This is a genomic window from Streptomyces venezuelae (assembly GCF_008642335.1).
Taxonomy (GTDB): Bacteria; Actinomycetota; Actinomycetes; order Streptomycetales; family Streptomycetaceae; genus Streptomyces; species Streptomyces venezuelae_F.
The window spans coordinates 505,844-562,995 of sequence record NZ_CP029191.1; the positions used below are offsets into that span (position 1 = coordinate 505,844).

Sequence of the window (57,152 nt, forward strand, 5' to 3'; positions counted from 1 at the left end):
ACACGTTCTGGGACTTCGTCACCCTGCACTCCGAGGCCACGCACCACACCCTGTGGAACATGTCCGACCGGGGCATTCCCCGCTCGTACCGGATGATGGAGGGCTTCGGGGTCCACACCTTCCGGCTGGAGAACGCGGCCGGGGAGACCACCCTGGTGAAGTTCCACTGGAAGCCGCGGCTCGGTGTGCACTCCCTCGTCTGGGAGGAGGCGCAGATCGCCGGCGGCGTGGACCCCGACTTCCACCGCCGCGACCTCGCCGACGCCATCGAGGCCGGTGCCTACCCCGAGTGGGAACTGGGCATCCAGACCTTCCCCGACACCCCCGAGCAGACCTTCGAGGGCATCGACCTCCTCGACCCCACGAAGATCGTGCCCGAGGAGCTGGCGCCGGTGCAGCCCATCGGGCTGCTCACGCTCAACCGGAACCCGTCGAACTACTTCGCCGAGACCGAGCAGGTCGCCTTCCACGTCGGCCATCTCGTCCCCGGCATCGACGTCACCGACGACCCGCTGCTCCAGGGGCGCCTGTTCTCCTACCTCGACACCCAGATCAGCCGGCTCGGCGGGCCCAACTTCGCGCAGTTGCCGATCAACCGTCCGCACGCCCCGGTCAACGACATGCTGCGGGACGGCATGCACCAGACGGCCGTGCACCGCGGCGTGGCGCCGTACCGCCCCAACTCGCTCGACGGGGGCTGCCCGTTCACGGCGGGCGCCGACACCGGTGCGGACATCGATGTGCCCGTCGCGCTGCCCGCGTCGCGCAAGGTGCGCGAGGCGCCCGCCTCCTTCGACGACCACTTCAGCCAGGCGCGCATGTTCTGGCTGAGCATGAGCGCGCCGGAGCGCGAGCACATCGCGAACGCCTACTCCTTCGAACTCGGCAAGTGTTACGAGCAGGCCGTCAAGGAACGCGGTCTGCAGGCCCTGGCCAACATCGACTCCGAGCTGTGCGCCCAGGTCGCCACCGCCCTCGGGCTGCCCGCCCCCGCCCCGACCGAGCCGCTCCAGGACGCGCTGCCCAGCCCGGCCCTCTCCCAGATCGGCCGGAGCTGGCCGCTCGACGGCCGGCTCATCGGCATCGTGACGGACGGGGCGACCGACCTCGACGGCGTTCGGGCGGTCCGGCAGTCCGTGCTCGACGGGGGCATGGTGCCGCTGGTCATCGCACCGGCGGGCGGAAAGCTGGACGCGGAAGGTGAACCCCTGACGGTGCAGCGCACGTTCGCGACAGCACGCTCCATCGAGTTCGACGCCCTGCTCGTGGTGGGCAGCCCGGCGGCCGGCGCGGACGCGCTGCCCGCGCGGGACGCCAAGGCGAAGACCGCCACCGGCCCCGACCCGCGGGTGCGGCTCCTGCTGGACGAGGCGTTCCGCCACGGCAAGGCCATCGGCGGCTGGGCCGGGGCCGAGCAGGTTCTCGACGCCGCGGGCGTGCCGTCCGACGCGCCCGGCGTCGTCCTCGGTTCCGGTGGCGCCGCGGTGCTCGACGAGATGCGGACGCTGCTCTCGCAGCACCGTGTCTGGGAACGCTTCACCACCGAACTGGGCTGACCGCACCACACCACAACGCGCAGCGCTGCGCGTCCCGGGCGGGACGCGCAGCGTCGCGCGACGAACAGCGTTACTTCAGGCCGCGATCCAAGGCGTTGAACAGCGTGTTGTTCGAGGTGTCTCCCGACATCTCCCAAATCATTCCGCCGAGCAGACCCTTGGACTTGATGTACTGGGTCTTCTTCTCGATGGACCAGGCGTCGTCGAAGGACCACCACTGGCCGTTCGCCCCGGTGTAGCCGTACGTGGAGATGGACTGTTCGTCGTGGTAGACGGTCAGGTTCGGGAAGGCGGCGACCAGGTTGTCGTAGCCGCGCGTGCCCGCCTCCTCCTGGAACTGGCCGGGCGCGGCGCCGTTGGCGCTCTGCCACTCGCCGTGCGCGCCGCCGTCGGCGACCTGCTGCCAGCCGCGCCCGTAGAACGGGAAGCCGATGGTCAGCTTGCGCGGCTTGATGCCCTGGTCGGTGTACGCCTTCACGGCGTCGTCGATGCTGAAGTCGGTGGGGTACGGGCTCTGTGCGTCCTTATACAGGTTGGCCTGGTGGCCCGTGCGGTTGGGTTCCCAGGAGTTGTCGCTGCCCGCGCCGTGGAAGTCGTAGCCCTGGACGTTGCCGAAGTCCAGGTACTTGAAGACCTCCTTGAGCTCCCAGCCCTCGTTGATCTTCTTGGGGTCGGCCGGGGTGAAGGCGGTGAGCAGCCGGTGGCTGCCGCCGAGCGCGTCGAGCTGCTTGCGGAACTCGGCGATCAGGGCGGTGTTGTTGGCCTTGTCGTCCGTGCTCCAGTGGTTGCCGGGGTGGCCGTCCGGCGATCCGGGCCACTCCCAGTCCAGGTCGAAGCCGTCGAAGATGCCGGCGGCGACGCCGTCACCGCCCGCTCCGTTGTACGCGGGCAGGTTGCCCTTGATGTACATGTCGATGCAGGACTTGACGAACTTCTTCCGTGATTCGTCCGTCTTGGCGACGTCGGAGAAGTACTTGGAGTAGGTCCAGCCGCCGAGCGAGACGACGACCTTGAGGTTCGGGTGCTTGGCCTTGAGCTTCTTCAGCTGGTTGAAGTTGCCGCGCAGCTTGCCCCAGCCGTCGTCGGCGACGCCGTCCACGGACTGTCCGGCGGGGAAGGCGCGGCCGTAGTCGGCCTCGGCGTCCCCGGCTCCGTCGCCCTGGTTGGGGTCCTGGGGGTTCTGCGTGGTGCCCTTGGTGACGCCGTTGAGGCAGGTGAGGTTCTTGGGGTCGATGTTGGCGAAGGCGTAGTTGATGACGTCGAGCTTGCCCGCGGCGCCGGACGTCTCCAGGTCACGGACGAAGTACTGGCGGCCGTAGATGCCCCACTGCACGAAGTAGCCGACCTTGGCGTAGCCGCCCTGGCCGACGGATTCCTTGGTGGTGACGGTCAGGGTGTTGCTCGCGGAAGAGGCGTTGTCGGCGGCGTCCCGCGCCTTGACGGTGAAGGAGTACTCCGTGTCGGGCGTCAGGCCGGTCACCGTGCTGGTGAGGGTGTCGGCGGGGAGGCTCTCCACGAGGGTCGTGCCGCGGTAGACGTCGTACGCGGCGACGCGCTGGTTGTCGGTGGCCGCGTCCCAGGCGAGCTTCACGGTGCTCGACGTGACGTCACTGGAGCGGAGGTTGCGGGGCGCGGTGGGGGGCACGGTGTCGGTCGCCGGGTCCACGGTCGTGGCGCCGACCGGGGCGCTCGCCTCGCCGGTGTTGCCGCGCGAGTCCTTGGCGCGGACGCTGAACTGGTAGGCGGTCGCGGGTTCGAGGCCGCGCACCGTGGCCTGGGTGGTGGCGCTGGCCGCGACGACGTCGGTGCCGCGCAGCACCTCGTACGAGGCGACGGGGAAGTCACCTTGCGCGGCCGCCGTCCACTTCAGGCTGACGGTACGGGCGGTGGCGTCGGCGACGCTCAGGTTCGTGGGCGCCTTCGGGGGCACGGCCGCGGTGCCGTCGCACTTGTCGCCGTTGATGAGGCAGCCGGTGGGCGGCTTGAGCTGGCCGCTGCCGCGGAAGGTGTAGCTGTACGGCTCGGTGTCGCGGCCCGCGGGGACACGGGCGTTGTAATAGGCGGGCGTCACGACGACGTGCTTGCCCTTGATCTCGGCGGTGCCGTGGGTGTGGTCGCTGATGGTGACGCCGTCGGGCAGGTCGAACTCGAGGGACCAGGTGCTGACCGCCGTGTCGCCGCTGTTCTTCACGACGAACTTGCCGGTCCAGGAGGTGCCGCTGCCCTCGCTGACGAAGGTGGCGGTGAGCTTGGCGGCCGCGACGGCGGGGGCCGCGAGTGCGGCGAGTCCGGCCAGCGCCAGTGCGAAGACGGCCAGTACGGCGATGAGGGATCTGCGTAAAGGTCTGCGTAGGGGTCTGCGTAGGGACACGGCTCTCCTTGGGGAGGTGAGGACGCGCTTCCTGTGCGGTACAGACCTTTCAGGGAACCACTGCTCGTGAGCATGTCAACGCGGACGAGGGGGTACGCGGGCGTACCAATGCGTGGCGCGGGGCTCCCGCTCATGTCCCCGCGTCCGGAAAGGGCACCAGAAAGGACTGGACCAATGCGGCGACATTTTGCTCGCCCTTGACTTGGCCGAGCCGACGTCAGTGATCGTTTTGCTACGGCAACATTGCCGCCTCGTACAGCAGCATTGCGATCTCTCCGGCGATATTGCGGCCTCATGGCGAAACCGGCGAAAACCTGGTGCGGCCGCCCAGTACGGACCAAGCTCACATTCGACCCGTACGCTCCGCAGAAAGCACCACCGCCACATGTACCCCACCTGTTCGTCCGGCGCCGTGACGGCGCGTCCCACGCATGTGGTGAGGGGGCGGTCCGCACCGTGCGCTACGTGATGCGCAAGGCGGGTGGCTGGCTCCTGATGATCGCGGTCGCGACCAACGCGACGTACCTCCTGGCCAGTTGGTTCCTCGACCCGCGTGCGAACTACAAGGAGCTGCGGCCCGCCCGCAGCGAGGCGCAGATCTCCCACGCCCTCGCCCCGTACAACTTGGACCCCGGCGTGCCGTTGGTGCAGCGGTGGTGGAACTGGCTCACCTCCGTGACCCTCCACTTCGACTGGGGCCGGTCGCCCACCGGCGTCTCCGTCAACGGTGAGGTGGGCCACCGCGCGCTGGTCAGCGCCGAGTTGGTCGTCACGGCGACCGTGCTGTCCGTCGTGATCGGTGTCGCGCTCGCCGTCTACACCGCCGCGCGTCAGTACGGTCCTGCCGACCGCGTCTCGCAGGCGATATCCATCGCCCTGTTCAACGTCCCGACGCCCGTCGCGGCGCTCGCCGTGGTCTTCGTCGCCATCTGGCTCAACCAGCACGCCGGATTCCACTTCCTGTACGTCGCCGGGGAGAACTCGCCCGACGTGGAGGGACTGCTCCCGACGCTCGGTGACCGCCTCCTCCACCTGATCCTGCCGACGCTCACGCTGACGCTCATGGGGTACGTGAATTATCACCTGACACAGCGGTCCCTGCTGCTCGACACGGTCAACGCGGACTTCGTGCGCACGGCCCAGGCCACCGGCCTGACACGGAGCCAGGCCGTGCGCAGACACGCGCTGCGCGCCGCGCTGATCCCGACGGCGGCCTCCGTGGCGTTCAGCGTGCCCGCCGTCTTCACCGGCGCCGTCATCACCGAGTCGATCTTCGGCTGGAACGGCATGGGCCGCTACTTCAGCCAGACCATCAGCCAGAACGACGTGCACGGCGCGGTCGCGACGGCCGCGTTCGCCGCGGTACTGACCGCGGTCGGCGCGATCCTCGCGGACATCGCCACGGTCTTCCTCGACCCGAGAGTGCGGGTGAACTGACATGGCGACCGTGACCGATACCGTTGCCGTCCCGCCGCGTGCGGAGCTCGGGCGCGGCCGGCTCTACCTGCGCCGCTTCCTGCGCAACCGCCTCGCCGTCGCCGGGGTCGTGATCTTCGCGCTGCTCGTGCTGTTCAGCCTCTTCGGCGGCCTGTTCACGTCCTACACCCACACCGACGCCGACTTCACCGCCCTCACCCGACCGCCGAGCGACGTGCACTGGTTCGGCACCAACCAGGGCGGCAACGACATCTACGCCAGCGCGGTGCACGGCCTGCGGCGGTCGCTGGTGATCGCCGTGAGCGTGTCCGTCCTGACGATCGTCGTCGCCGCGGTCGTCGGCGCGGGGGCCGCGTACTTCGGCGGCCGGGTGGAGAGGCTGACGCTCGCCGTCATCCACTTCCTGCTGATCGTCCCCTCGTTCCTCATCCTCGCCCTGGTCTCCAACCACCTCGCCGGTGACTGGCGCGCCCTCATCCTCGTGCTGACCCTGTTCGGGTGGATGTCCACGGCCCGGGTCATCTGGTCCGTCTCCACGTCGCTGCGCGAGCGGGACTACGTGACGGCGGCGGAGTTCATGGGTGTACATCCCCTGCGCATCATCCTGCGCCACATCATCCCCAACCTCGGCTCCCTGCTCATCGTCAACCTGACGCTCGGCGTCGTGGCGACCGTGCTCAGCGAGACCGCGCTCTCGTTCCTCGGGTTCGGCGTCCAGACGCCGGACGTCTCCCTCGGCACGATGCTCGCCGACGGAGCGACCACCATCACCAGCGCACCCTGGCTCTTCGCCTTCCCGGCAGGCCTCGTCGTCCTGCTCACCGTGTCGATGACCTTCATCGGCGACGGACTGCGCGACGCCCTCGACCCCACCTCTGTGACCGGCGCGGCGGGAGGCCGACGATGACACTCACCACGACACGGCACGACGGCCCCTCCCCCGTCGGCGCCGCCGCCCCCGTGCTGTCCGTACGGGATCTGCGGATCTCCTTCCCCTCCGAGGCCGGGCCCGTCGAAGCGGTGCGCGGCGTCAGCTTCGACCTGCTGCCGGGACGCACTCTCGGCATCGTCGGAGAGTCCGGCTCGGGCAAGTCGGCCACCGCGATGGGCATCATGGGGCTGCTGCCGCCCACCGCCGACGTGCGCGGTCAGGTGCGGCTGGGCGACCAGGAGCTGACCGGCCTCGACGACCGGGCGCTTTCGCGGATACGCGGCAACGCCATCGGCATGGTCTTCCAGGACCCCCTGTCCGCGCTCACCCCCATCTTCTCCGTCGGCCGCCTGCTCTCGGACGCGCTGCGGGTCCACCAGAACCTGCCGAAGAAGGCGGCCTGGGAGCAGGCCGTCGAACTGCTCGACCTCGTCGGCATCCCCGACGCGCGGCGCCGGGCCGCGTCCTTCCCGCACCAGTTCTCCGGCGGCATGCGCCAGCGCGTGGTCATCGCCATGGCGATCGCCAACCGGCCGCGGGTGCTGGTGGCCGACGAGCCCACGACCGCGCTCGACGTCACCGTGCAGGCGCAGATCCTCGACGTACTGCGTCTCGCGCAGCGGGAGACCGGCGCCGGGCTCGTCCTGATCACCCACGACCTGGGCGTCGTGGCGGGCCACGCGGACGACGTCGCCGTCATGTACGCGGGGCGCTTCGTGGAGAAGGCGGACGTGCACGGGCTGTTCCGGCGGCCCACGATGCCGTACACCACACGGCTCCTGGCGGCGGTGCCGACCGTGGACGGCGGGGTCCGACGCCCGCTCGTCCCGATCGGCGGCGAGCCGCCCACCCTGTCGGGCCTGCCCGACGGCTGCCCCTTCGCGAGCCGGTGCGCCGTCGCGCTGGACGCGTGCCGCGCCGAGGAACCCGAGCTGCGCCATGTCACCGGGCACGGGGACGTGGCGTGCCTGCGGGCGGCCGAGATCGCGGACGGCACGCTGGACCCGGCCGGGGGCGCCGTGCCTGCCGCCGGGGAGGCGGACTCCGGGCGCGTCGCGGACGGCGATGTGGTGCTGCGCGTCGAGGACCTGGTGAAGACCTTCCCCGTCACCAAGGGCGCGTTCCTCAAGCGCAGGGTCGGCACGCTGCACGCGGTCAACGGGGTCGGCTTCGAGCTGCGGGCCGGGGAGACGCTCGGTCTCGTGGGCGAGTCGGGCAGCGGCAAGACGACGACGCTGATGGAGGTCCTGCGGCTGAGACGGCCGGAGGGCGGGCGGATCGAGGTCGGGGGGATCGAGGTCGGAGCGGCGGGCACGGGTGTCACTGCCGCGTCCGGCGGGCGCGGACGCACCCTGCGGCACGACGTGCAGATCGTCATGCAGGACCCGATGGGCGCCCTGGACCCGCGCCTCACCGTCCACCACCTGCTCGCCGAACCCCTGCGGGCCGTGGGAAGCGACCGCGACGCCATCCGTTCCCGCGTCCACGAACTGCTGTCACTCGTCGGTCTCGACCCCGCGGTGAGCGACCGTTTCCCGGCCGCGCTCTCGGGCGGCCAGCGCCAGCGCGTAGGCATCGCCCGCGCCCTGGCCACGGACCCGAAACTGCTCGCCCTCGACGAGCCGCTCTCCGCCCTGGACGTGTCGGTACAGGCCGGGGTGATCAACCTGCTCGGCCGGCTCAAGCGTGAGCTGGGCCTCGCCTACCTCATGGTCGCCCACGATCTCGCCGTAGTCCGCTACATCTGCGACCGCATCGCGGTGATGTACCTGGGGCACATCGTCGAGTCCGGTGACACGGAGACGCTCTTCTCCGACCCGAAACACCCGTACACACAGGCGCTCCTGTCGGCGATCCCGATACCCGACCCGGAGCGCGAGCGCACCCGTGAACGGATCGTCCTGGACGGCGAACAGCCCAGCGCCACGGACCTGCCGCGCGGCTGCGTGTTCGTCGACCGCTGCCCGCTGTACCGGACCGCCGGCGACGACGTCAGGGAGCGCTGCCGTACGGAACGCCCCGCGACCAGGCCGGTGCCGGGGCAGCGCACGCACGCATACGCCTGCCACGCCGCGTAACCCCCACCGCCACCCCATCCCGCATCTCATCCCCACCCCACTTCAACGCAAGGACGCTTTCCCATGCGCGCAAGACTGGCCCTGCCCGTCGCCCTCATAGCAGCCATCTCCGTCACCGCCACCGCATGCCAGTCCGCATCCGGTGACGGCGCAGGGACGGACGCCGAGAAGACCCCGGCCGCCGCTTCGGGAGCCGCCGACTACAACCCGACGCCGTACGACGAGCTCAAGGACGGCGGCACCTACACGACGGCGGGGACGTTCGACGACCAGGGCAATCCGTTCCACGTCAACGGCACTCTGCAGGCGACCCGGGTGTGGGCCTGGTACAACGCGAACGCGATCACCTTCTCGCCGACCGGCGAAGTGCGGTACAACCCGGACTACTTCAGCGACGTGAAGGTGTCCGTCAAGGGCGGCGACCAGAAGGTCGTCCTGACGATCAACGAGAAGGCCGTCTTCAACGACGGAACACCGATCGACTGGACCGCGATCAAGGCCACCTGGAAGGCCAACAACGGCTCCGACGAGGACTACGCGGCCTCGGTCACCGACGGCTACAGCCAGATCACCGACGTCGCGCGCGGCAAGGACGACAAGCAGGCCGTCATCACCTTCAAGGGCGTCAACGCCTCCTGGCCGAACCTGTTCACCACGTTCCTGCACCCGAAGGCGGCGAAGGCCGACAACTTCAACAAGGCGTACGTGAAGAAGGCGCACCCCGAGTGGGGCGCGGGCCCGTACACGGTCGGCAAGTGGGACACCCACTCGGGCAACATCACCTTCGTCCGCAACCCGAAGTGGTGGGGCAGGAAGGGCAGGCTCGACAAGCGCGTCTACGTGAACCTGGAGCAGACAGCACAGGTCAACGCGTTCAAGAACGGCCAGCTCGACTACGTCTCCGCGGTCGACGCCGAGAGCCTGAAGCAGCTGAAAGGGCTCAAGGGCACGGAGATCCGCAGCGGTGGCAGCCCGTTCGTGTACTCGCTCTACTTCAACGCGAAGTCCGCCGCCCTCGGGGACAAGGCGGTGCGGAAGGCGATCCAGGAGAGCGTCGACCGCAGCCAGATCGCGAAGATCCAGTTCCAGGGCCTCGACTACGGGGAGCCGCTGCCCGGCTCCGCCTTGCTCTACAGCTTCCAGAAGGGGTACGCGGACAACGTCTCGGCCGTCCTGAAGTACGGGCCCGACCGGGCGAAGAAGGAACTCGACGCGGCGGGCTGGAAGCCCGGGAGCGACGGGATCCGTGAGAAGGACGGCAAGAAGCTCGAGGTCGGCTACACGATGGTGGGCGACGAACCGCTGGACAAGGCCAACGCCGGCGCGCTCGCCGCCATGCTGAAGCCCGTCGGCGTACATCTCTCCGTCAAGAAGGCCGACCCCGCGGACTGGGCCGACATCATCAACGAGCGGAAGTTCGACCTGATCATCTCGGGCAACCGCTCCACGGACCCCTTCGGGGCCCGCTACCTCTGCGAGACGTACTGCTCGGACCGTGACTCCAACCTCACGGGTGCCGGGTCCCCGGAGCTGGACAAGGAGATCCGCGCGACGAGCGACATCGCCGACCCGGACCAGCAGACGGTGGCGGCGAACAAGCTCGAACGCAAGGCCCTCCAGGACTACGCCCGGCTCCCGCTCTTCAGCGGCCCGTCGACGTACAGCGTCAAGAAGGGCCTGGCGAACGTGGGCGCGACCATCTTCTACAACCCGCTGCCGGAGACGGTGGGCTGGGAGAAGTAGGTCACGCCGGATCCGGCAGGTTCACCAGGGCGAGTTTCGCCGGGTCGGTCACGATCCTGATGTCCGTGATCCTGCCATCCGTCACCGTGAACGCGAGCAGCGCGAGCGGGGTGCCGTCCTCGCGCCACGAGGCGAACCCGGGGAGGCCGTTGACGCGTACCGCGCGTCCTCGCGGTGCCGCGGAGGCGGACAGCCGCGCGCCCGTCGCGACCTTCGTGGCGCCGAGGGCGACGACCGTGCCGGTCGGGGTGTCGGCGGTCAGTTTCACGTCGGGGTCGAGGACGCGCAGCAGGCCCTCGAAGTCGCCGTGGCGGGTCGCCGCCAGGAAGGCCTGGACCACTTCCCGCTGTTCGCGTCCGGTGGCGCTCGGCCGCTCGGCGCCGCGCACCTTCCTGCGTGCGCGGCTGGCCAGCATCTTGGCGGCGGCCGTGGACTTGCCCAGGATGCGGCCGATCTCGCCGAACGGCACCGCGAACAGGTCGTGCAGCACGAACGCCAGTCGCTCGTTCGGCCCGAGCGAGTCCAGGACGACGAGCAGGGCGAGGCCGACCGAGTCGGCGAGCACCGCGTCCTCCTCCGGGACCGGTCCGTCGTCGGCCGTCACGACGAGCTCGGGCAGCAGGGCGTCGTCGTACGGCGACTCCGGGCGGGTCTGACGCGTGCGCAGGACGTCGAGGCTGATCCGTCCGACCACCGTGGTCAGCCAGGCCGCGAGGTTGTGAATGCCCGTCACGTCCTGCCGCGAAAGCCGCAACCAGGCCTCCTGGACCACGTCTTCGGCGTCGGTGTGCGAGCCGAGCATGCGGTGGGCGATCGCGCGCAACCGGTCTCGCTGGGCCTCGAACGCCTCCGCCATCGGGACCGCCGCGCTGGTGTCGGACATGTTGTTACCTTCCTCGGGACTGCTCCGTCATGGGGGATGACGGGCCCGGAGGGGCACAGGTAACCGATGAAGGAGCAGCACCGATGGAAGCACGGATGAAGGCCGCCGCGAACCCCGACGTCACCACGGCGATCCAGCACCTCTACAAGGCGATTCACTCCGGGGGCGTCGACCAGGGCCTGCTGGGACTCGTCCATCTGCGCGTCAGCCAGATCAACGGCTGCAGTCCATGCGTCCACGCCTCGGTCGCGGCGGCGCGGAAGGCGGGCGAGAGCGACGACCGGCTGCACAACGTCGTCGCGTGGCGCGAGACGCCGTTCTACTCGGAGGACGAGCGGGCCGCGCTCGCCCTGGCGGAGGCCGCCACCCGGATCCAGGACGGCGCGCCGGGCGTGACCGACGAGATCTGGGACGCCGCGGCCGAGCACTTCGACGAGAAGCAGCTGGGCTCCATCGTGCTGGAGGCGTCGCTGACCAACCTGTTCAACCGGATCAACCGCGCGGTGCGGGAGCAGGCCGGCAAGACCTGGTAAGTCGAACAGCGGGCAGCGCCGACGGCGGTGAGGGTTTTCGGTCCTCACCACCGTCGGCGCTTCGTCGTTTCCGTACGCCTGTACCGCCCGCTACGCCCGGTACGCCCGCAAGAACGTCCGAACCCCCTCGACCACCAGCGGCCTGACCCGTGTGTCCTCCATGGCGTTCGCGGAACCCAGCCGGTCGAGCGCGACGCCGAAGGTCAGCGCGATGAACTGGTCCGCCGCGAGGCGGGGGTCGGGGACGTGCAGCAGTCCGGCAGCGGCGAGCGCGGCGAACCGCTCGGCGAGCGCCTCGTCGGGGGTGTCGGCCATGGAGTTGTAGCCGCGGTGCGGCAGGTTTCCGGACTCCGCGCGGACCAGGCGCTGCAGTGTCGCGTACTCCGCCGAGCCGAGCATGTCGGTCGAGATCCGCATCGAGAACGTGACCAGCGCGTCTTCGAGGTCGGCGGGTCCGGTGAGGCGGTCGACGTCGGTGAGGGTCTCGTCGAGGGTGCGGCGGATCGTCGTGATCATCGCCTCGCCGATCGCGTCGACGACGGCCTGGAGCAGCGTCCGCTTGTCGCCGAAGTAGTCGTAGACCGTCCGCTTGGACACCTCGGCCCGGGCGGCGACCGCGTCGACGCTGGAGCGGTCGAAGCCGTCCGCGAGGAACAGTTCCCGGGCCGCCGAGAGGATCGCGGCCCGCTTCTGGGCGGACCCCTCGCGCAGCGTCTTCGTGGTCGGCGTCTTCGTCGTCGGCATGGCGCCATCTTAGCCGTCTTTCTGGCTACACTGCACGGTGTAGTGTAGACATGGTTCCATGACCACAACAGCAACGCCCGCTCCCCCGCTCCGCATCGGGAAAGCCGCCGTCGCAGCCCTCGGCATGCTCGCCGTCGCCACCGGCGCGCTGGAGTCGGTGGTGACACCGACGCTCCCTCTCCTGCAACGCGAACTCGACATGAGCCCCGCCGAAGGGGCGTTACTCAGCATCGTGCTGCTCATCACCGGCGCGCTCGTCACGCCGGTCGCGGGCAGGTTCGGCGATCGCTACGGCGGAAAACGGGTCCTCATACGGCTCATGGCGGTGGTCTCCACCGGCGGTCTCGTCTCGTCGCTCGCGCCGAATCTGCCGGTGCTGCTGCTCGGTCAGGTGCTGCAGGGGGCGATGGTGGGCGCGCTGCCGCTGTCGTTCATCCTGGTGCGCGAACACCTCCCCGCCGGGGAGTCGAAGGTGGCCATCGGAGTGGTCAGCGGCCTGTTCGTGGCGGGCGGGATGGCGGGCACGCTGTCGGCCGGGCCCGTGGCGGAAGGGCTGTCCCGGCACTGGATGTTCGCGCTGCCGACGATCGCGGTCGCCGTCGCCACGGTGCTGGTGAACCTGCTGATGCCGCGGGACGCACCGCGCCCGCCGGGCGACGCGCGGATCGACTGGCCCGGACTGCTCCTGCTCAGCGGGACGCTGGTCACGCTCATGCTCGTGCTGGCGCTCGCACCCGACGTCGGCGCGCAGCCCCTCGCCCTGGGCGCCCTCGTCCTGGTGCTCGCCGGCCTCGTGACCGCGTGGGTCCGCGTCGAGCGCCGCGCCGCCTCGCCGATGGTCGATCCGCGGATGCTGGCGCGGCCCGCGGTCTGGAAGTCGTGCGTGCTGACGTTCGTGATCTGCGCGGGCACCTCGGTGCCGGTCTATCTCCTCCCGCAGCTGTTCGCGGTCTCCTCCGACACGTACGGCTTCGGGGCGAGCGCCACCGAGATCGGCTTCTATCTGCTGCCCGGCGCCGTGGCCGCGTCGCTGGCCGGGCCGATCAGCGGCATGGGGGCGCGACGCCACGGCTCGCGTGCCGTGATGACGGTCGGGATCGTCCTCATGGTCGCCGCCCTGCTCGGCCTCGCGGCCGTGCACGGCGAGATCTGGCACCTCGTCCTCGGCAAGGTGCTCGTCGCGTTCGCCAACGGCCTGTGCGTCACGGCGATGGTGACAAGGACCGCCACGTCCGTCGACCAGGGCGACACCGGCATCGCCACGAGCCTGGTCCTGGTGACCCGCGTGCTCGGCTTCGCCGTGGGCGTGCAGGTCAGCGGCGCGATCCTCACCGCGGGCACCCCCGCGGGTGCGGACGACCCGGCCGAGTCCGCGTTCGTCATCGGTTTCGCCCTGGCCGCCGTCGTCACCGCGCTGTCCCTGCTCGTCACCCGCACCATGAACAAAGGAGTCAAGGAATGAGCCCCACCCGGACCCCCTCCCGAGCCCGCCGCCCCCGTGTCCTGATCTCGGGAGCCAGCATCGCCGGGCCCGCCCTCGCCTACTGGCTGAACCGCCACGGATACGCGGTCACGGTGGTCGAGAAAGCGGGCGCCCTGCGCGGCGGCGGCTACCCCGTCGACATCCGCGGCACCGCGCTGGAGGTCGTCCGCGGTATGGGTCTGCTGCCGCAACTGCGGGACGTCCACATCGACGTGCGTCGGCTGACCTTCGTCGACGGCGACGGCGCCGAGGTGGCCTCGGTCGACCCGCACCACCTCACCGGCGGCGTCGGCGGGCAGGATCTGGAGGTGCGGCGCGGCGATCTCACCGAGGCCCTCCACGGCGCGGTCCGTGACGACGTGGAGTTCCTGTTCGACGACCGCGTCGACACATTGGACCAGTCGGACCACGGAGTCGACGTCACGTTCCGCGCGGGCGGCAGCCGTACGTTCGACATGGTGTTCGGCGCGGACGGCGTGCACTCGCGCACCCGCGAGTTCCTGTTCGGGCCCGAGGAGCAGTTCCACCGCTACCTCGGCCACTGCTTCGCCGGCTTCACCCTGCGCAACACCTTCGGGCTCTCCGACGAGGTCATGATGTGGAACACCCCGGGCAGAGCCGCCGCGCTCTACGCCGCAGGATACGACGGGCACGTGCACGCCCTCCTCGACTTCGCGCACCCGGAGCCGCCGTTCCACGCGTTCCGGGACCCGCGGGCCCAACGCGCGCTGGTGGGCGAGGTGTTCGCAGACGCAGGGTGGGAGGTGCCGGGCATGCTCGCGGCGCTGCGCGGCGCTGACGACCTGTTCTTCGACGTGGTCGGTCAGATCCGCATGCCCCGCTGGTCCAGCGGCCGGGTCGCCCTGGTGGGCGACGCCGCGTACGCGCCCTCGTTCCTGACCGGGCAGGGAACGAGCCTCGCGCTCGTCGGCGCCCACGCGCTCGCCCATTCCCTGGCGGGCGGGGACCACGCCGCCGGCTTCGCCGCGTACGAGCACGACACCCGCCCCTTCGTGACGGCCACTCAGGACCGGGTCGGCGAGGGCGGTGCCACACTCTTCCCGACCACCGCCGCCGCCCTGGAACGGCGCAACGCGATGCTGCGGAGACTCGGGACCACGCCCGCTCATTCGGTATTTTCAGAACGCCCCGCGTAATAACGCTGAAAGGCATAGCCAGTTGGGCATACCCGTACTTCCCGTGGAATACCGATGCGGATTTCCATAGAATCATTATCCGACCCTGACGGAAATACTGACTCCTGGGCAGGTGTACCTTGCTGGTTCGCTCGGTTGAAGATGTCGTCGGCAGCGAATGTGACGTGGACTGGGGCAACGGAACGAGCCGGAGGCTGCTCGTTCAGGCCGATGAATTGGGTTTCAGCCTGACCGAGACATACGTACAGCCCGGGAGTGAGTCGTATCTGCGGTACGACAACCACCAAGAGGTCTGCTACTGCGTGTCCGGCTCCGGTTCCGTGGAGACGGCGGACGGCTTGTTCGACATCAAGCCGGGAATGCTGTACGCCCCGGGCATGGGCGAACCGCACATACTCCGCTCGGAACACGGCATGACGCTGATGTGCGTCTTCTCGCCTGCCCTGCACGGACCGGAGAAGCACCTGCTCACGCCCGGTGTGCACTCCAGCTACTAGAACGGAGGCAGGTGAGAATGCCCGACACCATTGATCTGGTGATCCCGAACGTCGTCGAGTTCAACCTGAAACGCGAACTGCTGGAATTCGACCCGGGTGTGGAACACGACCTCGTCGAGCACGGCACGGGATTCACCGATCAGTGTGTCTTCTGGAGCACCGGCGACCGTGTGCTCGTGCTGCCCGCCGGCTACTCCCAGGAGTGGCTGACGCACGTCCACGCCGGTCTCGGCGGCTCCGTGCCGCCCGTCGTGTCCCCGCTGCCCCGCACCGGCCGTCTGGTCCACGATCTGCTGGGCGACGACCGGGCGCTGGCCGCCCTCACCGCCGCGACCGGCGGGGCGCGGGAGGTGCGGATCCTGTCCTTCGGCGCGTCGCCCGACCTGTACTCTCTCGCCTCGGTGCTCCGCAGCCAGGGGCGGGAGGTGCGGCTCGACGTCGCGGGACCGGAGCACTACTGGGCGTACGAGTACCTGGAATCCAAGCTGTGCTGCGTCGACCTGGCCTCGCACATCCCCGGGTTCCGCGTGCCGCGCGGCATCTCCGTCACCAGCTGGGAACAGCTCAAGGGGGCGGTCGCTTCGATCGTGGGCAGCGGCGGGCGTGCCGTCGTCAAGAGCATGTACGGGGTGGGGGGTTACGGCTCCGCGGTCGCGCAGGGCGAGGCCGACGGCACCGTGCGGCGCTTCTGGCAGACGCTGCGCCGCGAGCCGTTCTTCGGCACGTTCCCGCTCACCGTGCAGGACTACGTCGCGCACGGCACCGACTGCCCCGCCGTGGACGTCCTCGTCGACGAGAGCGCCGTGCCGCGCATGGAGTACAGCATGCTCGGCGTCGACGGACTGCGGTACCGCAGCCTCGCACTCGGGCCCGGGGTCCTCGACCCGGACCTGGAGGAACGGCTCGCCGCGCTCGGCACCGCCGTCCACACGTTCGCGCAGTCCCTCGGCTACCGCGGCTGGATGACCATCGACTGCCTCCGCGGCCTCGACGACACGCTCTACGTCACCGAGATCAACGCCCGGCGCTCCGGCGCCATGCACGCCGTCGCCCTCGCCGAGCGGTGGGCCGACGAGGCGCCGGTGGCGTACGTCGACGACGCCCTGCCGCTGCGCCTTTCGGGCACGGTGTCGTACGCGGAGCACATCCGTCCCGTCTTCGACGAACTCTGGGAGCGCGGCGTCCGGGCCTACCCGTCGACCGTCCGGGCCCTCACGGGACACCGCCCCTCGCTGGGCATCGTGGTGTGCGCCAAGAGCGCGGCGGACGGCGAGCACATCGCCACGGAGGCGCACCGGGCCGTCAACGCCGCGGTCGCCGCGGGGTGATCCCCCGCGCGTCGCGTGCACGAAGAAGGGCGTCGGGCCGAGGCAACCGCCTCGGCCCGACGCCCTTCCCGGCTCACGCGCGCGTGCCGCAGCCCTTCTCCGCGAGGAACTCCGCCTGTGTCATCGGCGTGGCGTTCTCGAAGAGACGGTTGAGGAGCTCGCCCTCCCACTCGACCGCTTCCACCTCGTCGACCCCGTACTCCGCCAGGATCCTGCCGATCGCCTGCAGCGCGAGGAGCGAGTAGCCGCCCATCTCGAAGAAGTCGCTGTGGTGCACGTCGACGGAGTCTGCGCTCACCTCCAGGACCTCTGCCCAGATCCTGCGCACCACTTCCGCCGCCGCTTCCGCGTCGCCCGACGTGGACGGGAGTTGAGCGGCCAGGTTGTCCGTCACTGTTCCTCCAGGTGTCTTGATGTGCGGTTGGCGTGTCACGGAATCAGCACCACCTTGCTGGCCTCGCCGGCGTCGAAGAGCCGGAACCCCTCGGCCGCCTCCGACAACGGCATCCGGTGCGAGATGAGGTAGGTCGGGTCGACGCGGCCGCCGCGCACCAGGTTCATCAGCGGCTCGAAGTCCCCGACGGGGTCGCCGACCGCAAAGCGCAGCGTGACCTCCTTGGCGAACGCGAGCCGGGTCGGCATGGGCATGGCCTCGGAGGCGTGGGCTCCCACGGCGCAGACCGTCCCGCGCGGGCGTACGACGTGCAGCGCTGTCAGCAGCGACGCGTCGGTTCCGACGGCCTCCAGGACGGCGTCCGCGCCGCGGCCCTCGGTCAGCTCGGCGACCTGCGCTCCGACGTCGGGTGTGGTCGGCACCGGGCACGCGCCGCGTTCGGCGGCCAGTTTCCGGCGGCTCTCCAGCGGGTCGACGGCGAGCACCCGGGCGGCGCCGAGCAGCCATGCGGCCTCCAGGGCGAGCAGCCCCACGGGCCCGCAGCCGACCACCGCCACCGTGTCGCCGGGACGCACCCCGGCGCCCACGGCGCACGCGTACCCGGTGGCGAGGACGTCGCCGACGAACAGCGCCCGCTCGTCGCCGACGTCGTCGGGGATGGGGAACAGCACCGTGTCGGCGAACGGCACCCGCACGAACTCGGCGTGCCCGCCCGCGTAGGCGCGTGTGCCGACCACGGTCGCGTAGCCGAACAGACCCACCCGGTCGCACTGGTAGTGCCAGCCGTGGCGGCAGGCCCTGCAGTGCCCGCACGCGATGATGTCCGAGGCGACGACCCGGTCCCCGGCGCGCAGACCGCGCACCTCGGGGCCGGTCTCCTCGATCACGCCGGTGAACTCGTGGCCGGTGACCGTTCCGGCCGGGAAGCCGTCGATCTCACCGCGGTACGGGTGGAGGTCGGTGCCGCAGATCGCGCTGCGCACGACCCGGACGACGGCGTCCCGGGGTTCCTCGATACGGGGCATGGCCACGTCGTCCGCGACCTCCGCCCGGCGTGTGCCGTGCCATCGCAACGCTCTCATGCGTCCTCCAGTTCACGGCAGGCGGCGTCGAGTTCCTCGTGCAGGTCGTCGAGGAGACGGGCGGCGGCCTTGTCGTCGTACTGGGCCGGGTCGTAGGCCAGCAGGACGCGCAGTGCGCCCGCCTCTTCGAAGAAGCCGAGGTCCAGGGGGTGTGCCGAGAAGGGGTCGTGGTTGACGAGTGCCGTGTCGAGGCCTTCGAGGGCGGGCGGCACCTCCGGTGCGGTCTGGAAGGTCACGCAGGCGCCGATCACCGGCCGGAAGCCGGGCCGCCAGAGCCCGAGGACCTGCGCCACCCGCTCGAACGGCATGTCACGGTGGGTGTAGGCGCCGATCAGGTTGCGGCGGACCTGGTGCAGCAGGTCACGGAAGTCCGCGTCCTGGGCCACCTGGGTCCGTACCGGCAGCAGGTTCACGAAGAGGCCGACGGCCTTCTCGAACTCGGCGCTGGTGCGGAATCCGCCGCGCGTGCCCACGAGGATGTCGTCGGTGTCGACATGGCGGCGCAGCATGCGCTGGGAGGCGGTGAGCAGCAGCATGAAGAGGGAGACGTGCTCACGCCGTGCGGCTGCCCGCAGCCGTTCGCCCAGCGGCCCGGGAACCGCCGTCCACTGGGTGCGCGAGGGCTGTTCGGCATCTGGGGACGCCGAGGGAGATGCCAGGTCGAGCGGAGGCAGGCCTGACGCATCCGCCAGCACCTCCTTCCAGTACGCGAGTTGTTTCGCGCCCGCGGGACCGCCGAGCCACTCCCTCTGCCTGCGCGCGAAGTCCCCGTACTGGGCGGGCACCGGCGGCAGGGGCGAGGGACGCCCGTGCAGGTGTGCGCTGTAGAGCTGCTCCAGTTCCCGCAGGATCACCGTCCACCACGACCAGGCGTCGGAGACCAGATGGTGCGAGGAGACGCGCACGATGTGCTCGCGCGGCCCGAGTCCGAGCAGCGCCGCCCGCACCACGGGCCCGCGGACCAGGTCGAACGGGCGCCGCAGGTCCTCGGCGAGGAACTGCGCGGCCACCTGTTCGCGTTCCGCGTCGGGGAGCGCCGTGAGGTCCGTCAGGGGCAGTGGCACCTCGGCCCGCGGGGACACGCGCTGGACGGGGAGCCCCGCCACGACGGGGAAGCGGGTGCGCAGCGCTTCGTGCCGGTCGACGACGTCCTCGATGGCCGCCCGCAGGGCCGCCGCGTCGAGGTCGCCGACGAGCCGGAAGGTCACGGCGACGGTGTGGCGGGCCTGTCCGGCGCGGCGTTCCAGGAACCACATGCCCTGCTGGGCGTACGACAGCGGCGCGTCGTCGCGCACGGCTGTGCTCACTTGACACCCCACGTGAACAGCCAGCGCCGGGGCACCCCGGTCAACCCCAGTTGCGCGAAGGTGGTGCGCACGCCCCGGATCAGCGCGTCGGAGCCGAGGGCGAGGTCGGTGAGGCCGGTGGCGCCCTCCACGAACACGGAGTACGCACAGAGTGCCTCCCAGTCCTGGAGCGACCACGTGTACTCGGCCTCCTCGGACTTGGTCTGGGAGAACCCCGCGTCGGCGAAGAGCTGCTCGTGCTGTCGGGGTGTGAGCGTCCGCATCGCCACGGGCATCTCGCGCACGAGCACGAGGTCCGTGCCGCGGTCCCGCAGGACGGCGCGGGTGGCGCGCAGCCAGTGGGTGTAGAAGGGGCGGGTCTCGGGGAGTACGGCCCCCTCGTAGAAGAGGGTGTTCAGGGCGCAGCGTCCGCCCGGGGCGAGCAGGCGGTGGCAGCCCGCGACCACGGCGCCGCGCTCGGCGGCCGGGATCTGGTGCATCACGTTGCTCAGGACGGCGACGTCCACCGGTCCGGTCAGGGTCTCGACGTCCTGGGCGCGCCCTTGCACGAAGCTCACCTTGGGGTCTCGCAACCGGCGTCGCGCGATGGCCAGTTCGTGCTCGGACGGGTCGATGCCGATGATGGCGCCGACGTGCGCGGAGCGTTCCAGGAGCAGTTCGGTGGCGAGGCCCGAGCCGCATCCGACGTCGGCGACGACGCCGCCCTCCGGGGCTTCGCAGATGTCGACCAGACGCTGGGTGACGTCGCCGTAGAGGGGACGGCGCGACATCGCGTCGAACTCGTATCCGTGGACGAAGGTCATGACGCCTCAACTCATCGGTGGGGTGGGGGAGCCGGCGCGGTGCGGGGCGCGGGTGGAGGCGAGCAGCCGCGCCGCCGTGCCTCCCATGAGGGCCTCGTACTCACGCGGCGAGAGCGGATCGCTGCCGTCCGGCCACGGTTCGGGGTCCCGGGCCAGTTCCGCCGTGCGGGCCACGGACCCGGTCATGGACGCGAAGGGGAAGTCGGTGCCCCACAGGAGCCGGTCGAGGACGCCTCGGTCGCGGGCGTGGGCGAGGGCCCTGGCCACGGTGGCGGGCGGCTGGTAGGAGCCGAAGATGGACAGGTCCGCGTAGAGATCGGGGTGCCGGGCGAGCAGGTCGACGCAGGGTCCGGTCCAGGGGGTGCCGAGGTGGGCGAGGATCACCTTCAGGCCGGGGAAGTCCTTGGCCACCTGCTCGACGAGGAGTGGGGAGAAGAAGCGGGGGTCCGCCTGGCGTGAGGGCGTGTAGCCGGTGTGGATCAGTACCGGGATGTCCAGTTCCGCCGCGGTCTCGTACACGTCGTACCACCGGCGGTCGGCGGGTGACATCCGCAGGTAGCAGGGGGCCGTCTTCAGTCCGCGCAGGCCCAGGCCGGTGACGGCCTCGCGCAGGCGTGCGGCCGCGCCGGGGGTGCCCGCGTCGACGGAGGCGAAGCCGGTCAGGCGGTCGGGGTGGCGGGCGCACAGGTCGGCGACGAACTCGTTCGGCACCGAGAACCCTTCGACGCGCCGCACGTCGAAGGCGAGCAGGAAGACGCGGTCGACGCCCGCGGCGTCCATCTCGGCGAGCAGCTCGGCCTCGGGCGCGGTGAGGTCCTCGGGTGCCAGGTCGGTGGTGGCCGTCATCTGTTCGGCGAAGCGGGCCGAGTAATGGCGGTAGTACTCCCCCGCGTGCACGTGTGCGTCGATGATCACGGCTGCCGCCTTCCGGGCCGCGCCGGTCCTTCGCCGTGCCAGAACAGCAGGCGTACGCCCTTGGGTTCGAGGCGCAGCAGCTTCTCGCACTCCGGGGCGCCGTCCGCGGTCCGGCGGCGCAGGACGGTGTCCACCGGTTCGGGGGCGTGGTTGATCACGACGCCGCAGCGTTCGTCGCCGCGTCCGAGGACGGTGGTCTCCACCGACGGGTCGTCCGCGGTGAGCGGCGCGCGTACGCCCGCGTCCTCGGCGACGGCCTCGTACAGCCGGTGCCAGTCGGTTTCGCCCAGGCGGTAGGGGGCGTTGAGCTGGGCCTCCAGGGGGGCGTTGAGGTAGTAGACGCTGCCGGCGCCGAGGCGGTGGCGGGTCAGGGCGGGCGAGCCGTCGGCGAACGCGGCGAGCGTCTCGGCGCCCGCCGTGTCGATCACCGGGATCGGGTCCGCGTCCCAGCGCAGCGGGAAGCGCACGCCCGCCCAGGTGAACTCGGCGTGGCTGTCGCCCGCGCGCGTGAAGTCCCGTACGCGGATGCCGAAGAGTTCCTCGTCGCCGGCGGCGTCAAGGAGGCTGCCGGTGGAGTACAGCAGCACTCCCCCGGCGGTGACATACCGTGCCAGGCGGCGTCGTTCGGGCAGCGACAACTGGCGCGCGGAGGGGCAGATCACCAGCGCGTGCCGCTCCAGTTCCGGGTCGCGTCCCGTGAATTCGTAGGGCAGGTGCGCCTGTTGGAGGAGCAGGTGGGCGTAGAAGGCGGCGGGTGCGTCGCTGCCCGAGGGCGTCAGGTATCCGGCGTCCTCCTGCGCCTCGGCCTCGGGGACGAACACGCCCACCGGGGCGGGCAGCGGCCGGAACCCGGCGAGTTCGCCGGTGACGCGCCGGATGAACTCCCGGTACTCGGCGAGGACCGGCTTCTCGCCGCCGGCCGCGTCGAGGAGGCCGACGCGCCGCTCGTTGGGCCGCAGCGCGTAGGGCTTGCGCTCGGTGGTGAAGTCCTGCCAGCACCAGACGGCGGTGCCGACCGCGCCCGCCGCGAACACGGAGTGGGCGGCGGCCCGCAGGTACTGCGCGGCCGTGGTCTCGTCGCAGCCGTAGCTGCCCAGCTCGTCGACGTAGACGGGCCGGTGGGCGCTGCCGCGCCGCACCAGGTAGGGCACGAAGGCGGTGGCCTTGCGGGCTGCGACGGACTCGACGTGGAACGGCGTCCACACCGGGAAGCCGTGCAGCCCCACCATGTCCAGGCTGTCGGCGTGCTCCGGGCGGAAGGCGTGGCCGCCGAGGATCGCGGAGGGCTCGTTGGCCTGGAGGACCAGGGCGTCCGGGTCGGCGTCGCGGATCGCCGACGCGAGCATCCCCCACCACGCGCGCACCTCGTCGGGCCCGAGGGAGGCGGACGCCCCGGAGTCGACGTGGATCACCTCGTCGCCCAGGTCGTACGCGAGGACGTTCGGCTCGTCCCGGAGCCCGGCGGCGATGTGGTGGACGAAGGCCCGCTGCCGCTCGCGCAGATCCGCGTCGCGCCACAGGTCGCGGCCGTCCCGCCAGGGCGGGTCGAACCGCTGGCCGTTCATCCAGATCGTCAGGAGCGAGGGCAGGCACAGCAGGCCGTGCCGCCCCGCCGTCCGGACGAGCTCCCGCAGCCGGTCCGTCGCCGTGGGGTCGTAGACGCCTTCCTTGGGCTCGAAGTCGGCCCAGAAGACGAAGAACCGCACGGTGTTCAGGCCCTCCGCCGCCATGCGCCGGAAGTCGTCGTCGATGCGGTCGCCGTCCCACTCACGCCAGTAGTCGCACCCCGTCGGCGAGGGGTGGTAGTTGACGCCGACGCTGACGAACGGCCGTCCGTCGCGCCGCAGGGCCCCGTCGGCGAACGTGACCCGGCCGCCGCTCACGCGCTCTCGGGCCATGCGTCGCTCACCGCCTCCACGACCTGTCGCACCTCGTCCTTGCCGACGCCGGGGTGCAGCGGCAGGGAGAGCTGACGTGCCATCACGTCCTCGGTGACGGGGAGCCGGCACGGCCCTCCCCTGCTGCGCCGCTGGTAGGCGGAGAACAGGTGGGTGGGCGGATAGTGCACGCCGCTCTGGATCCGGGCGGCGCGCAGCCTGTCCTGCAGCGCGTCGCGGTCGGCGCCCTCGGGCAGCACCACGGCGAACAGGTGGTGGGCGCTCTCCTCCACCGGCCGGTCCGCGTACGGCACCGTGATGCCGGGCAGCGGGGCCAGCTGCTCGCGGTACATCGCGACCGCTTCCTGGCGTCTGACCTGCCCCGCGGGCAGCGCTTCGAGCTGGACGCGGCCGATGGCGCTGCCGATCTCCGTGGGCCGGTAGTTGAGGCCCAGCGTGTCGACGTCGTACAGGGAGGAGCCGCCGTGGTGGCGCTGCTGGGCGCTGACGGTCAGGGCGTGCGAGCGCAGCCGCCGGATGTGGTCGGCTACGGCGGGGTCGCGGGCGACGACCATGCCGCCCTCGCCCGTGGCGAGGTTCTTGGTGGCGAAGAAGCTGAAGCAGCCGATGTCGCCGACCGTGCCGAGCATGCCGTGGGGCGAGTCCGTGACGGGGGCGTGGGCGCAGTCCTCGATGAGGGCGAGGCCGTGCGTACGGGCCAGCCGGGCGAGGGCCGTCAGGTCGGCGGGGTGGCCGCCGTAGTGCATGGCGACGATCGCCCGGGTGCGCGGGGTGATCCTGCGGGCGGCGTCCTCCGGGTCGATGGACAGGTCGTGCGCGCCCTTGACGTCGGCGAAGACGGGGGTGGCGCCGGACAGGGCGACGGTCGCGGCGGCCGACACGAAGTTCAGCGAGGGCAGGACGACCTCGTCGCCGGGACCGAGGTCCAGGCTCAGGACGGCGAGGTGCAGGGCCGCGGTGCCGTTGCTGACGGCGACCGCGGACCCGACGCCGAGCGCCGCCGCGAACCTGTTCTCGAAGTCCTCGGTGACGGGCCCGGTCGAGAGCCAGCCGGAGCGCAGGACCTGGGTGACCGCGTCGATCTCGGCCTGCCCGATCTGCGGGCGGTACAGCGCGATGTCGAACGCCGTCATGCGGACCCCACCTCCTGGAACGCGCCGGTGCCCGCGCCGAGCACGGCCTCGGCGCCGCGGCCCAGATAGCGGGCGCGGTCGGCACGGAAGGCGGCGGCGGCCCGGTTCAGCTGCTCGGGCGTGCCGATGTCGTGCCAGTCCCCTTCGATGACATGGCCCTCGATGCGCTCGCCCTCGGCGCGTGCACGGTCGAGGAGTGCGGGCATGTCGTCCCGCACGCGGGGCGCGAGGAGGCGCTGCAGGGACGGTTCGAGTACGTAGATGCCGCCGCTGACCAGGAAGCTCAGCCGGGGCTTCTCCCGGAAGTCGGTCACCCTGCGGTCGTCGTCGAGCTCCACCACGCCGTGCGCGATGTCGATGTACTGGCGGCTGAGCGCGACGGTGGCGGCGGCCCCCGACTTCTTGTGGCGTGCGACCAGGTCGGCGAAGTCGATGTCGGTGAGCAGGTCCGCGTTCATCACGAGCGTGGAGTCCTCGAAGGGCGGAAGGAGTGCGAGCGGGCCCGCCGTGCCCAGGGGCTCCTCCTCCGGGAAGAAGTCCAGTTCGAGGCCGGCCCAGCGGTTCCCCGCGAAGCTCGCCTCGATCATGTGGGCCTGGTGGCCCAGCGAGAGGGACACGTGTGTGAAGCCGGCGCTCCGCAGCTGCGCCAGGATGATGTGCAGGATCGGTGTGCCGTCGACGGGTACGAGGGGTTTGGGGATGGTCAGGGTGTGCGGCCGTAACCTCCGGCCCACGCCTCCGGCCAGTACCACTGCTCTCATCGGGCCTTCTCCGTTTGCTTCCGGGCGGCGGTCAGCGTGCGGTAGACGGTGTGGACCCGGTCGGCGACCGCGTCCCAGCCGAGTTCGCGGCGCACCTTGTCGTGGCCGTGCTCTCCCATGGCGCGGCGTTCGGCCGGGTCGGCGAGGAGCCGGTTGACGGCGTCGGCGACGGTCCGCGGGGTGGGGCGGACGAGCAGGCCGTCCCGGCCGTGGGCGACGATCTCCCCGCTGCCGAGGAAGGTGGACGCGACGACGGGTTTGCGGCAGGCCCACGCCTCCACGTACACGAGCGGGAAGAGGTCGACGGTGGAGGGCACGCACAGCAGTTCGCAGGCGGCGAGTGCGCTGTGCTTGACGTCCTCGTCGACCATGCCGAGCTCGACGACGCGGGGTCCCGCGTACCGGGCGAAGTGGTCGGCGCAGTCGTCGTCCCAGCGCGGGCCGAGGAACACGAAGGACGTGTCGGGGTGGTCGCGCCAGATGTGCTCGGTGGCCTCCAGGAGCGTGACGTAGCCCTTGGAGCGCGTCTTGCGTCCGAGGAAGAGCACCATCGGCCCTGCGATGCCGTGGGCGCGGCGGAACCCGTCGGGGTCGGGGGTGCCGGGCAGGTGCGGTCCCTGGCCGATGATGTGCAGTCGGCGTCCGTCCACGCCCGCGTCGCGGAGCATGTCGCGCTCCGCCTCGGACAGGGCGAAGACGGCGTCCGCGTTCCGGCATCCGTCGAGTACCGTCTCGCGGTCCGGCCAGACGTCGGGGGCGGACGCCGGGGTGACGGCGAACGGCACGTTCCAGGCGCGGGCGAGGTCGAGTCCCGCCGCGATGTCCTGCGGGTGGAACGCGTCGATGGCGTGGACGAGGTCCGCCCGGTCGGTGTCGTCGGGTGTGGCGGGCAGCGGCTGGATGCTGACGCCCGAACCGCGCATGAACGCCGCGGTGTCCTCGTCGACGGGATTCGAGTAGATCCCGGCCTCCCAGCCGAGGCGGCTCATCGACGCGGCGAGGTACTGCGTCATCAGTTCGGCCCCGGCGCGCGCCGGGAAGTAGCCGCGGTGGACGTACCGTACGCGCACGCCGCTCACGCTCCGCTTCCGTGCCCGGCGGTGGCCCGGGGGTGCCTGGCGTACCACGCGCAGGTGCGGCGCAGTCCCTCGCGCAGCGGTATCGCCGGGCTGTATCCGGTGAGTTCGCGCAGCCGGGTGACGTCGGGGAGGCGGCGGGCCGGGGACAGCGGGGGCGCCGGGTGGACGTCGAGGGCCGGGTGGCGGTCCAGGGCGTCGAAGACGTGCCGGGCCAGATCCCTGATGAGGATCTCCTCCTGGTCGTTGCCGACGTTGACGAGGAGGGGCTCCTTGGTGGGCAGCGCGGTCAGCGCGACGAGGGCGTCGACCGCGTCGTCGACGTAGCAGAACGCGCGCGTCTGGTCGGCCCCGTAGATCTCGAAGGGGTCGGCGCCGCCGAGGAGCCGCTCCACGAACTGCGGGATCACGTGGTCGTACCCCATGCGCGGCCCGTACACGTTGTGGAAGCGGACCATGCGCAGGGCGAAGCCGTGGGTGCGCGCGTATGTGCGGCACAGCAGCTCGCCGGTGATCTTGCTGAAGCCGTACGAGGAGCGGGGCACCGTCAGGTCGGGGACCATCAGCGGCACGTCCTCGTCCGTGGGGACGGACGCGACGCCCGCCTCGACGCTGCCCGCGTAGGCCTCGCTGGACGAGGCGAAGCAGAGGGTGGCGCCGGTCAGCCCGGAGAACCAGTCGAGGAGGTGGACGGTGGTGAGCAGGTTGGTGCGCAGCACCCGTCGCGGGTTGTCGTTGGACTCGGCGACGCCGACGACGGCGGCCAGGTGGTAGACCTCGGCGTAGTCGTCCCCGAGCAGCCCGTCGGGCACGGGGGTGGTCAGGTCGTGCTCGACGAGTTCGACGGAGCCGAGGAGTTCGGTGAGCTCCGCGTCGGAGCGGCCCCTGCTGAAGTCGTCGAGCAGCGTGACGTCGCAGGTGGCGGCGAGCCGGCGGGCCAGGTGCAGGCCGATGAAGCCGGCCCCTCCGGTGATCAGGATCTTCTTACGCACGGCCGAGCCTCATCGCTTTCGTCGAGGGCGGGAGGACCCGCCAGGTGTCGTAGACCAGCGCCGGGTCCGCCATGCGTGCCACCAGGTCGGGGGCGTCGACGTCGCCGTAACGCACGTGGTCGTTGAGGAGGATCGCCGCGTGCGCTCCGGTGAAGCCCTCGGTCAGGTCGACGGGACGGACGCCGAGCGCCTCGATGCGGGCCGCGGGCACCACGAAGTCGTGGCCGACGATCTCCTTGACCCGCCCCTTCAGGAACGGCAGCAGCCGTTCGTAGGGCGCTCCGCGCAGGTCGTCGGTCTCCGGGCGGCCCTTGTAGGCGAAGCCGGAGATCAGGATCCTGGCGTCGGCCGGGTCGACGCCCTGTTCCGACAGCGCGGCCAGGACGCGTTCGCCGACCCTGCGCGGCATGGACTCGTTGAGGGTGCGGGCGGCGGTGATCACCTGCGGGACGTGGTCGTACGCCGCGACGGAGTGCGCGAGCAGGTACGGGTCCTTGGTGAGGCAACTGCCGCCGACGAAGCCGGGCTTGTGCAGCTTGGGCCGCGGGTAGTCGAGGTTGGCGGAGTCGATGACCTCCCGCGCGTCCAGACCCAGCTTCTCGGTGATGAGGGCGACCTCGTTGCCGAAGCCGTAGATCAGGTCGGTGTGGCAGTTGCACACCAGCTTGACGAGTTCGGCGGCCTCCAGCGAGGAGACGGGCACGACCTGGTCGGAGAGCGTGCCGAAGAACTCGGCGGCCCGCTTGCCCGCGTCGTCGCTCAGGCCGCCGACGATCTGCGGCAGGGAGAGGAGCTCCGCCAGGGCCTGGCCCTGGATGGTGCGCTCGGGGCAGTACGCGATCAGCGGTTCGGGGACCCGTTCGCTCAGGATGGGCAGCACCAGGCTCCGTGACGTGCCCACCGGCACCGTGCTGCGCACGATGACGAGGGTCGTCTCGTCGATGCCGTGCGCGATCGCCTCGGTGGCGGCCCGCAGGTGGCTGAGGTCGGGGGTGGTGCCGCCGGTCTCGATGGGTGTGCCGACGCAGATGATGACGACGGGCGGCAGCTTCTGCCCGCGCACGTCGGTGGTGACTCCGAAGGCGCCGCTCGCGGCCGCGCCCCGGATCTCCTCCTCGACGCCGGGCTCGGCCAGTTCGAGTACGCCCCGGGCGAGTTCGGCCGCCACCTTGGGGTTGGTCTCGTAGCCGAGCACGCTTCTGCCGGTGGTCAGCAGTGCGGCGGTGAGGGTGACGCCGACATAGCCCTGCCCGACGACGCACACGTCGTAGTCCTCGTACGGCCTGGTCGATGGCATTGACATAGCTCCCTGGAGGTGGCGTGGGACGGTGGAGTCGGTGCTCAGGTGCTCATGGGGAGGGCGTCCCGGGGCGGCTTGCCGAGCAGGTCCACGACACCGTCGACCAGGTGCCGGAACAGGCGCTCCCCCAGCTCCGCGGAGGCGCCGACGGCGGACGACAGCACTCCTCGGTCGGAGATCTCGTCCACGTCGACGGGGTGCCGGTAGACCCCCGCGGGCGGCGGCGCGTCGTGGCTGGGGCGTTCGGCGCGGACGGTGTCGGGGCGGAGGTACATCATCAGGCTCGTCTCGGTGAGGCCCGCGTGCTCCGCGTGCCAGCCCGGGAAGTGCGGTACGTGCTCGTGGAGCCACTCCTCGGCGACCAGGCTCCACCAGCTGAAGGCGAGCACCTCGGTCTCCGGGAAGAGGGTGGCCTGGGCGCACTCGTCGATCGCCTCGAAGAGCAGGCCCTCGTTCTCGTAGTGTCCGTTGACGACGACGAGGCGGGCGGGCCCGAGGCGGGCGAGTGAGGTGAGGCAGTCCGTGAGGTAGTCGATGAACGTGCTGCCGCCGATGTGCACGGTGCCCGGGAAGTGCAGTCCGCCGCCGCTCTGCGGCAGCGACCTCGCCGAGAAGGGCTGGCCGGGCAGCAGCAGACCGCCGGCCTCCGCGACCACCTGCCGGGCAAGGGCGTCCGGGATGTCCATGTCGACGGAGAGCGGGAGGTGAGGGCCGTGCTGTTCGAGGCCGCCCACCGGCCACACGAGCGTGGCGCCGTCCATGGCCTGCCGGACCTGCGCGCTGGTCAAGTCGCCGTAGCGCGGTACGTTCGTGGCGCGTTGCCGCATCGCGTTCACCTCATGCCCCCTTGATGCTCCGTCCCACCAGGTCCGCGACCGTGCCTCCGTGCGCGGCCAGCCAGTCGTCGAAGCCCTGGCGGATGGCGCGGAGCGTGGCGTGCATGTTCTTGTGCAGCACGGTGTAGACCTGCACGGCGTCGGCGCCGACGCTCAGGTACTCCGCCACGTCCACGGCGTCGTTGACGCCGCCGCTCGCCATGACGGGCACGGTCAGGCCGTCGCGGCGCAGGCCGTAGATCTCGGCGAGCACGAGCGGTTTGATGCCGGGCCCGGAGTAGCCGAACGCGCCGCCCAGGCGCACCTCCCCGGTGTCGGCGTCGACGGCGAGGCCGGAGATGGTGTCGCTCAGGGTGAGGGCGTCCGCGCCGGATGCCGTGGCGGCGTCGACGCGCTCGCGCACCCGCTCCCCGATCGCCAGCTTGACGCTGATCGGCACCGGGGTGCGGCGGCGCACCGCCTCGGTGTACGCGGCGACGCGCTCCGGAGTGTCCTCCAGGCCGCCGTCCTCCTCGTTCAGGCACGAGATGCCGAGTTCGAGTGCGGTGCTGCCCGCCTCGGTCACGCGCTCGGCCAGGTCGGCGAGTTCCGCCGGCGAGTCCGCGTGCACGGACGTGATCACCGGCAGGCCGTCGTCGGCGAAGCGGCGCAGCATCGCGCACCAGTCGTCCACCGAACGGCGGGAGTACGTGGTGCTGTTGAGCATGCCGGTGGGCAGGCGCAGCAGGCGTTCGTTGCCCGGCGGTCCCGGCCTCGGGTGGATGGTCTTGGTGACCACGGCTCCGGCGCCGCCCGCGAGGAGCCGCCGGATGTTGCGTTCCTGGTCGGTGAGCAGCCCGGAGCCCACGACGACGGGGGACTTCAGGCGCAGGCCGAGGACCTCCACCGGGGCCGCGGTGGCGGCGGTTCCGGGTGCCTCCGGCCGGTTCGCTCCGCCCTCGGCGGCCGTCACGGTGCCATCACTGCTTTCTGGCCCAGCTTTTCGAGCAGGCGGAGCAGTTCGACGGGGTTGGCCTGCGCCTCCACCAGGTCGAGGACGGTGACGTCGGCGACGGAGGGCAGTCCGCGCAGCAGGTGGCTCGCGTTGGGCGCCAGCGGCATCGGGGTGACGACGACGATGGGCTTGTCCAGGGCGGAGGCCCAGCCGAGTTCGACGTGGGTGCCGTCGGTGCGCATCAGTTCACCGGCGGCGTCCACGGGGAGCACCGGTACGAACACGTCGCAGCGCCGCATCCAGCCGATGTCGCGGACGCTGACCTGGTCCGGCGAGAACAGCGGGGTGTCGACGCCGAACTTCTCGGCCACGTGGGCGGAGAAGACGGTGCCGTGTGCGGCGGTGACGGCTTCGATGATGTCGCCGATCGCGTGCCGCAGCGGCTGGTGGAAGCCGTCGTCACGGATCGCGTGCTGGATGGGCCCGCCGACGAAGACCTTGACTCCCGTCAGGTCGATGCCGTCCGTACCGTCGACGCGGACCACCGTGCTGTCACTCATGACATCTCCCGATCTGCTTGGCGAAGGCGAAGGCGAAGCGCGCTGTGGTGCACCTTGAGCTGCGTGTACTCGTTCAGACCCCATGTGCCGTACTCGACGCCGATCCCGGAGTGCCGGTGGCCGCCGAACGGCACGTCGTGCCGCAGGGCGCCGTGGGTGTTGAGCCACACGGTTCCGCACCGGGGCCGCGCGGCCAGTTCCCGGGCCCGGTCCTCGTCGCCCCACAGGGAGCAGCCGAGCCCGTACGTCGAGTCGTTGACGTGCGCGAAGACCTGTTCCACGTCGTCGTAGGGGATGACGGGGATCACCGGGCCGAACTGTTCCTCCTCTTCGAGGCGGCTGCCGGGCGGCAGGTCGGTGACGACGGTGGGGGGATAGAAGTGGCCCGGCCTGTCGAGGGGCGCGCCGCCGGCCAGGACGTCGGCTCCGGCCGCCACGGCGTCGTCCACCAGGTCCGCGACGCGCTGCAGTTGGGCGCGGCTGACGAGCGGGCCGTACTCGGTGGACGGATCGAGCCCGTCGCCCACGACCGCCGTCCGCGCCTTCTCCGCCATGGCCTCGGCGAGCCGGCGGTACGTGGCACGGGGCGCGTAGACGCGTTTGACCGCGGCGCAGAACTGGCCGCTGTTGGTCATGGCCGCGGTGAACAAATCCGGTGCGACGGACAGGACGTCGGTGCCGGGCAGGACGACGGCCGGGTCGTTGCCGCCGAGTTCGAGGACGACCCGTTTCAGGTCGGTCGCGGCCTGCCGGGCGATGGCGCGCCCCGCGGTGACCGATCCGGTGAAGGAGACGAGCCGGACCGCCGGGTGGACGGTCAGCCGGGCGCCGAGCTCGACGTCGCCGTCCACGACGGCGAAGGTCCCGGGTGGCAGGACCTCGCTGAGGATCCGGCCCATCATCAGGCTGGACAGCGGTGTGTCCGGGGACGGCTTGAGCACCACGGTGTTGCCGGCGAGGAGCGCGGGGGCGACCTTGCAGACGGCCAGCAGGACGGGGTAGTTCGACGGTGCGATCGCCGCGACCACGCCGTACGGCACGCGCTCCAGGTCGACCCGGGCGTCGGACTCGTCGACGAGCCGCTCCGACGGGATCCCCAGCTCGGCGGTGCGGGCGAACCAGTCGGCCGCCAGGCGCACTTCGGCCCTGGCGTGCCGCAGCGGCTTGCCCTGTTCCCTGGTGAGCAGTTCGGCCATCGGCTCCACCGCTTCGAGCAGGGCGCGGTGGCACGAGTGGAGCCGCTCGCGGCGCTCCGCCAAGGGGGTGGCCGCCCAGCCGGGGAAGGCGCGGGCCGCGTCGTCCAGCACGTGGTCGAGCCGTTCGGGCGTACATCCCGGGGCTTCGGCGAACACCTTGCCGAGTGCCGGGTTCTCGACCGGGGTCGGGCCGTATCGCACGGACCCGGGGGCGCCCGGGGGGAACTCGGCAGGGGGGAGAGCGAGTTGATCAACAGATGAGGACATGTGTTCCCGTCACGAGGGGGTCGCGGAGGGGCGGTTGTCGACTGTCGACTCCTGAAGGGGGGCGCGGGGCCGCGGGAGGGAGGAAGGGGGGTGCGGTGCTGCGGTGAGAGCGGTGGGAGGGGGGTGTGTCCCGCAGGTGTCCCGCTGGCGGAACTCCGCGTCTTCCGTGGCCTGCCGTGATCGAACCGGGCGGCCCGTGGAACAGTCTTGCCGGGTCCCCGGTGATCGGACACCCCCACTTTGGGCTAGGGTCATCCGGCTACTCCGAAAGCCCGGTCCGATGCGCATGGCCGCCGTGCTGACCTGCCGGGATCATCCCGCGCACGGGGGTCGCCGACCGCCGTCCGGGCATGCCGCGGCGCCGGCCGTCGACGGAGGGAAGCCGGACGGCCGGCGCGAGCCCTTGACTCTTACGACTCGGCGGCCGAGAACCTCCCCGTGCCGCCGCCCACCGCGGCGGCAGGACCGTGGTCTCCCCCGGTGTTCTCGACGTACTCGACGAGCAGGCGCTCGATGTCGCGGAGGAACGCGTGGACCTCGGAGGGGGTGAGCGCCCGGTGGTCGGCGTTGAGCACGACGCGGAGCCAGCCGGGGATCTCGTCGTCGATGACGATGAAGAAGGTCTCGCCCTCCTCGAACTCGTCGGGGGCGACGACGGTGTCGGCCATGGCGGCCCGCAGGCTCTCGCCGGACACCGCCTCGTCGTCCTCGGCCGCGTCGGGCAGGGCCTGTTCCTCCCGGATGTCGTTGAAGCAGTACGAGAGGTCCACGGGTACGCCGGGTCCGCGGGCGGAGGCGATCAGACGCGCGACGTCGTCGGGGTCGTACAGGCCGTTCGCGTAGGCGGCGGTGCACGCGGCGAGAGCGCGGCGCGCGATGTCCTCGGCGCGGTCGCCGTCCAGGGCGATCGTCACCGGCACCTCCGTGTGCAGGTTGGCGACGGTGCCGCGCACGTCCGGGTCCGACCGGTTGGCGGTGAGCAGGCGCAGGGTGCACGACGGCTGACCGGCCCGTCGTCCGAGGAGCCGGGCGACGACGGTCAGGAGAACGACCGACGTGCTCACCCGCCAGCGCCGGGCCAGGACCGGCACCGCGAGGGCCGCGGCACGGGAGCTCATGCCGGCGCTGTAACGGACCGGGCCCGCGGGCCCGCCCCGGTCCGGGAACAGGGTCGTGGGCGCGGCGTCGAGCTGGCGGCACCAGTAGGCGCGCGCCCGAGCCTGCAGGGCCCGGCCGCGCGGGGACTGCTCCAGCTGGGCCTGCTCGACGGGCTGGCGTGCCGGTACGGCGGGCGGCAGGGGCCGGTCGGCCGCACGCGCGTCGAACAGCCGCGTCATCTCGTCGGCGAGGAGTCGCACCGATGTCAGGTCCACCGCGAGGTGGGACACACAGAACGCGGCGAGCACGCAAGCACCGTCGACGACGGTCACCATGAACCGGATGAGCGGGGCACGCGCCGGGTCGAAGGGGGTGTGCCGCATACGGCGCTCCCAGGCCTCACGCACGGCGTCCGGGTCGTCGTGCGGTCCGAGCGTCCACACCTCCGCCTCGAACTCGGCCGCGTCCACGACCTGTTGGACGAGCGTGCCGTCCGCGTCCCGGTGGAAGCCGGTGTGCAGCGATTCGTGGCGTGCGACCAGTTCGGCGCAGACGTCGAGCAGGTCCTGTGCGGTGCCGCGGCCGGGCAGGGCCACCCAGTAGCACACGTCGTAGAAGGCGGCGTCGGGCAGCTGCTCCTGCATCAGGTTCCAGATGTGCCGCTGGGCACAGGTGGCCGGCGCGGTGACCGACCGTCGTCCAGCGAAGGGGATGCGGTGCCGGACGAATGCGGCCACGGCTCGGTCCTTTCCGGCACGGTGAGGTGAGTGGGGACGCGCCGATTCACGGTAACTCCGGCTTCGCGTGGGCGGCACCCGCGCTTTCGGGTCTGACCGTTCGGTCACCGTCGACCCGCTCGGGCTGCCCGATACGGCACGCCGAACGGGCGCCCGGTGGGGGCTTCCCACATCATTCGGGCACCGCGAGTATCGGGGGCATGCGAGTTAACCGACGCGTCGCGCCGCACGGCATGCGGATTTCCGGATATTCGTAAAGACCGGCATGCGCGACGTAGGGACTTACGAAAAGAAGCGTCCCTGTCCGCCCCGTGGGACGGACAGGGAGTTGATGGGCCGTCAGGTGATGAGCCCGTTCTGTATGGCGGTGACCACCGCGGCCGTGCGATTGGGCGCACCGAGCTTGAGGAGCAGACTGGCGACGATGCGTTTGACGCCGTGGCTCGAGATGCCGAGGCGCCGGGCTATCTGTTTGTTGCTCAGCCCTTCGGCGAGCAACGGCAGCACTTCGTTCTCACGGCCGGTGAGGTTGCCGATGCGCCGCCTGCGCTGCTGTTCCGGCTCCCGGACGCGCCGCAGAAGCGCCCGGGTCACCGACGTGGGCATCGGCACCTCGCCGGCCACGGTCCCCTGGAGGGCGTCCTCGACGGCGGTGGCGGTCAACTCGTTCTCGACCAGGAATCCATCGGGTACCGAGGGACCCGCGAGTATTTCTTCGGGAACTTCGGTGGTGGTGAGCAGAAGGAGAACCTTCGGACGGTGCCTTCGGGCGTCCACGAGCACGCCTCGATCGGGGCTGTAGTCCTTCTCGTGCAGGAACAGCACGTCGACTTGGTTGTTGCGTAAGGTTTCCTCCACCTCGCCCCAGTCGCCGCAGTGTCTGACGTCCCTGACCAGGGGCGCCGTCGACAGCGCGGCCCGCAGCCCGAGCTGCAGGAATCCGTTGCGCACGAGAGTGGTCACCACGAGCTGCTCTCCTGCGAACGGGGGGTGGCACAGCGCCTGACTCACTCGCATTCCTCCTCACTGTCGCCACGGTTCCCGCCGTATCCGACGTGGGGAGATGACGCCGCCCCGCGCCGTCCACCGGCAGGCCGCGGCCGGCCCACCACTGCACATGCCTGCAATAGGTACGCAGTTGCGAGCGCTTTTCAGCACTGGACACTCATCACAGTACCCAGACGTTTCAAGCGACTTCAACCATTCCGCTTGACGCGACGCGTTCAGGCCGAGCGGCCCGAAAAAGACGTCGGCACACCCCTCGACACTGTTGATTTAATTTTCAACTCACGGCTATTCGGGCGACCGGGAGGCGGACTTTCCTTTCGGGGTGAAAACCAGTAGCTTCCTTGCCACGGCACGCCCGCCTCGCCCACCGCCACCCCATGGCGTGCCGGGTGATCCGCTCGCGCGGCCGCCTCCGGCGAGACTGCCCATTCCGGCCGGAACGAATTCACATTGACGGCCGGAAAACCCTGTGAGCCGCTCGCCCATATTTTCACTGAGTGCTGGCCGAAAACCATGCGTCGCTTACCTTTTCCGGACCTCTCCGGGCCCGGAGACGCTGCGGCCCCGACACGGACAAGGAGCGCCGATGACCGCCGAGACCATGGCGGGCGCCACGGCAGCCGAAGACACCGACGACGACGCCGACCGGCGCAGCGTCCCCCGCTGGCTGCTCGCACAGATGCGGCCCTTCAGGCCGTACATCGCCCTGTTCCTGCTGGGCAGCCTCGCCTGGCAGGCGCTGACCGCGGCGATCCCGCTGGTCACCGGTCTGGCCTTCGACGCCGTCCTCGACCAGGACGACGGATCACCCGACTTCGGCACGTTCCACGCCATCGCCGCCGGTCTCTTCGCACTCGTGGTCGTCCGCGCGGTGGGCGGCATCATGTCCACGTACAGCCTGGAGTCCTTCGCCAGCGGACTCGAACGCAACGCGCGCGCCCAGGTCTTCGCCAGTCTGCTGCGCAAGAGTCAGGGCTACTTCAACCGGCGGCGGGTCGGCGACCTGTCCGCACGGGCCACCGGCGACGCGGAGTCGCTGAACCTGATGGTCTCGCCGGGCTTCGACCTGGCCGTCGATCTCGCGCTGAACATCCTGATGCCGATCGTGTTCATCGCGCTGGTGGACCCGCGGCTGCTGGTCTCCCCCGTCGTCTTCGTCCTGCTGTTCGCCGTGGCGCTCGCCGAACACGGACGGCGTCTGGAGCCCGTGTCCGACACGGCGCGCGAACGCTTCGGCGACATGACGGCCCAGGCGTCGGAGAGCATCGCCGGCATCGAGGTCGTGGGGTCGACCGGCGGAGCCGACCAGGAACGCGCCCGGTTCACCGATCTCGCCCGCGCGTACCGGGACGCCTCCGTACGCCAGATCCGCACCCAGGCACTCGCCCTGTCCCCGCTGCTCCTGACGCTCGCCACCGTCGGCGCCCTGGTGCACTCCGTGATCCTGCTGCGCGACGGCTCCCTCAGCATCGGCGAACTCGTCGCCGTCCTGGGGCTGATGGGCACCCTGCGCGCCCCCACCCAGCTGGCGTCGTTCAGCCTCGGGCTCATCTATCTCGGCATGGCGGGAGCGCAGCGCATCAAGGAGGTCGTCGACGACCCCGAGGGCGAGGACGAGCGGGGCGGCCGCCACACCGCGCCCGTCGTCGGCGAAGTCGCCATGGAGAACGTCACGTTCGGCTACGAACCCGGAAAGCCCGTGCTGCGCGACGTGTCGTTCCGGGTGGCGCCCGGCACCACCGTGGCCATCGTCGGCGCCACGGGCAGCGGCAAGTCCACCCTCCTGCACCTGCTGAACCGCACCTACACACCGGACGAGGGACGCGTCCTCGTCGACGGCGTCCCCACCACGGACTGGGACATCGGGGCGCTGCGCTCGCGCACCTCCGTCATCGAGCAGGACGTGATGCTCTTCTCCCGCTCCATCGCGGAGAACCTGAGCCTCGGTTCGGACGACGGGACGGACCGCTCCCGTATCGAGGCCGCGGCCCGCATCGCGCAGGCGCACGACTTCATCACGGCGACCGAGAACGGCTACGACACCGTCATCGGCGAACGCGGCGTCACCCTCTCCGGCGGACAGCGCCAACGCCTCGCCATCGCACGCGCGCTGATCGCCGACCCGCGCATCCTCGCCGTGGACGACGCGACCAGCGCCGTCGACAGCGCCACCGAGTACGAGGTGCAGCGCGCCATGCGGCAGGCCTCGGACGGGCGGACCACGTTCCTCGTCACACCCCGGCTGTCCCGCATCCGGGCGGCCGACCACATCCTCGTCCTGGACGCCGGCCGGATCGTCGACCAGGGCAGTCACGAACAGCTACTGCGGGACTGTTCCCTGTACCGCAGGATCTTCGCGCCCTATCTGAGCACGCCGGCACCCGGCGGCCCGGACTCCGCGGGCGCCAAGGAGGAGAGCCACTGATGGCGCATCTGCTGGAGGGCATCGACCCGGAGGACTACGACCGCCGCTACGGCGACCGCGAGCTGGCCCGCCGTATCGCCCCGTACTTCCGCGGCAAGGGCCGGGCCGTGGTCTTCGTGACCCTCGCCGTGATCGTCGCCGCCACGGCGGGCAGCGCCGTGCCGCTGCTCCTCGCCCGGACCGTCGACTCGGCCCTGGAGGACGACGGCGACGGCCGTCTCGCGTGGCTGGTCGCGGCCATCCTCGTCGCCGGCATCGCCGCCTGGCTGCTGAACCTCCTCCAGGAGCGCGCGGCCGGAACCATGGCGGGTGACGTCGTGCTCAAGCTGCGAGAGCGGGCGTTCGCGGCGGCCATGCGCCAGGACATGGCGTTCCACGACGCCCACCCCACCGGGGTCGTCGTCAGCCGCGTCACCAACGACACCCAGGCCTTCGCGACACTCATCACCCTGATGCTGAGCCTGCTCGGCCAGGTACTGATGATCGTGATCCTGCTGACCGCCCTGTTCGTCATCAATGTGCCGCTGGCCCTGGTGACGGCCTTCGTGGCCGCGGTCATCGTCGCCGTCAGCCTCGCCTTCCGGCGCGCTGCGCGCAACGCCTCGCTCCGCCAGCAGCAGGCCCTGGCCGAGGTCAACGGTTATGTGCAGGAGACGCTGCGGGGCATCGCCGTGGCGCGCAACCACAGCCACCAGCAGTCCGCGCAGTCCGGCCTGGACGACGTCAACGACCGGTGGTTCAAGGCCAGCGTGCGACTGAACCGCCTGTTCAGCGGCATCTTTCCGCTGCTGATCTCCCTGACGGGGCTCGGCACGGTCGCGGTGGTCCTGGTGGGCGGGCACGGCGTCGACTCGGGCTCGGTGACGGCGGGCGAGTGGGTGCTGTTCCTGGAGGCCCTGGCCCTGTTCTGGTCGCCGCTCACCAGCATCGCCTCCTTCTGGAGCCAGCTCCAGCAGGGCCTGGCCGCGGGCGAGCGGGTCTTCGCCCTCGTCGACCGCGAGTCGACGGTGCGCCAGCTCGACCGGGTCCCGGTGCCGCGCCTGCGCGGTGAGATCACCCTGCGCGACGTCCACTTCGGCTACGACGACGAGCACCCCGTGCTCAACGGCGTGAGCCTCGACATCCCCGCGGGCCGCACCGTGGCGCTCGTCGGCCACACGGGCGCCGGCAAGTCGAGCGTGGTGCGGCTGATCATGCGCGCGTACGAATTCCAGAAGGGGAGCATCGAGGTCGACGGTCTCGACGTGCGCACCCTGGACCTCGACCAGTACCGGCGCTGCCTCGGTGTGGTGACGCAGACGCCGTTCCTCTTCTCCGGGACGGTCGCGGACAACATCGCCCGCGGCCGGCCGGGCGCCGGACGCGACGAGATCGAGGCCGCGGCGCGCGCGGTGGCGGGCGGCGACTGGCTCGAGCAGCTCGCGGAGGGCCTGGACACGCCCACCGACGAGGGCGGCCGGAACCTGTCGACCGGCCAGCGGCAGATCGTCGCGCTCGCCCGCGTCTTCCTCCAGGACGCCCCCGTCCTGATCCTCGACGAGGCCACCGCCAGCATCGACCCGCTGACGGAGGCCCAGATCCAGGAGGGCCTGGAGGCGCTCGCCGCGGACCGCACGACGATCGTCGTCGCGCACCGCCTGCCCACGGTCCGCAAGGCGGACACGATCGTCGTCGTCGACGAAGGCCGGATCATCGAGGAGGGCGACCACGCCACGCTCCTCGGCCAGGGCGGGGCGTACCGGCGCCTCTACGACCGCTACTTCCGCCACCAGCGCCCCGACGAGGACCCCGCGGAGCCCACGGACCCCGCAGCCCCCGCCGATCGAGAGGAGAGCGTGGTCGATGGACAACGCGTCTGAGCACAAGGCCGACGGGCCCGTCCCCGCGACCCTCCACGAACTGCTGGACAGCGCCGCCCGAACTCGCCCCCACGCCGTGGCCGTTCGCGGTGAGGACGCCGTCCTGACCTACGGCGAGCTGCACGGGAAGGCGCGGGCCGCCGCGTGCCGGTTCAGGGCGCTCGGGGTCGCCGAGCACGGCACGGTGGCCCTGCTCCTGGAGAACACCCCGGACTGCGTCGTCGCGCTCCTCGCCGCGGCCCGCCTCGGACTGCGTCTCGCCCCGCTGGAACCCGGCACCCAGGTGCCTCAACTCAGCGTGATACGCGAAAAGTTGGGCCCACTGTCCGTCTTGGGGCACGCCGCGAGGCTCGCCGCGCTGGAGGGCACGAAAGGCCCGGCCCCCCTCGACTGCGCGTTCGTCCCCGTCGAGGACCCAGGAGGCGACGCACCCACCTGGGAAGCTCGGGGCGACGAACCCTCCGCCCCCGACGCCCCCTTCCTCCACCAGTACACGTCCGGCTCGACCGGAGAGCCCAAGGTGGCCGTCCACACGCAGCGCAACCTCGTCAACGGCGGTGACATCTACGCCCGTTCCTACGGGATCACCGAGGACGACCGCATCCTGACCGCCGTCCCCCTGCTGCACTCCTTCGGCCTGGTGGCCGGACTGGTCACGGCGCTGCGCGCAGGCGCGGAGCTCGTCCTCCTAGGCCGTTTCACCCCCGCGCGGCTCCTGCGTGCCCTGGACGAGCACGCCTGCACGGTCCTGGTCGCCGCCCCCATGGCGTACGACCTGACGACGCGCGCGGCCGGTGCGGGCCCGTCCGTGCCCCGCGCACTCCGCCTGTGCCTGTCCTCGGGGGCCGCGTTGCCGCCCGCCGTGGCGCGGCGGGCGAAGGAACGGCTCGGCCTGGACATCCAGCAGGTCTACGGCTGCACGGAAGCGGGAGTCATCGCCGCCCGGCACCCGCAGGACGGCTCGGCGGCGGACGGCTCTGCGGCGGACCTCGGTGTGGGCCGGCCCATGCCCGGCGTGCGGATCCGTGTCGTCGACGAGCGGGGGGACGAGGTGGCGCCCGGCGAGGAAGGGGCGCTGCTGGTACGGACGCCCGCGATGTTCACGCACTACCTCGGGCACGCCGACGCCACGCGGGAGGCCTTCACCGACGGCTGGTACCGGACCGGCGACGTGGCCCGCGTCGGCCCCGCGGGCCACCTGCACCTGGTCGGGCGGAAGGACTCCTTCATCAACGTGGGCGGCAAGAAGGTGAACCCCGTCGAGGTGGAGCAGGCCCTGCTGGACCACCCCTCGGTCGTCGAGGCGGTGGTCTGGGGCGAGCCGACCGACGACGGCGGCGAGCGCGTACGGGCGTCCGTGGTGACGCGGCCCCCGCTGTCGGCGACGGAGCTGACGTCCCACTGCCGCGCCCGGCTCCTGCCCCACCAGGTGCCCGCCGAGGTCGACTTCGTGGCCTCGCTGCCGAAGAGCCCGATGGGCAAGGTCAGGCGCGCCGCGGTGCGGACCGCGGCCCGCACCGCGTCGTCCGTCAGGCGGTTCTAGCCTGTTCGAGCGTGGGGTGGCAGGGGATCACCGCGTCGAGACCGATGAGCTGGATGACGCGCAGCACGGACTCGCTGGGGGCGGCGATGCGCAGCCATCCCGCTGCTTCCTTGACGGTGTGGTGTGCGGCGATGAAGACGTTGATGCCGCTGGAGTCCATGAAGGTCACGTCGCTGAGGTCGACGACGGTCCGGGGCGGCGGCGTGCCGTCCTCGGGAATCAGGGCTTGATGGAACTCGTCCTTGACGGCGTGGTCGATCTCGCCGTGCAGTGCGACGACGCGGACGCCGTCGACGGCGGAGCGCACGACCGAAAGGCGGCCGTGCCTGGTCTGTTCGCTCTGCCTGCCGTGTCGGCCGGGGCTCGGGGTGTCGGCCACGTTCTCCTCGACGGTACCTAGGTCGTGCCACGTTCCGGGTGTGTCGTGCCGGACCGAGTCTGCCCCATTTCCACCGGCCGACGCGGGGAATCGGGAGGAAGTCCCCCTGTGGGTATGGGTGTAGGCGCAAGCCTGTCGTGCAGGAGGGAAGACCACGTATGACCGAACAGACCGACGTATCCGCCGGGCGGCCGCTGTACGGGTGCATGGGGCTCGGCGGCACCTGGGACGACGCCCCGTACACCGCCGCGGACATCGCCCACGCCGAAGCCGCCGTCGAGGCCGCGCTGGACATCGGCATCACGGTGTTCGACCACGCCGACATCTACCGTCGCGGAAAGTCGGAGGCGGTCTTCGGCGAACTCCTCGGCAGGGCCGCCGGGCTGCGGGAGCGGATCGTCCTGCAGACCAAGTGCGGCATCCGGCAGGCCGACGGGCGCCACCCCGGCATGTACGACCTGCGGTCCCGGCACATCGTGCGGTGCGTCGAGGAGAGCCTCACCCGGCTGCGCACCGACGTCATCGACGTACTGCTGCTGCACCGTCCCGATCCGCTGGCCGACCCGCAGGACACCGCGAAGGCGCTCACCTCGCTGCACGGGCAGGGGCTCGTGCGCCGCTTCGGCGTGTCCAACATGAGCGCCGCACAGATCGAGCAGCTGCAGGCCCACCTCGACCTGCCGCTGGTCGCCGACCAGCTGGAGATGAGCCTCGGCAGCCGGGACTGGGTCGAGGCGGGCGTCCTCGTGAACACACCGGCCGCGGCGGAGAACGGCTTCCCGCACGGGACCGTCGAGTACTGCGGGGCGCGCGGGATCCAGCTCCAGGCCTGGGGCGCCCTCGCCCAGGGCCGCTACACCGGTCCCCCGCAGGCCACCGGCGCCCGGGACGCGGCGGCCGCCGAGCTCGTCGCCGGCCTCGCCGAGCGCAAAGGGACGACGCCGGAGACGATCCTGCTGTGGTGGCTCCAGCGCCACCCGGCCCGCGTCGCCCCGGTCATCGGCACCAGCCGTCCCGAGCGCATCCGCGCCTGCCGTGACGCCGTCGTCCATGAACCCGGACTCACCCACGAGGAGTGGTACGAGCTGTGGGTCGCCGCCCGCGGCGGCCCCCTGCCCTGACCGGGCGCGCCGCGAAGGCGGGCGGGGACGGGTGGGATCGTGGCCGCCGCGGTAGGCATGCACCGTGCAGACCTTCCTCCCGTACCCCGAATTCACGCGGTCCGCCGCGGCCCTCGACCAGGCCCGCCTGGGCAAACAGCGCGTCGAGGCCCTCCAAGTGCTGCGCGGTCTGACCGTGCCCGGCTACGGCTGGCGGCACCACCCCGCGGTCCGCATGTGGACCGGCTACGAGGAAGCCCTCGTCCGCTACGGCCTCGACGTGTGCGCGGTATGGGTGGCGGAGGGCCGCAGCGACACCTGCGCCACCACGCTGGTCACGGACTTCTCCGAGCACCGGCCGGGCTCCGTCGTGCGCCACCAGGAGGAGCTCGCCGACGAGGGCGAGCTGCCGCCCTGGCTCGGGGACCCCGCCTTCCACCTCAGCCATCAGTCGGCGCTGGTGCGCAAGGCGCCGGAGGTCTACGCCCCGCTCTTCCCCGGCGTCCCCGACGACCTGCCCTACCTGTGGCCGTCCTCCGACCGGTCCACCGCGTAGCCCACGGCCCCCTGCCGGGCGATGGCGAGCCAGACGCGGTCCCGGGTCATCGGCGTCTCGGTGAACCGGATGCCGGTGGCGTCGCGCAGGGCGTTGGCGAAGGCGGGCGCCACCGGGTTGAAGGGGCTCTCGCTCATCGACTTGGCTCCGAGCGGGCCGATCGCGTCCGTGGTCTCCGCGAAGTGGACCTCGGTGCGGGGCACCTCGGCGAAGTGCGGGAGGCGGTAGCGGCGGAACGCCGCGGTGGTCACCTCACCGCGTCCGTCCAGCCGTACGGCCTCGAAGAGCGTGGCGCCGAGCGCCTGCGCGACCGCGCCCTCGATCTGTCCGCGGCACTGCAGCGGGTTCAGGACCCGGCCCGCGTCCGCGGCGTGCACGCTGCGCAGGATCCGCGTCTCCCCGGTGTCCGGGTCGACGGCGACGCGGAACCACTGCGCGTTGAAGGCGACGGAACGGGGACTGCCGTCCCCGTGCCCTTCCCCCGCCAGCTCGTCCTGCGCGCCCTCGGCACGGGCCGCCTCGTACAGCGCACACAGGGGGACAAGCCGGCCCGCGCAGTCCACCGCGTCCGCGGCGAGCACGCACCGGTCGCGGGCCGCGCCCGTGTGCCGTGCCGCGAAGTCCGCGATGCGCCCGGCAAGGGACTCCGCGGCGAGCAGGACCGCCTTGCCCGCGACGACCGTGCCGGTCGAACCGAAGACGCCGGTGTCGTGGCGGACGACGTCGGTGTCCGACTGGCGCACTCCGATCCGGTCGACGGTCGTGCCGAGGGCCGCGGCGGCGATCTGCCCGTGGACGGTGGTGGTGCCGTTGCCGAGTTCCGTCGTGCCGACGGCCAGGTCGTACGTCCCGTCGGCGAGGAGGCGGACGCGCGCGTCGGCGTGGTGCCCGCCGGGCAGTCCGGTGGCGATCATCGAGACGGCCGCGCCCTGGCCGGTCAGCCACCCCTCCGGGACGTCGGCACCGCTCCGGTCGTCCGCGACGGCGCCACGGACGACCGACAGACACTGGCCCAGGCCGTACGAGCCGATGCGCAGGTCCTCGTCCTCACCGGTCGGCCCGGTCAGACGGTCGTCGGGGCCGATGAGGTTCTTCTCGCGGAAGTCGAGCGGGTCCATGCCCAGGAGGCGTGCCGTCTCGTCCATGGCGGACTCGACGGCGAAGGTGACCTGCCCCAGGCCGTATCCCCGGAAGGCGCCCGAGGGAACGCTGTTGGTGTAGACGGCAAAGCCGTCGACCTTGTTGTGCGGGGCCCGGTAGAGGGCGAAGGGTTCCTTGACGCCGTGGAGCAGCACCGCGGGCCCGTGGTTGCCGTACGCGCCGGTGTCGGAGACCACGCGCATCTGGAGGGCGGTCAGCGTGCCGTCGGCGCGGGCGCCGACCTTGACGCGGACCGTGAACGGGTGCCGGGTGGTGGCGCCGTGGAACTGCTCGGCGCGGGTGTACTCGAGCTTGACGGGGCGGCGCAGCTTGAGCGCGGCGAGGACGACGATGTCCTCGGTCAGCATTTCCTGCTTGCCGCCGAACCCGCCGCCGACGCGTCCCGTGACGACGCGGACACCGTCTTCCGGCAGTCCGAACAGGGCGCACAGTGCGCGCCGCGTGAGGAAGGGGGTCTGGGTGCTGGTGCGGACGGTGAGGCGCTCGGCCCCGCCCTCCTCCTCGAACCAGGCGACGCTGCCGTGCGTCTCCAGGCTCGCGTGCTGGACGCGCTGGGTGCGATACGTGCCCTCGTGGACGACGTCGGCCTCGGCGAAGCCGTCGTCGACGCTGCCGGTCTCCGCGTGCACCTCACCGGCCACGTTGTCGTCGACGCGAGCGATCCGTGCCTCGGGGCCCTTTCCGGCGTGGATGACGGGCGCGCCGGGCCTCATGGCCTCCTCCGGGTCGGTGACGTGGGGAAGTTGCTCGTACGTCACGTCGATGCGGCGGCAGGCTTCTTCCGCGGCCTGTTCACTGTCGGCGACCACGGCGGCGACGCGCTGCCCGACGTACCGGACGGTGTCGTCCAGGACGCGGGTGTCGGCGGGGTCGTCGGTGGGGTCCTCGTGGCGGGCGGTGGAGTAGAGCGTGTCGGGGGCGTCCTCGTGGGTGAGCACGGCGTGCACGCCGGGAACGGTGCGTGCGGCACGGGTGTCGATGGCGACGATGCGGGCGTGCGGGTGCGGGGAGCGCAGCAGCTTCATGTGCAGCAGTCCGGGCACGTCGACGTCGAAGGTGTACCGGGCGGTGCCGGTGACGATCTCGCGGCCGGCGGGGGCACCGGGCCTCGCGCCCACGGCTCGCCCGGCGCCGGGATCTTCGGTGTGCCGCACGCCTCGGACGGCGTCCTCGATGGCGCGGTACCCGGTACAGCGGCAGATGTTGCCCTTGAGAGCACGCGGCAGGTCGTCCAGGTCCCCTTCCAGCGCGACGGTGGTCATCAGGAATCCGGCGGTGCAGAACCCGCACTGGAAGCCCTGGGCGTCGAGGAAGTCCTGTTGTACGGGGTGGAGTCCGCCGTCCTCGGCCGCCAGGCCCTCCACCGTGGTGACCGACCGCCCGCGCGCCCGGACGGCCGGGTAGAGGCAGCTGTGCACCGGTTCCCCGTCCACGTGGACCGTGCAGGCCCCGCAGTCCCCCGCGTCGCAGCCCTTCTTCACGCCGAACCAGCCGCGTTCGCGCAGATAGGTGCGCAGACACTGGCCGGGGCGCGGCGCGGCGTCGCAGGCCCGTCCATTGACCCGGACCGTGAAGGTCATCGCCCGCCGTCCAGGGTGAGTTCACGGCGGATCTGCTCGGCGAGGCGGAGCGTCATGTGCCGTCGCCATTCGGGCAGTCCGTGGATGTCGTCGAACCAGTCGCGGTCGGCGACGGCCGACGTGATCGCCCCGCTCAGCTCGGACGCGCCCGGCGGCTCGGCGAACGAGAGACGGAACGGCCGGCGGGTCGCGGCCGTGACGGTCAGGGTCAGCGAGCGGTCCGAGGGGTCGAGCGTGCCGATGACGAGTGCGCCGGAGCGGCCGAGGCCGTACAGCGACACTTGCCGGAACGCCGTGCGGCACCTGAGGGCGCGGGCGGGAAGCGTCACCGAACGCAGCAGCTCGCCCTCGGCGAGGTCCTTGCCGCCGTCCCCGGTGACGAAGTCCACCGTGCGCACCCTGCGGAGCACACCGTCCTGGGCCTGCAGCGAGCACACGCCGTCGAGGGCCGCGGTGAGGGAGATCATCGGCCCCGCGGGCAGCGCGTGGCAGAGGTTGCCGCCGACGGTCGCCATGTTCCAGATCTTGAACGAGGCGAGAAAGGCGCGGCAGCACTGCTCGAAGAGGGGGGCCGCGGTCGCGTCGAGCGTGCGCCCGAACCGGGACAGCTGCGCGATCGTGCAGGTGGCGGAGATCCGCACCGAGCCGTCCGGCAGTGCGCGGAACGGCTCCCAGCCCAGCCCGCTCAGGTCCACCAGGCGCCGCAGCCGCGGCTGGGGTTCGGAGAAGAGGTACGTTCCACCGCCGAGCCAGGCGTCGCCCGGCCGCCAGGGTCCGCGACGGCGAGCGTCGCACACGTCGAGAACCGTGTTCAGATCCATGTCTCCCACCGGGTCGTCGCAGCCACCACCGATTCAACCCGCCCCGCGCAGAGGGGATGTGCGACGCCGCGCCCATTTGCCAGAAGGGACGCACGGTCACAAGAATGATCGAATGACAAACAGGGGGCGCATACTCAAGATCACCGCCGCGCTGACGCTGTCGACGCTGGCCCTGACCGGCTTCACGACGGGCCGGGGTCACGGCGGCGGCAGCCGTCACAGTGACGGGGGTGGCGGCGGCGGTTGCAGCAACTCCAGCCAGGACCACGACAGTTCGTCGTCGAGCAGCTCGGGAGGTACGTCCGGTTCGTCGACGTCCGGTTCGGGCTACGACGACGATGACGACGTGTACGGCGGCGGCGACAGCGGGGACGGGGGCAGGAACGGCAGCGGCACGCACCGGCGGCTGCCGACCGAGGACTCCACCTCGTCGAGCTCGTCCGGTTCGGGGGGCAAGCGCACGGAGGACGCGACGGCGAAGCTGGTGCGCTGCGCGACGAAGGCGGCCCCCTACGCGACGGTCGAGGTCACGAACAAGAACGACAAGGCGGGCCGCTTCTGGGTCTCGGTCACGTTCGTGGACGCCGACGGCATCACGGTCGTCGAGCAGTCCGAGAAGGTCAAGGTCCCCGGAAACGGCAAGGCGACGACCCGGGTGGAGGTCGGCGGCGGCGGCCTCGCCGACTCGGTGCGGCGCTGCGAGGTGGACCCGCAGGCGCTGCCGGTCTCGGCCTGAGCGGACGCCGCCGCAGGGCGCACGGTCGGGGTCGGGTCAGGCGCCCTCGCCGTCCAGCACCCGCTGGACGGCCTGCTGGGCCTCGTAGAAGTCCGCGTCGGAGACCTTCGGGTCGTCCTCGACGGTGTCGAGCCAGTCCGCGATCTCCTCGGGCGTCCAGAGGTCGAAACCCTTCGGAATGTCGAGCGTCGTGGTGTTGGCGCGCAGCTGCTCGGCGGCGGCTGCCTCCTTGACGCTGCGTGTGCTCACTTCGATCATCGTGTTTCTCCCCTCGGGTCCGGGAACGGACGGGCGACGTTGCCAGAGGTGGGGCCTGGATGTCCAACTGTTGCGTCCGGTGCGACCAGGTCCCTGTCAGGAGGGCGGCAGGGTCTGCTGCACCACGTCCGTCAGGGCGCGGCCCAGCGGCAGGTCGATGCGGGTGGCGAGGCGGTCGCCGCGGGTGGGGCCCTGATTCACGATGAGGACCGGAGTGCCGGACTGTGCGGCCTGGCGCACGAAACGCAGGCCGGACATGACCGTCAGGGACGAGCCGAGGACCAGCACGGTGGCCGCTCCGTCGATGAGGCTCCGGCACACGGCCACCCGCTCGGGCGGGACGTTCTCGCCGAAGAACACCACGTCCGGCTTGAGCACGCCGGTGCCGCAGGCCGTGCACGCCACGGTCCTGAAGCCGCGGACGGCCTCGTCGGGCAGGTCCACGTCGCCGTCCGGGTTCACCTGCGCCGCGCGGTGGCGGGCGGCGACCTCCTCGAAGCCGGGGTTCGCCCGGCGCAGGAGGTCGTCGAGCGTCGCTCGGTCGTGGGTGGCGCCGCAGTCCAGGCAGACGACGCGGTCGAGGGTGCCGTGGAGCTCGACCACGTTCGGCGCTCCGGCGGCCTGCTGCAGCCCGTCCACGTTCTGCGTGATCACCCCGGTGACGAGGCCCGCTCCGGCCAGGGCCGCCACCGCGCGGTGTCCGGCGTTCGGGCGGGCCCCCGCCATGGACCGGCGGCCGAGCTGACTGCGCGCCCAGTACCGCCGTCGCGCGTCCTCGCCGCCGATGAATTCCTGGAACGTCATCGGCACGTGGTTGCGGCGGAACGCGCCGTGCTCGCCGCGGTAGTCCGGAATACCGGACTCCGTCGAGAGGCCCGCGCCGCTGAGCACGACGACGCCTCCCGCGCGCACCGCGGCGACGACCGCCGAGAGGTCGGTCGAGGCCGGAGGCAGGTCGCCCTGCGGCTCCCAGGTCAGCGTGGGTCGCATCCGCATGTTCTTCAGCTTAGGGCCGGACTCGGACAGCGCCCGTGGTGATCGGTTCGCCTCACGCGTCCGCCGTGTCCTGGAGCACGTCGCAGGTGTTCTGGAACTCCTCCATCAGGCGGGTGGCCTCGACGATGAGGACCCCGTACGGGCGGGACGCGTCGGCCAGCGGCAGACTGTGCTCCTGCGCTACGTCGAGCACCTTTTGCAGCGCCTCCTGAGCGGTCTCGGCCAGCCCGCACAGCTCCTTGGCCTGGTCGGCCAGCGTGTCGGAGTCGAGCTGGACGAGGACGTGCACGATGTCGCGCAGGCTCGCGGCGAAGTCGGCGTAGGCCTCAAGGGCCGGTGTGTAGGTGTACGTGTCCTCCGTCTCGCGCCACCGGCCGAGACTGCGGGTCAGCGAGGCCAGCTGGTAGACCGCGCGCTCCATGGCGCCGAGCGCCTGCCGGTAGCGCTCGAAGCTGAGGTAGCCGCGGTGGGCGGGGAGCAGCCGGCGCGGGTTGAACGGCACGCTGCTCTCCGCCGTCCTCAGCCCGGCCCGCGCCTGGCCCACCGCGTCCTGCACGCGCTCGCCCGCCTTGCGCCACTGTTCGGCCCGGTCGGCGTCCACGTCACCGCTGCTCAGGCCGTCGGCCATGTCGTCGAGGAGGTACTCCATCTCCGCGGCGAGGGCGCGCAGGCCCTGCTCGGCGCTGCGGTAGCGCAGCGGGGGCGCGATGCACAGGTTGACGACGAGGCCGATGCCGCAGCCGATGAGGACGAGGAGGATGATCTGCCCGAGCTGGAGGGCCCGGTCGGCGTTCGTGGCGGCGGCGGCGTACGTCGAGAAGGCGAAGAACGCGGCGGTGGCGACCTGGGAGCGCTGCTCGCCGAGCGCCGTCCACTGGCCGAGGCTCAGCGCGATGGCGGCGACCACGACGAAGGCGAACAGGTCGGGGCCCGCGGTGAAGCCGATCGCGGCCTGCACGGCCACGCCGACGACGACAGCGGCGACGTAGCGGAGTGTCTGCCACACCGACTTCTGGAGCGTGACGTTCATGATCAGTACCGCGGAGAACGGTGCGAACGCGGGGGACGTGGCGTTCAGGAAGTCGTGCGCGATCCACCACGACAGCGTCGCCGCGAGCACGCGCTTGGCGACGAGCAGCACCGTGTGACGCTCGTGCCCCGACGAGCGCCACGCCCGCGCCGCCCACGCTCCACCACTACGCAACCGCTTCACCACGCGCTCCGACCGCCCTTTTGTGCTCGATCCCGCCCTCGGGGACTTCAGACACTGTGTAACCCGCATCGATCACTTGAACCCGGGTCGTCGTCACCATTGCCGCATCCGGGCGGTGATCGCGCGGCGACACGCGGAAGGCCCGGACGACCTCGATGGTCGTCCGGGCCTCAGAGCCTGTCTTTGAACCCCCGACTGCGTCTCGTGCTCTCGTGCCCCTGGGGGTCACACCTCGCCGCGCCAGGCGCCCGTCTCCGCTCCGCCGCGCTTCTCGATGAACTGCTTGAACCGCCCCAGGTCGCCGGTGACCTGGCGCTTGACGAAGCCGAGCTTGTCGCCGACGGTCTCGGCGAGGCCGTCGGGGTCGTAGTGCATCTGCAGCATGACCTTGGTGCGTGAGTCGTCCAGACGGTGGAAGGTGACGACGCCGGCCTGCTTGGCCTCGCCCTCCACCGTGGTCCACGCCACGCGCTCGTCCGGGATCTGCTCAGTGATCCTGGCGTCGAACGTGCGCTCCACGCCGTCGATCTTCGTCACCCAGTGGGTGAGCTTGTCGGTACGCTGCTCGATCCGCTCCACCCCTTGCATGAACTCGGGGAACGTCTCGAACTGGGTCCACTGGTTGTACGCGGCGCGGACCGGGACGTCGACCTCGATGGACTCTTCGACTTGCGACACGGATACACCTTTCCTCGCGTACGTCCTGATGCGGCCACCCGGCCGACCTCATACGGGCCGACCGGCCGGCGCATCTCTCTCTGCACTCGCGAGTGCCCGGCACATCCGTTTTCACTCACGCACTCCACACGTCACAGGTGCCGCGTGGTGCTCTTTTGGGGGTGCCGATCTTGGGCAAGCGGGGGAAGTGATCTTCATACCCGTCCACCGACAGGGAGAGCAATGACCGTGTCCCCGCGCCCCGTTCGGCGGACGAACCGCGAGCGGCGCTTCGATCTGCGTACGACCGCTCTGTTCTTCGTGCTCGTCGCGATCCTGCTGGTCGGCGCGGCGGCTGTGGTGCGTGCCGCGGCCCACATGGTCGAGAGCCGTCCGCTGTGGATCGGCTCGCTCGTCGTCGTGGGGCTTTCGGCCGCCTGCCTCGGCAGGTCCCGGTGGCGGCGCTTCTCGGCGGCGAGGTATGCGCGGCGCGCGGCCGTGGCGCTGGAGGAGGCGGCCGAGCGGGCGTCCGAGAGCCTGGAGGGCACGCGGACGCCGGCGGCTGCCGCGACGGTCGCCGCTCCGGTGGTTCCCGCCGTCGCGGGGGACGGCTTCGCGCCGGAACCCGCCCTCGGCACGGAACCCACCCTCGTGGTCGACGCGGAGGAAGCCACAACCGTCGTCGTCGAACCGCCCGTTGTGTACATCGACTACGGCGAACTCGACCCCGACGCCTTCGAGCAGGCCGTGGCCGACCTGTGCGCCCGCGACGCGTGCCAGGGCGTGGAAGTCGTGGGCGGCGCCTGCGACTTGGGCGCGGACGTCCTGGCGGTGGCGCCGGACGGGCGCAGGATCGTCATCCAGTGCAAGCGCTACGGCGAGGACAACAAGGTCGGCTCGCAGGACCTGCAGCGCTTCGGGGGCACGTGTTACACGGTCCACGAGGCGGACGTCGCCGCGCTGGTGACGACGAGCGACTTCACCGCTCCCGCCCTCGAATACGCGGAGCAGTGCGGCATAGTCTGCGTGAACGGCGCGGAGTTGCGGGCGTGGTGCGACGGCACGGGGCCGAGCCCGTGGGACCTGGTGGCCGTCGACGCCTGACCGACCACCAAGGACACACGGACGTACGGATCAGACCTTCGCCGCGACCTGCCGCGCCGCGGGCACCGGACCGTCCTCGCTCAGGCCGAACCGCGCGTGGAACCTTCGCAGCGGCCCCGGCGCGTACCAGGCGGAGCGGCCGAGCAGCCGCATCGCCGCCGGGACGAGGATGCCGCGCACGGCGATCGCGTCGATGAGGATGGCGAGACCGCTGCCGAGGCCGAAGAGCTGCATGAAGCTGATCTCCGCCGTGCCGAAGGCGAAGAAGCTGACCGCGATCAGGGCGGCCGCCGCGCTGACGATGCCTCCGGTGTGCCCGAGGCCGCCCGTCACCGCGGACTCGTTGTCCTCGCCGAGGTCGTGCAGTTCCTTGATGCGGCTGGTGACGAACACCTCGTAGTCCATCGAGAGGCCGAAGGCGACGCAGAACATCAGCACCGTCATCGACGTCTCCATCGGCTGCGCGGTGAAGCCGAGCACCCCGGAGAGGTTGCCGTCCTGGAAGATCCAGGTCATCACGCCGATGGTCGCGCCCAGGCTGACCGCGTTGAGGACGAGGGCCCGCAGCGGCTGCACGACGCTGCCGGTGAAGAGGAAGAGCAGCAGGAACGTGGTGACGACGACGAGGCCCACGGCGAGCGGCAGCCTGCTCGCGATGGAGTCGTTGGAGTCGACGAGTTCGGCGTCGCCGCCGCCGACCAGCGGGTGTGTCCCGGCGGGCGGAGCGGTCGTCCTGACCTCTTCGACCAGGTCCTTCGCCGCGTCGGACTTCGGCGTCAGGGTGCTGACGACGTTGAGCTGCTGCGCGGTGGGGCGGCCGAGGGCCGGGTTGCCGGGGCCGGTCGCATCGGCCTTGCCGTCGGCGTAGGTACCCGTGCCGGTCTCGACGCGGGCGACCCCGTCGAGCCCGGACAGGCGTGCCGCGTAGGCGGTCAGCGGTGCCTTGTCCACGTCCCCGTCGATGACGACGTGCAGGGCCGCCGCGTCGTTTCCGTGAAAGTTCTCGCGCAGTGACACGGAGACCTCGCGGCTCTTGGCGTCCTCGGGCAGGACGCGTTCGTCGGCCGTGCCGAAGGTGATGCCGAGCAGCGGACTCGCCGCGAGGAGCAGGACCGCGAGCACGGGCAGCGCGGTGAGCGCGGGGCGGCGCATGGCGGTGCGGGCGAGGCGGCCCCACACCGAGGCCTGGGCCCCGGTGCCCGGTACCGGGGACCCGGTGCGTGCCCGCTTCGCCCACGGCATCCGCCCGCTGTTCACGCGGTGCCCCAGGACGTTGAGCAGCGCGGGCATCACGAACAGGGAGGCGAGGGCCGCGATGACGACGACGCCGACGCCGGAGTAGCCGAACGAGCGGAGGAAGTACTGCGGGAACACCATGAGCGCAGCGAGGGCGGCCGCCACGGTCGCCGCGGAGAACGCGACGGTGCGGCCCGCCGTGCTCATCGTCCTGCGGACGGCGTCCTCGACGCTCGCCCCCGCCGCGAGCTGTTCCCGGAACCGGCTGATCATCAACAGGGCGTAGTCGACGCCGAGTCCGAGGCCGAGTGCCGTGGTGAGGTTGATCGCGAAGATGGAGACGTCGGTGACGCTGCCGACCACGTACAGCTCCGCGAAGACGCCCACGATGGCGATCAGCGCGATGGCGAGCGGCAGCAGCGCGGAGACGACGGTGCCGAAGACGACGAGGAGCAGCAGGAGGATGAGCGGGACGGCGATGGTCTCGGCGAGGACGAGGTCCTTCTCGGTCTGCGGCCCCATCTCGTGGCTCACGCCGGCGCTGCCGCCCGCCTTGACGGTGAGCGTGTCCCCGTACGTTCCGGCGTAGTCGTCGATGACGCCCTTGGCGTTCTCCTGCTGCTCCATGTCGTGGCCCTTCACACGGGCGAGCACGAGGGCCTCGCGGCCGTCCTTGGAGCGCAGATCGGGGCTTTTCGTGTCCCAGTACGAGACGACGTTCTCCAGGTCCCGTTCCTTCTTCAGGTCGGCGACCAGCGCCTCGCCGCCGCGCCGTGCGGCGGGGGCGTCGATGCGGCCGTCGGCGGCGCGGACGAGGAGGACCAGGTTCGTCTCTCCGCCGAGCTTCTCGTCGATGACGTTCCTGGCCCGGGAGGACTGGGAGGCCGGATCGTCGAAACCGCCCCCCAGCAGCTTCCCGAACGCACCGGCTCCCAGGACGCCCATGAGGGCCACGACCACTGCGGCGACGATGAGTACCAGCCGCGACCGGCGGATCGCCAGCTCGGCTATGCGTTCGAACACGCGCTGTCTCCTTCATAAAGGGGTTCATGTACGGCTTCATGCACGGGTGTTGCGGTGACGGGCGCAGCCGACGCTATCGGGGCACAACAAAATTGAGCAGTGTTAGATTTTCTTCACGGGATGCCGCATTCCGGCCCCGGAGCGCGGGAGAGCGACGTACGGTCGCCGTATGTCCACCTACGAAGTCCCCGCGCCCAGACCGTCGTTGCGCGAGCGCCGACGGGCCGTCGCCGTCGACGAGATCGTGAGCGCGGCCGAGGCGCACATCGCCGAACACGGACCGCACGCCCTGTCATTGCGCGCGGTGGCCCGCAGCCTCGGCATGACCGTGCAGGCGCTCTACCACTACTTCCCGAGCCGGGACGATCTCGTGACGGCCCTCATCACCAAGGCGTACGACGACTTGGCGGACGCGGTGCAGGCCGCGACCGAGACGGTGGAGGACGACCCCGACCTGCCGGGGATGATCGTCGCGGCGGAGGGGTACCGGCGCTGGGCGCTCGACCACCCCGAGCGGTTCCAGCTCCTCTACGGAGCGCCGCTCAGGCACTACCACGCCCCCGTCGACGGCCCCACGACGGAGGCGAACCGACGGATGAGCGCGGTCTTCGAACGGGAGCTGTTCCGCGGGTTCGCACCGGAACAGCTGGCGGCGGCCGACACGCGGTCCCTGTCCCCCGCGTTCCTCGGCCACCTGGCGCGGCAGGCACCCCCGAGCGGCACCGCCCTGCCGCCGTCCGCGACGGCCCTGCTGCTGAGTGTGTGGGGCTATGTGCACGGCATGGTCGCCCTGGAGGTGTTCGGGCACACCGGCTTCCTCGGCGCCCACCAGTCCGAGCTCTACCGCATGGCGATGCGGAACCTGTACGAGGACGTGCGACGGCGGGTCCCGCGGCAGCCGTGAGCCGCGGGACCCGCCGTCAGGGGGTCGTCAGCGTGTCACCACATGGCGTTCGTCCGGCACGCAGTGCGTCATCGTCAGTCCTGAGACGTCGCGCGGCGGGTTGTTCCCCAGCCGCAGGAGGCGGCTGCGGTCCTCGTCCGTCAGCGTCTGGCCCTGCAGCGGTTCCAGGTGCGACACGTCGTCGGCACCGATGCCGAGTCCCTTGCCGACGCGCAGCCCGAGGTCGTTCTCGACCAGCAGGAAGTGCCAGACCATGCGCTCCTGCACCGTGCGGTCGCACTGGGAGATGAGGTTCACGAAGTTGTTCACGAGGTCGTCGCGCTCCCAGTCCTCCATGAGCAGATAGCGCTGACCGGCCTGGAGGTAGTCGTTGGTGCGCGGGATCCGCTTGCGGGTGAGCCGGCCGCGGACCTCGGGACCCTGCTCGTCGTGCGTGGGGTACTGGTCCTCGCGCAGCCCGCCCGTGATCGACGGCTCGTAGTTGACCTCGGGGTTCTCGTTCGCCGCGCGGTTGTCGTACGCCATCGAGCCGTCGCGCTGGTTGGTGCACACGGTCGCGTTCTTGGCCCGGTTCACCGGCAGTTGCAGGTAGTTGGGGCCGACGCGGTAGCGCTGGGTGTCGCTGTACGAGAAGGTCCGCCCGACGAGCATCTTGTCGTCGGAGAAGTCGAGGCCGTCGACCAGGACACCGGTGCCGAACGCGATCTGCTCGTTCTCGCCGAAGTAGTCCTCGACCGTGCGGTCGAGCACCATGCGGCCGACGGCCTTGGGCGGGAAGTCCTGCTCCGGCCAGGTCTTGGTGTCGTCCAGCGGGTCGAAGTCGAGCTCCGGGTGGTCGCCGTCCTCCATGACCTGCACGAGCAGCTCCCACTCGGGGTGATCGCCCCGGCGGATCGCCTCGTACAGATCCTTGGTGGCGTGGCCGAGCTCGCCGGCCTGCACGTTCGCGGCGTCCTCCTCGGTCATGCTGCGCACGCCCTGCTTGGGCATCCAGTGGTACTTGACGAGGACGGTGCCGCCCTCGGCGTCGACCCACTTGTAGGTGTTCACGCCGAAGCCCTGCATGTGCCGGTAGTCGGCGGGGATGCCGCGGGGGCTGAAGAGGTTGACCAGCATGTGCATGCTCTCCGGGGTCTGCGACATGAAGTCGAAGATCCGGGCGGGCTTCTGCTCGTGCGAGACGGGGTCGGGCTTCAGCGCGTGGATGACGTCGGGGAACTTCACGGCGTCCCGGATGAAGAAGACACCGAGGTTGTTGCCGACCAGGTCCCAGTTGCCGTCCTCCGTGTAGAACTTCACGGCGAAGCCGCGCGGGTCGCGGGCGGCCTCGGAGGAGTCGCGGCCCCCGATGACGGTGGAGAAGCGCAGGGCGACATCGGTGCGCTTGCCGCGCTCCTGGAACAGCTTGGCCCGCGTGTACCGGCTGATGGGCTCGTCGCCCCAGCTTCCGTACGCCTCGAAGTAGCCGAAGGCGGTGGCGCCCCGCGCGTGGACGACACGCTCCGGGATCCGCTCCCGGTCGAAGTGGCTGATCTTCTCCAGGAAGTGGTAGTTCTCCAGCGTGGCCGGGCCCCGCGCGCCGACCGTGCGCTGGTTCTGGTTGTCGTAGATCGGGTGACCCTGCCGGTCGGTGAGCACCGGCCGGGAATCGTCCGCCGGTGAACCCATGCTCGATACGTCCGTCATGACCGTCGGCTCCTTGACGAGTGACCGTGTGCGCGGACCTGCGTTCCGGCACGCGTGCGGACCGGACGGAGGAACACCGGTGCCCGGCCCGTCCACGATCACACAGATGTGCCGGGGGCGCCGCGCCAGACGACCGGAGTTCCGCCGTTCAGCTGTCGGGGCGTTTTCGGACGCGTCGGGGGGTTACCTGGTGCGCAGGCTCGCCTGGGTGGATCCGCCCCTGAGGCGCGAAGGCCTGCGACACGCTTCAGTGGAGGTTGCGGTGGTTCAGGACAGTCGTGAGAAAGGCACCGGCGTGCGACGGATCAAGGGAGTCTTTCGGCGTGCGGGCAGGGCCTACTCCTCCGGCGAGGAACACCGGCTCGGCGGTCACGCCGGCGCCGTGGCCGCGTTCGGCGCGTACACGACGGCCTGGGGTGCGGCTGTGCGGCTGCGGAAGACCCCGCTCCCCGAGCGTCCCGAGCCCTGGGACGTGCTGTTCGCGGCGGCCGCCACCTTCCGGCTCGGCCGCCTGCTCAGCAAGGGGTCGGTGACGAGCCCGCTGCGGGCGCCGTTCACCCGCTACGAGGAGGCGTCCGGGCCCGCCGAGGTCAACGAGAGCCCGCGCGGGAACGGCGTGCGGGCGACCGTGGGCGAGCTCGTCACCTGCCCGTTCTGCCTGAGCGTCTGGCTCACCACCACCGTCACCGGCGCCGCCCTGCTGTGGCCGAAGGCGACGCGCACGGTGACGGGTGGCCTCTCCGTGCTCGCGGCCGCCGACGCGATGCAGCTCGGTTACGACTGCCTGATGCAGAAGAACGCCGAGTAGACCGGGCGGGGAGCGTCGAACGAGTCGAGGGGCAGAGGGGAAGAGGGGAATGGGGGAAGTCAGTGGCGT

General features: G+C 71.2%; 48 protein-coding genes (1 of these 48 cut by a window edge). 19 read left to right on the forward strand and 29 right to left on the reverse strand.

Annotated elements, in window-relative coordinates; all coding sequences use genetic code 11:
* Positions 1-1,556 carry the 3' portion of a catalase gene (locus DEJ49_RS02290; protein ID WP_150182127.1) on the forward strand. The gene continues 712 nt to the left of window position 1, outside the view, so 1,556 of the gene's 2,268 nt are visible here — the last part of the coding sequence; the start codon falls outside the window, past its left edge; the stop codon is at positions 1,554-1,556.
* 70 nt (positions 1,557-1,626) lie between these two features.
* On the opposite strand, the gene DEJ49_RS02295 is transcribed toward DEJ49_RS02290, so the two are convergent.
* Positions 1,627-3,927 (reverse strand): glycosyl hydrolase family 18 protein, encoded by a 2,301-nt coding sequence (locus DEJ49_RS02295; protein WP_150182128.1) that lies wholly within the window; start codon positions 3,925-3,927, stop codon positions 1,627-1,629.
* A gap of 468 nt (positions 3,928-4,395) precedes the next feature.
* Between DEJ49_RS02295 and DEJ49_RS02300 the strand changes: the two genes are divergently transcribed.
* The 4 genes from DEJ49_RS02300 (at position 4,396) to DEJ49_RS02315 (ending at position 10,116) form a co-directional block, all read left to right on the forward strand.
* On the forward strand, positions 4,396-5,364 hold the full coding sequence (locus tag DEJ49_RS02300) for an ABC transporter permease (RefSeq protein ID WP_150187992.1): 969 nt from the start codon (positions 4,396-4,398) through the stop codon (positions 5,362-5,364).
* Between the two features lies 1 nt (position 5,365).
* Positions 5,366-6,271, forward strand: coding sequence for an ABC transporter permease (locus DEJ49_RS02305; RefSeq protein ID WP_150182129.1), 906 nt, complete (start codon positions 5,366-5,368; stop codon positions 6,269-6,271).
* Positions 6,268-8,373 (forward strand): ABC transporter ATP-binding protein, encoded by a 2,106-nt coding sequence (locus DEJ49_RS02310; RefSeq protein ID WP_150182130.1) that lies wholly within the window; start codon positions 6,268-6,270, stop codon positions 8,371-8,373. Before DEJ49_RS02305 ends, DEJ49_RS02310 begins: the two co-directional genes overlap by 4 nt.
* Before the next feature lie 63 nt (positions 8,374-8,436).
* Positions 8,437-10,116 carry an ABC transporter family substrate-binding protein gene (locus tag DEJ49_RS02315; RefSeq protein ID WP_190329241.1) on the forward strand — a complete coding sequence of 560 codons (1,680 nt, stop codon included), beginning with the start codon at positions 8,437-8,439 and terminating at the stop codon, positions 10,114-10,116.
* Position 10,117: 1 nt separating this feature from the next.
* Here DEJ49_RS02315 and DEJ49_RS02320 read toward each other — a convergent pair whose 3' ends face one another.
* Positions 10,118-10,999, reverse strand: a complete 882-nt coding sequence (locus tag DEJ49_RS02320; RefSeq protein ID WP_150182131.1) for a sigma-70 family RNA polymerase sigma factor — start codon at positions 10,997-10,999, stop codon at positions 10,118-10,120.
* An 83-nt stretch (positions 11,000-11,082) separates the two neighbouring features.
* On the opposite strand from DEJ49_RS02320, the gene DEJ49_RS02325 reads away from it, so the two are divergent.
* On the forward strand, positions 11,083-11,532 hold the full coding sequence (locus DEJ49_RS02325; protein ID WP_150182132.1) for a carboxymuconolactone decarboxylase family protein: 450 nt from the start codon (positions 11,083-11,085) through the stop codon (positions 11,530-11,532).
* Between the two features lie 90 nt (positions 11,533-11,622).
* Here DEJ49_RS02325 and DEJ49_RS02330 read toward each other — a convergent pair whose 3' ends face one another.
* Complete coding sequence (locus DEJ49_RS02330) at positions 11,623-12,276, reverse strand: TetR/AcrR family transcriptional regulator (RefSeq protein ID WP_150182133.1); 654 nt, start codon at positions 12,274-12,276, stop codon at positions 11,623-11,625.
* A 58-nt stretch (positions 12,277-12,334) separates the two neighbouring features.
* Between DEJ49_RS02330 and DEJ49_RS02335 the strand changes: the two genes are divergently transcribed.
* The 4 genes from DEJ49_RS02335 (at position 12,335) to DEJ49_RS02350 (ending at position 16,741) form a co-directional block, all read left to right on the forward strand.
* Positions 12,335-13,738 carry an MFS transporter gene (locus tag DEJ49_RS02335; protein ID WP_150182134.1) on the forward strand — a complete coding sequence of 468 codons (1,404 nt, stop codon included), beginning with the start codon at positions 12,335-12,337 and terminating at the stop codon, positions 13,736-13,738.
* Entirely contained in the window at positions 13,735-14,916 is a 1,182-nt protein-coding gene (locus DEJ49_RS02340) for an FAD-dependent monooxygenase (protein ID WP_150182135.1), read from the forward strand. The genes DEJ49_RS02335 and DEJ49_RS02340 overlap by 4 nt, the downstream gene beginning before the upstream one ends.
* A gap of 119 nt (positions 14,917-15,035) precedes the next feature.
* On the forward strand, positions 15,036-15,413 hold the full coding sequence (locus DEJ49_RS02345) for an ectoine synthase (protein WP_150182136.1): 378 nt from the start codon (positions 15,036-15,038) through the stop codon (positions 15,411-15,413).
* A 17-nt stretch (positions 15,414-15,430) separates the two neighbouring features.
* Positions 15,431-16,741 (forward strand): hypothetical protein, encoded by a 1,311-nt coding sequence (locus DEJ49_RS02350; RefSeq protein ID WP_150182137.1) that lies wholly within the window; start codon positions 15,431-15,433, stop codon positions 16,739-16,741.
* Between the two features lie 73 nt (positions 16,742-16,814).
* Here DEJ49_RS02350 and DEJ49_RS02355 read toward each other — a convergent pair whose 3' ends face one another.
* The 17 genes from DEJ49_RS02355 to DEJ49_RS02435 form a co-directional block, all read right to left on the reverse strand.
* Positions 16,815-17,135 carry an acyl carrier protein gene (locus DEJ49_RS02355; protein WP_190329242.1) on the reverse strand — a complete coding sequence of 107 codons (321 nt, stop codon included), beginning with the start codon at positions 17,133-17,135 and terminating at the stop codon, positions 16,815-16,817.
* A gap of 35 nt (positions 17,136-17,170) precedes the next feature.
* Entirely contained in the window at positions 17,171-18,217 is a 1,047-nt protein-coding gene (locus DEJ49_RS02360; protein ID WP_150182139.1) for an alcohol dehydrogenase family protein, read from the reverse strand.
* Complete coding sequence (locus tag DEJ49_RS02365) at positions 18,214-19,524, reverse strand: condensation domain-containing protein (RefSeq protein WP_150182140.1); 1,311 nt, start codon at positions 19,522-19,524, stop codon at positions 18,214-18,216. Before DEJ49_RS02365 ends, DEJ49_RS02360 begins: the two co-directional genes overlap by 4 nt.
* The gene (locus tag DEJ49_RS02370) at positions 19,521-20,327 is read right to left on the reverse strand and encodes a class I SAM-dependent methyltransferase (protein WP_150182141.1); all 807 of its coding nucleotides are present in this window, start codon (positions 20,325-20,327) and stop codon (positions 19,521-19,523) included. The genes DEJ49_RS02365 and DEJ49_RS02370 overlap by 4 nt, the downstream gene beginning before the upstream one ends.
* A 6-nt stretch (positions 20,328-20,333) precedes the next feature.
* Complete coding sequence (locus DEJ49_RS02375; RefSeq protein WP_190329243.1) at positions 20,334-21,242, reverse strand: amidohydrolase family protein; 909 nt, start codon at positions 21,240-21,242, stop codon at positions 20,334-20,336.
* Positions 21,239-23,140: a beta-galactosidase trimerization domain-containing protein gene (locus DEJ49_RS02380; protein ID WP_150182143.1), complete on the reverse strand. Its 1,902-nt coding sequence runs from the start codon at positions 23,138-23,140 to the stop codon at positions 21,239-21,241. The genes DEJ49_RS02375 and DEJ49_RS02380 overlap by 4 nt, the downstream gene beginning before the upstream one ends.
* Positions 23,122-24,273 carry a DegT/DnrJ/EryC1/StrS family aminotransferase gene (locus DEJ49_RS02385; RefSeq protein WP_150182144.1) on the reverse strand — a complete coding sequence of 384 codons (1,152 nt, stop codon included), beginning with the start codon at positions 24,271-24,273 and terminating at the stop codon, positions 23,122-23,124. Before DEJ49_RS02385 ends, DEJ49_RS02380 begins: the two co-directional genes overlap by 19 nt.
* Positions 24,270-25,034 carry a sugar phosphate nucleotidyltransferase gene (locus tag DEJ49_RS02390; protein ID WP_150182145.1) on the reverse strand — a complete coding sequence of 255 codons (765 nt, stop codon included), beginning with the start codon at positions 25,032-25,034 and terminating at the stop codon, positions 24,270-24,272. The genes DEJ49_RS02385 and DEJ49_RS02390 overlap by 4 nt, the downstream gene beginning before the upstream one ends.
* Positions 25,031-26,113 carry a glycosyltransferase family 4 protein gene (locus tag DEJ49_RS02395; protein ID WP_190329244.1) on the reverse strand — a complete coding sequence of 361 codons (1,083 nt, stop codon included), beginning with the start codon at positions 26,111-26,113 and terminating at the stop codon, positions 25,031-25,033. The genes DEJ49_RS02390 and DEJ49_RS02395 overlap by 4 nt, the downstream gene beginning before the upstream one ends.
* On the reverse strand, positions 26,110-27,102 hold the full coding sequence (locus DEJ49_RS02400) for an NAD-dependent epimerase/dehydratase family protein (protein WP_150182147.1): 993 nt from the start codon (positions 27,100-27,102) through the stop codon (positions 26,110-26,112). Before DEJ49_RS02400 ends, DEJ49_RS02395 begins: the two co-directional genes overlap by 4 nt.
* Complete coding sequence (locus DEJ49_RS02405) at positions 27,095-28,399, reverse strand: nucleotide sugar dehydrogenase (RefSeq protein ID WP_150182148.1); 1,305 nt, start codon at positions 28,397-28,399, stop codon at positions 27,095-27,097. The genes DEJ49_RS02400 and DEJ49_RS02405 overlap by 8 nt, the downstream gene beginning before the upstream one ends.
* Positions 28,400-28,443: 44 nt before the next feature.
* Positions 28,444-29,229 carry a creatininase family protein gene (locus tag DEJ49_RS02410; protein ID WP_150182149.1) on the reverse strand — a complete coding sequence of 262 codons (786 nt, stop codon included), beginning with the start codon at positions 29,227-29,229 and terminating at the stop codon, positions 28,444-28,446.
* Positions 29,230-29,239: 10 nt separating this feature from the next.
* The gene (locus tag DEJ49_RS02415; RefSeq protein ID WP_150182150.1) at positions 29,240-30,190 is read right to left on the reverse strand and encodes a tRNA-dihydrouridine synthase; all 951 of its coding nucleotides are present in this window, start codon (positions 30,188-30,190) and stop codon (positions 29,240-29,242) included.
* Positions 30,187-30,732 carry a nucleoside 2-deoxyribosyltransferase gene (locus DEJ49_RS02420; protein ID WP_150182151.1) on the reverse strand — a complete coding sequence of 182 codons (546 nt, stop codon included), beginning with the start codon at positions 30,730-30,732 and terminating at the stop codon, positions 30,187-30,189. Before DEJ49_RS02420 ends, DEJ49_RS02415 begins: the two co-directional genes overlap by 4 nt.
* Positions 30,729-32,129, reverse strand: coding sequence for an aldehyde dehydrogenase family protein (locus DEJ49_RS02425; RefSeq protein ID WP_223832687.1), 1,401 nt, complete (start codon positions 32,127-32,129; stop codon positions 30,729-30,731). Before DEJ49_RS02425 ends, DEJ49_RS02420 begins: the two co-directional genes overlap by 4 nt.
* Positions 32,130-32,605: 476 nt before the next feature.
* Complete coding sequence (locus tag DEJ49_RS02430; protein WP_150182153.1) at positions 32,606-34,030, reverse strand: condensation domain-containing protein; 1,425 nt, start codon at positions 34,028-34,030, stop codon at positions 32,606-32,608.
* 339 nt (positions 34,031-34,369) lie between these two features.
* A complete protein-coding gene (locus tag DEJ49_RS02435; RefSeq protein WP_190329245.1) occupies positions 34,370-35,041 on the reverse strand; it encodes a response regulator transcription factor in 672 nt (223 codons plus the stop codon).
* A 583-nt stretch (positions 35,042-35,624) separates the two neighbouring features.
* On the opposite strand from DEJ49_RS02435, the gene DEJ49_RS02440 reads away from it, so the two are divergent.
* From DEJ49_RS02440 to DEJ49_RS02450, 3 genes are read left to right on the forward strand one after another with little or no spacing between them, the layout of a single operon-like run.
* Positions 35,625-37,463, forward strand: coding sequence for an ABC transporter ATP-binding protein (locus tag DEJ49_RS02440; protein ID WP_150182155.1), 1,839 nt, complete (start codon positions 35,625-35,627; stop codon positions 37,461-37,463).
* Entirely contained in the window at positions 37,463-39,322 is a 1,860-nt protein-coding gene (locus DEJ49_RS02445; protein ID WP_150182156.1) for an ABC transporter ATP-binding protein, read from the forward strand. Before DEJ49_RS02440 ends, DEJ49_RS02445 begins: the two co-directional genes overlap by 1 nt.
* The gene (locus tag DEJ49_RS02450; protein WP_150182157.1) at positions 39,306-40,865 is read left to right on the forward strand and encodes a class I adenylate-forming enzyme family protein; all 1,560 of its coding nucleotides are present in this window, start codon (positions 39,306-39,308) and stop codon (positions 40,863-40,865) included. Before DEJ49_RS02445 ends, DEJ49_RS02450 begins: the two co-directional genes overlap by 17 nt.
* Here the strand turns inward: DEJ49_RS02450 and DEJ49_RS02455 are convergent.
* Positions 40,852-41,244, reverse strand: a complete 393-nt coding sequence (locus DEJ49_RS02455) for an STAS domain-containing protein (RefSeq protein WP_150182158.1) — start codon at positions 41,242-41,244, stop codon at positions 40,852-40,854. The genes DEJ49_RS02450 and DEJ49_RS02455 overlap by 14 nt on opposite strands.
* Positions 41,245-41,402: 158 nt before the next feature.
* Between DEJ49_RS02455 and DEJ49_RS02460 the strand changes: the two genes are divergently transcribed.
* Both DEJ49_RS02460 and DEJ49_RS02465 read left to right on the forward strand, forming a co-directional pair.
* The gene (locus tag DEJ49_RS02460) at positions 41,403-42,365 is read left to right on the forward strand and encodes an aldo/keto reductase family oxidoreductase (protein ID WP_223832688.1); all 963 of its coding nucleotides are present in this window, start codon (positions 41,403-41,405) and stop codon (positions 42,363-42,365) included.
* Positions 42,366-42,429: 64 nt separating this feature from the next.
* The gene (locus DEJ49_RS02465) at positions 42,430-42,900 is read left to right on the forward strand and encodes an MSMEG_6728 family protein (RefSeq protein ID WP_150182159.1); all 471 of its coding nucleotides are present in this window, start codon (positions 42,430-42,432) and stop codon (positions 42,898-42,900) included.
* Here DEJ49_RS02465 and DEJ49_RS02470 read toward each other — a convergent pair.
* Both DEJ49_RS02470 and DEJ49_RS02475 read right to left on the reverse strand, forming a co-directional pair.
* The gene (locus DEJ49_RS02470) at positions 42,864-45,641 is read right to left on the reverse strand and encodes a molybdopterin-dependent oxidoreductase (protein ID WP_150182160.1); all 2,778 of its coding nucleotides are present in this window, start codon (positions 45,639-45,641) and stop codon (positions 42,864-42,866) included. The genes DEJ49_RS02465 and DEJ49_RS02470 overlap by 37 nt on opposite strands.
* Positions 45,638-46,462, reverse strand: coding sequence for an FAD binding domain-containing protein (locus tag DEJ49_RS02475; protein WP_150182161.1), 825 nt, complete (start codon positions 46,460-46,462; stop codon positions 45,638-45,640). Before DEJ49_RS02475 ends, DEJ49_RS02470 begins: the two co-directional genes overlap by 4 nt.
* 112 nt (positions 46,463-46,574) lie before the next feature.
* Here DEJ49_RS02475 and DEJ49_RS02480 point away from each other — a divergent pair, with 112 nt between their 5' ends.
* The gene (locus tag DEJ49_RS02480) at positions 46,575-47,198 is read left to right on the forward strand and encodes a hypothetical protein (RefSeq protein ID WP_150182162.1); all 624 of its coding nucleotides are present in this window, start codon (positions 46,575-46,577) and stop codon (positions 47,196-47,198) included.
* A 36-nt stretch (positions 47,199-47,234) separates the two neighbouring features.
* Here DEJ49_RS02480 and DEJ49_RS02485 read toward each other — a convergent pair whose 3' ends face one another.
* From DEJ49_RS02485 to DEJ49_RS02500, 4 genes are all read right to left on the reverse strand, one after another.
* A complete protein-coding gene (locus DEJ49_RS02485; protein WP_150182163.1) occupies positions 47,235-47,447 on the reverse strand; it encodes a hypothetical protein in 213 nt (70 codons plus the stop codon).
* Between the two features lie 105 nt (positions 47,448-47,552).
* On the reverse strand, positions 47,553-48,452 hold the full coding sequence (locus DEJ49_RS02490; protein ID WP_150182164.1) for an NAD-dependent protein deacetylase: 900 nt from the start codon (positions 48,450-48,452) through the stop codon (positions 47,553-47,555).
* A gap of 52 nt (positions 48,453-48,504) precedes the next feature.
* The gene (locus DEJ49_RS02495) at positions 48,505-49,665 is read right to left on the reverse strand and encodes an FUSC family protein (RefSeq protein WP_411757130.1); all 1,161 of its coding nucleotides are present in this window, start codon (positions 49,663-49,665) and stop codon (positions 48,505-48,507) included.
* Positions 49,666-49,890: 225 nt separating this feature from the next.
* On the reverse strand, positions 49,891-50,343 hold the full coding sequence (locus DEJ49_RS02500; protein WP_150182166.1) for an SRPBCC family protein: 453 nt from the start codon (positions 50,341-50,343) through the stop codon (positions 49,891-49,893).
* A gap of 222 nt (positions 50,344-50,565) precedes the next feature.
* On the opposite strand from DEJ49_RS02500, the gene DEJ49_RS02505 reads away from it, so the two are divergent.
* Complete coding sequence (locus DEJ49_RS02505; protein ID WP_150182167.1) at positions 50,566-51,426, forward strand: restriction endonuclease; 861 nt, start codon at positions 50,566-50,568, stop codon at positions 51,424-51,426.
* Positions 51,427-51,456: 30 nt separating this feature from the next.
* Here the strand turns inward: DEJ49_RS02505 and DEJ49_RS02510 are convergent, their stop codons facing one another.
* A complete protein-coding gene (locus DEJ49_RS02510) occupies positions 51,457-53,685 on the reverse strand; it encodes an MMPL family transporter (protein WP_150182168.1) in 2,229 nt (742 codons plus the stop codon).
* A gap of 169 nt (positions 53,686-53,854) precedes the next feature.
* Here DEJ49_RS02510 and DEJ49_RS02515 point away from each other — a divergent pair, with 169 nt between their 5' ends.
* A complete protein-coding gene (locus DEJ49_RS02515) occupies positions 53,855-54,589 on the forward strand; it encodes a TetR/AcrR family transcriptional regulator (RefSeq protein ID WP_150182169.1) in 735 nt (244 codons plus the stop codon).
* A 27-nt stretch (positions 54,590-54,616) separates the two neighbouring features.
* Here the strand turns inward: DEJ49_RS02515 and DEJ49_RS02520 are convergent, their stop codons facing one another.
* Entirely contained in the window at positions 54,617-56,275 is a 1,659-nt protein-coding gene (locus DEJ49_RS02520; RefSeq protein ID WP_150182170.1) for a catalase, read from the reverse strand.
* 295 nt (positions 56,276-56,570) lie between these two features.
* Between DEJ49_RS02520 and DEJ49_RS02525 the strand changes: the two genes are divergently transcribed.
* Positions 56,571-57,083, forward strand: a complete 513-nt coding sequence (locus tag DEJ49_RS02525) for a DUF1360 domain-containing protein (RefSeq protein ID WP_223832690.1) — start codon at positions 56,571-56,573, stop codon at positions 57,081-57,083.
* Positions 57,084-57,152: the final 69 nt, after the last annotated feature.

What these genes read in the sequence shown, in the direction of transcription:
- DEJ49_RS02515 (WP_150182169.1), top strand. Translation starts at nt 53,855, where the DNA reads ATGTCCACCTACGAAGTCCCCGCGCCCAGACCGTCGTTGCGCGAGCGC.
- DEJ49_RS02470 (WP_150182160.1), bottom strand. Translation starts at nt 45,641, where the DNA reads ATGACCTTCACGGTCCGGGTCAATGGACGGGCCTGCGACGCCGCGCCG.
- DEJ49_RS02350 (WP_150182137.1), top strand. Translation starts at nt 15,431, where the DNA reads ATGCCCGACACCATTGATCTGGTGATCCCGAACGTCGTCGAGTTCAAC.
- DEJ49_RS02340 (WP_150182135.1), top strand. Translation starts at nt 13,735, where the DNA reads ATGAGCCCCACCCGGACCCCCTCCCGAGCCCGCCGCCCCCGTGTCCTG.
- DEJ49_RS02450 (WP_150182157.1), top strand. Translation starts at nt 39,306, where the DNA reads ATGGACAACGCGTCTGAGCACAAGGCCGACGGGCCCGTCCCCGCGACC.
- DEJ49_RS02440 (WP_150182155.1), top strand. Translation starts at nt 35,625, where the DNA reads ATGACCGCCGAGACCATGGCGGGCGCCACGGCAGCCGAAGACACCGAC.
- DEJ49_RS02320 (WP_150182131.1), bottom strand. Translation starts at nt 10,999, where the DNA reads ATGTCCGACACCAGCGCGGCGGTCCCGATGGCGGAGGCGTTCGAGGCC.
- DEJ49_RS02325 (WP_150182132.1), top strand. Translation starts at nt 11,083, where the DNA reads ATGGAAGCACGGATGAAGGCCGCCGCGAACCCCGACGTCACCACGGCG.
- DEJ49_RS02310 (WP_150182130.1), top strand. Translation starts at nt 6,268, where the DNA reads ATGACACTCACCACGACACGGCACGACGGCCCCTCCCCCGTCGGCGCC.
- DEJ49_RS02390 (WP_150182145.1), bottom strand. Translation starts at nt 25,034, where the DNA reads ATGAGAGCAGTGGTACTGGCCGGAGGCGTGGGCCGGAGGTTACGGCCG.
- DEJ49_RS02420 (WP_150182151.1), bottom strand. Translation starts at nt 30,732, where the DNA reads ATGAGTGACAGCACGGTGGTCCGCGTCGACGGTACGGACGGCATCGAC.
- DEJ49_RS02370 (WP_150182141.1), bottom strand. Translation starts at nt 20,327, where the DNA reads ATGACCTTCGTCCACGGATACGAGTTCGACGCGATGTCGCGCCGTCCC.
- DEJ49_RS02475 (WP_150182161.1), bottom strand. Translation starts at nt 46,462, where the DNA reads ATGGATCTGAACACGGTTCTCGACGTGTGCGACGCTCGCCGTCGCGGA.
- DEJ49_RS02480 (WP_150182162.1), top strand. Translation starts at nt 46,575, where the DNA reads ATGACAAACAGGGGGCGCATACTCAAGATCACCGCCGCGCTGACGCTG.
- DEJ49_RS02520 (WP_150182170.1), bottom strand. Translation starts at nt 56,275, where the DNA reads ATGACGGACGTATCGAGCATGGGTTCACCGGCGGACGATTCCCGGCCG.
- DEJ49_RS02315 (WP_190329241.1), top strand. Translation starts at nt 8,437, where the DNA reads ATGCGCGCAAGACTGGCCCTGCCCGTCGCCCTCATAGCAGCCATCTCC.
- DEJ49_RS02445 (WP_150182156.1), top strand. Translation starts at nt 37,463, where the DNA reads ATGGCGCATCTGCTGGAGGGCATCGACCCGGAGGACTACGACCGCCGC.
- DEJ49_RS02330 (WP_150182133.1), bottom strand. Translation starts at nt 12,276, where the DNA reads ATGCCGACGACGAAGACGCCGACCACGAAGACGCTGCGCGAGGGGTCC.
- DEJ49_RS02305 (WP_150182129.1), top strand. Translation starts at nt 5,366, where the DNA reads ATGGCGACCGTGACCGATACCGTTGCCGTCCCGCCGCGTGCGGAGCTC.
- DEJ49_RS02405 (WP_150182148.1), bottom strand. Translation starts at nt 28,399, where the DNA reads ATGCCATCGACCAGGCCGTACGAGGACTACGACGTGTGCGTCGTCGGG.
- DEJ49_RS02300 (WP_150187992.1), top strand. Translation starts at nt 4,396, where the DNA reads ATGCGCAAGGCGGGTGGCTGGCTCCTGATGATCGCGGTCGCGACCAAC.
- DEJ49_RS02410 (WP_150182149.1), bottom strand. Translation starts at nt 29,229, where the DNA reads ATGCGGCAACGCGCCACGAACGTACCGCGCTACGGCGACTTGACCAGC.
- DEJ49_RS02360 (WP_150182139.1), bottom strand. Translation starts at nt 18,217, where the DNA reads ATGAGAGCGTTGCGATGGCACGGCACACGCCGGGCGGAGGTCGCGGAC.
- DEJ49_RS02385 (WP_150182144.1), bottom strand. Translation starts at nt 24,273, where the DNA reads ATGACGGCGTTCGACATCGCGCTGTACCGCCCGCAGATCGGGCAGGCC.
- DEJ49_RS02490 (WP_150182164.1), bottom strand. Translation starts at nt 48,452, where the DNA reads ATGCGGATGCGACCCACGCTGACCTGGGAGCCGCAGGGCGACCTGCCT.
- DEJ49_RS02380 (WP_150182143.1), bottom strand. Translation starts at nt 23,140, where the DNA reads ATGGCCCGAGAGCGCGTGAGCGGCGGCCGGGTCACGTTCGCCGACGGG.
- DEJ49_RS02460 (WP_223832688.1), top strand. Translation starts at nt 41,403, where the DNA reads ATGACCGAACAGACCGACGTATCCGCCGGGCGGCCGCTGTACGGGTGC.
- DEJ49_RS02505 (WP_150182167.1), top strand. Translation starts at nt 50,566, where the DNA reads ATGACCGTGTCCCCGCGCCCCGTTCGGCGGACGAACCGCGAGCGGCGC.
- DEJ49_RS02335 (WP_150182134.1), top strand. Translation starts at nt 12,335, where the DNA reads ATGACCACAACAGCAACGCCCGCTCCCCCGCTCCGCATCGGGAAAGCC.